44 protein-coding genes and 1 tRNA gene (1 of these 45 only partly in view) are annotated in these 54834 nt (G+C 70.3%); 27 read left to right on the top strand and 18 right to left on the bottom strand.

Annotated elements, in window-relative coordinates; genetic code table 11:
* The 6 genes from ACFWBQ_RS05380 to ACFWBQ_RS05405 form a co-directional block, all read left to right on the top strand.
* Positions 1–1215, top strand: the 3' portion of a protein-coding gene (locus ACFWBQ_RS05380) for a hypothetical protein (protein WP_385484166.1). 129 nt of this gene lie to the left of the window's left edge; 1215 of the gene's 1344 nt are visible here — the last part of the coding sequence; the start codon falls outside the window, past its left edge; its stop codon occupies positions 1213–1215.
* On the top strand, positions 1212–4121 hold the full coding sequence (locus ACFWBQ_RS05385; RefSeq protein WP_385484169.1) for a tetratricopeptide repeat protein: 2910 nt from the start codon (positions 1212–1214) through the stop codon (positions 4119–4121). Before ACFWBQ_RS05380 ends, ACFWBQ_RS05385 begins: the two co-directional genes overlap by 4 nt.
* 2 nt (positions 4122–4123) lie before the next feature.
* Entirely contained in the window at positions 4124–5542 is a 1419-nt protein-coding gene (locus tag ACFWBQ_RS05390; RefSeq protein ID WP_385484172.1) for a protein phosphatase 2C domain-containing protein, read from the top strand.
* Between the two features lie 180 nt (positions 5543–5722).
* Positions 5723–7084 carry a VWA domain-containing protein gene (locus ACFWBQ_RS05395; RefSeq protein ID WP_385484175.1) on the top strand — a complete coding sequence of 454 codons (1362 nt, stop codon included), beginning with the start codon at positions 5723–5725 and terminating at the stop codon, positions 7082–7084.
* A 111-nt stretch (positions 7085–7195) separates the two neighbouring features.
* Positions 7196–8554 carry an FHA domain-containing protein gene (locus tag ACFWBQ_RS05400; protein ID WP_385484177.1) on the top strand — a complete coding sequence of 453 codons (1359 nt, stop codon included), beginning with the start codon at positions 7196–7198 and terminating at the stop codon, positions 8552–8554.
* A 74-nt stretch (positions 8555–8628) separates the two neighbouring features.
* Positions 8629–9033: a globin gene (locus tag ACFWBQ_RS05405; RefSeq protein ID WP_385484180.1), complete on the top strand. Its 405-nt coding sequence runs from the start codon at positions 8629–8631 to the stop codon at positions 9031–9033.
* A gap of 64 nt (positions 9034–9097) precedes the next feature.
* Here ACFWBQ_RS05405 and ACFWBQ_RS05410 read toward each other — a convergent pair whose 3' ends face one another.
* The 7 genes from ACFWBQ_RS05410 to ACFWBQ_RS05440 all read right to left on the bottom strand — a co-directional run bounded on the left by ACFWBQ_RS05410 (position 9098) and on the right by ACFWBQ_RS05440 (position 18049).
* A complete protein-coding gene (locus ACFWBQ_RS05410; RefSeq protein WP_385484183.1) occupies positions 9098–9784 on the bottom strand; it encodes a hypothetical protein in 687 nt (228 codons plus the stop codon).
* Positions 9781–10203, bottom strand: coding sequence for an acyl-CoA thioesterase (locus ACFWBQ_RS05415; RefSeq protein WP_385484186.1), 423 nt, complete (start codon positions 10201–10203; stop codon positions 9781–9783). The genes ACFWBQ_RS05410 and ACFWBQ_RS05415 overlap by 4 nt, the downstream gene beginning before the upstream one ends.
* Positions 10204–10205: 2 nt before the next feature.
* Entirely contained in the window at positions 10206–11870 is a 1665-nt protein-coding gene (ettA, locus tag ACFWBQ_RS05420) for an energy-dependent translational throttle protein EttA (RefSeq protein WP_385484189.1), read from the bottom strand.
* Positions 11871–12079: 209 nt separating this feature from the next.
* Positions 12080–13615, bottom strand: a complete 1536-nt coding sequence (locus tag ACFWBQ_RS05425) for a Cys-Gln thioester bond-forming surface protein (protein WP_385484192.1) — start codon at positions 13613–13615, stop codon at positions 12080–12082.
* A gap of 197 nt (positions 13616–13812) precedes the next feature.
* Positions 13813–14298 (bottom strand): single-stranded DNA-binding protein, encoded by a 486-nt coding sequence (locus ACFWBQ_RS05430; protein WP_385484195.1) that lies wholly within the window; start codon positions 14296–14298, stop codon positions 13813–13815.
* 92 nt (positions 14299–14390) lie between these two features.
* Positions 14391–16412, bottom strand: coding sequence for a GTP-binding protein (locus tag ACFWBQ_RS05435; RefSeq protein WP_385484198.1), 2022 nt, complete (start codon positions 16410–16412; stop codon positions 14391–14393).
* On the bottom strand, positions 16409–18049 hold the full coding sequence (locus tag ACFWBQ_RS05440; protein WP_385484201.1) for a dynamin family protein: 1641 nt from the start codon (positions 18047–18049) through the stop codon (positions 16409–16411). Before ACFWBQ_RS05440 ends, ACFWBQ_RS05435 begins: the two co-directional genes overlap by 4 nt.
* A 318-nt stretch (positions 18050–18367) precedes the next feature.
* Here ACFWBQ_RS05440 and ACFWBQ_RS05445 point away from each other — a divergent pair.
* Positions 18368–18440 (top strand) — tRNA-Arg (locus ACFWBQ_RS05445).
* Between the two features lie 844 nt (positions 18441–19284).
* On the opposite strand, the gene ACFWBQ_RS05450 is transcribed toward ACFWBQ_RS05445, so the two are convergent.
* Entirely contained in the window at positions 19285–19947 is a 663-nt protein-coding gene (locus tag ACFWBQ_RS05450) for a DUF4328 domain-containing protein (protein ID WP_385484204.1), read from the bottom strand.
* 870 nt (positions 19948–20817) lie between these two features.
* On the opposite strand from ACFWBQ_RS05450, the gene ACFWBQ_RS05455 reads away from it, so the two are divergent.
* From ACFWBQ_RS05455 to ACFWBQ_RS05465, 3 genes are all read left to right on the top strand, one after another.
* Complete coding sequence (locus ACFWBQ_RS05455) at positions 20818–21450, top strand: hypothetical protein (protein WP_385484207.1); 633 nt, start codon at positions 20818–20820, stop codon at positions 21448–21450.
* 793 nt (positions 21451–22243) lie between these two features.
* On the top strand, positions 22244–22465 hold the full coding sequence (locus ACFWBQ_RS05460; protein ID WP_385484210.1) for a pYEATS domain-containing protein: 222 nt from the start codon (positions 22244–22246) through the stop codon (positions 22463–22465).
* Positions 22466–22758: 293 nt separating this feature from the next.
* Positions 22759–23304 (top strand): GIY-YIG nuclease family protein, encoded by a 546-nt coding sequence (locus ACFWBQ_RS05465; protein ID WP_385484213.1) that lies wholly within the window; start codon positions 22759–22761, stop codon positions 23302–23304.
* 316 nt (positions 23305–23620) lie between these two features.
* Here ACFWBQ_RS05465 and ACFWBQ_RS05470 read toward each other — a convergent pair whose 3' ends face one another.
* A complete protein-coding gene (locus tag ACFWBQ_RS05470; RefSeq protein WP_385484216.1) occupies positions 23621–24118 on the bottom strand; it encodes a LysE family translocator in 498 nt (165 codons plus the stop codon).
* A gap of 111 nt (positions 24119–24229) precedes the next feature.
* On the opposite strand from ACFWBQ_RS05470, the gene ACFWBQ_RS05475 reads away from it, so the two are divergent.
* On the top strand, positions 24230–24682 hold the full coding sequence (locus tag ACFWBQ_RS05475) for an Lrp/AsnC family transcriptional regulator (RefSeq protein WP_385484219.1): 453 nt from the start codon (positions 24230–24232) through the stop codon (positions 24680–24682).
* A 71-nt stretch (positions 24683–24753) separates the two neighbouring features.
* Here ACFWBQ_RS05475 and ACFWBQ_RS05480 read toward each other — a convergent pair whose 3' ends face one another.
* Entirely contained in the window at positions 24754–25260 is a 507-nt protein-coding gene (locus ACFWBQ_RS05480) for a hypothetical protein (protein ID WP_385484222.1), read from the bottom strand.
* Between the two features lie 241 nt (positions 25261–25501).
* On the opposite strand from ACFWBQ_RS05480, the gene ACFWBQ_RS05485 reads away from it, so the two are divergent.
* The gene (locus ACFWBQ_RS05485; protein ID WP_385484224.1) at positions 25502–27004 is read left to right on the top strand and encodes a phosphoesterase; all 1503 of its coding nucleotides are present in this window, start codon (positions 25502–25504) and stop codon (positions 27002–27004) included.
* Positions 27005–27106: 102 nt separating this feature from the next.
* Here ACFWBQ_RS05485 and ACFWBQ_RS05490 read toward each other — a convergent pair whose 3' ends face one another.
* Positions 27107–27907, bottom strand: coding sequence for an HAD-IIA family hydrolase (locus ACFWBQ_RS05490; RefSeq protein WP_385484227.1), 801 nt, complete (start codon positions 27905–27907; stop codon positions 27107–27109).
* 105 nt (positions 27908–28012) lie between these two features.
* Here ACFWBQ_RS05490 and ACFWBQ_RS05495 point away from each other — a divergent pair, with 105 nt between their 5' ends.
* From ACFWBQ_RS05495 to ACFWBQ_RS05520, 6 genes are all read left to right on the top strand, one after another.
* Positions 28013–29290 carry a phosphoribosyltransferase family protein gene (locus tag ACFWBQ_RS05495; RefSeq protein WP_385484230.1) on the top strand — a complete coding sequence of 426 codons (1278 nt, stop codon included), beginning with the start codon at positions 28013–28015 and terminating at the stop codon, positions 29288–29290.
* 462 nt (positions 29291–29752) lie between these two features.
* Positions 29753–31276, top strand: a complete 1524-nt coding sequence (locus tag ACFWBQ_RS05500; RefSeq protein WP_385484233.1) for a sugar ABC transporter ATP-binding protein — start codon at positions 29753–29755, stop codon at positions 31274–31276.
* Positions 31273–32313, top strand: coding sequence for an ABC transporter permease (locus tag ACFWBQ_RS05505; RefSeq protein WP_385484236.1), 1041 nt, complete (start codon positions 31273–31275; stop codon positions 32311–32313). The genes ACFWBQ_RS05500 and ACFWBQ_RS05505 overlap by 4 nt, the downstream gene beginning before the upstream one ends.
* Positions 32310–33362 carry an ABC transporter permease gene (locus ACFWBQ_RS05510; RefSeq protein WP_385484239.1) on the top strand — a complete coding sequence of 351 codons (1053 nt, stop codon included), beginning with the start codon at positions 32310–32312 and terminating at the stop codon, positions 33360–33362. Before ACFWBQ_RS05505 ends, ACFWBQ_RS05510 begins: the two co-directional genes overlap by 4 nt.
* Before the next feature lie 43 nt (positions 33363–33405).
* Complete coding sequence (gene rhaS / locus ACFWBQ_RS05515) at positions 33406–34491, top strand: rhamnose ABC transporter substrate-binding protein (RefSeq protein WP_385484243.1); 1086 nt, start codon at positions 33406–33408, stop codon at positions 34489–34491.
* A gap of 17 nt (positions 34492–34508) precedes the next feature.
* Positions 34509–34823, top strand: coding sequence for an L-rhamnose mutarotase (locus tag ACFWBQ_RS05520; RefSeq protein ID WP_385484246.1), 315 nt, complete (start codon positions 34509–34511; stop codon positions 34821–34823).
* A gap of 80 nt (positions 34824–34903) precedes the next feature.
* On the opposite strand, the gene ACFWBQ_RS05525 is transcribed toward ACFWBQ_RS05520, so the two are convergent.
* The 4 genes from ACFWBQ_RS05525 to ACFWBQ_RS05540 form a co-directional block, all read right to left on the bottom strand.
* Positions 34904–35347 carry a DUF1772 domain-containing protein gene (locus tag ACFWBQ_RS05525; protein WP_385484249.1) on the bottom strand — a complete coding sequence of 148 codons (444 nt, stop codon included), beginning with the start codon at positions 35345–35347 and terminating at the stop codon, positions 34904–34906.
* 264 nt (positions 35348–35611) lie between these two features.
* Positions 35612–37207, bottom strand: coding sequence for a von Willebrand factor type A domain-containing protein (locus ACFWBQ_RS05530; protein WP_385485013.1), 1596 nt, complete (start codon positions 37205–37207; stop codon positions 35612–35614).
* A 137-nt stretch (positions 37208–37344) separates the two neighbouring features.
* Positions 37345–38232, bottom strand: coding sequence for an ABC transporter permease (locus ACFWBQ_RS05535; protein ID WP_385484252.1), 888 nt, complete (start codon positions 38230–38232; stop codon positions 37345–37347).
* Positions 38229–40880: an alpha/beta fold hydrolase gene (locus ACFWBQ_RS05540; RefSeq protein ID WP_385484255.1), complete on the bottom strand. Its 2652-nt coding sequence runs from the start codon at positions 40878–40880 to the stop codon at positions 38229–38231. The genes ACFWBQ_RS05535 and ACFWBQ_RS05540 overlap by 4 nt, the downstream gene beginning before the upstream one ends.
* 131 nt (positions 40881–41011) lie before the next feature.
* Between ACFWBQ_RS05540 and ACFWBQ_RS05545 the strand changes: the two genes are divergently transcribed.
* On the top strand, positions 41012–41431 hold the full coding sequence (locus ACFWBQ_RS05545; protein ID WP_385484258.1) for a GNAT family N-acetyltransferase: 420 nt from the start codon (positions 41012–41014) through the stop codon (positions 41429–41431).
* A gap of 86 nt (positions 41432–41517) precedes the next feature.
* Here ACFWBQ_RS05545 and ACFWBQ_RS05550 read toward each other — a convergent pair whose 3' ends face one another.
* Complete coding sequence (locus ACFWBQ_RS05550) at positions 41518–42849, bottom strand: condensation domain-containing protein (RefSeq protein ID WP_385484261.1); 1332 nt, start codon at positions 42847–42849, stop codon at positions 41518–41520.
* Between the two features lie 92 nt (positions 42850–42941).
* Here ACFWBQ_RS05550 and ACFWBQ_RS05555 point away from each other — a divergent pair, with 92 nt between their 5' ends.
* On the top strand, positions 42942–43580 hold the full coding sequence (locus ACFWBQ_RS05555) for a maleylpyruvate isomerase N-terminal domain-containing protein (protein WP_385484264.1): 639 nt from the start codon (positions 42942–42944) through the stop codon (positions 43578–43580).
* A gap of 13 nt (positions 43581–43593) precedes the next feature.
* On the opposite strand, the gene ACFWBQ_RS05560 is transcribed toward ACFWBQ_RS05555, so the two are convergent.
* Both ACFWBQ_RS05560 and ACFWBQ_RS05565 read right to left on the bottom strand, forming a co-directional pair.
* Complete coding sequence (locus ACFWBQ_RS05560; RefSeq protein WP_385484267.1) at positions 43594–45009, bottom strand: aldehyde dehydrogenase family protein; 1416 nt, start codon at positions 45007–45009, stop codon at positions 43594–43596.
* Positions 45006–46250 (bottom strand): cytochrome P450, encoded by a 1245-nt coding sequence (locus ACFWBQ_RS05565; RefSeq protein ID WP_385484270.1) that lies wholly within the window; start codon positions 46248–46250, stop codon positions 45006–45008. The genes ACFWBQ_RS05560 and ACFWBQ_RS05565 overlap by 4 nt, the downstream gene beginning before the upstream one ends.
* A 948-nt stretch (positions 46251–47198) precedes the next feature.
* Between ACFWBQ_RS05565 and ACFWBQ_RS05570 the strand changes: the two genes are divergently transcribed.
* The 7 genes from ACFWBQ_RS05570 to mdlC are packed head-to-tail and all read left to right on the top strand — an operon-like array spanning position 47199 to position 54702.
* Positions 47199–48569: a Rieske 2Fe-2S domain-containing protein gene (locus tag ACFWBQ_RS05570; RefSeq protein ID WP_385484273.1), complete on the top strand. Its 1371-nt coding sequence runs from the start codon at positions 47199–47201 to the stop codon at positions 48567–48569.
* A complete protein-coding gene (locus tag ACFWBQ_RS05575) occupies positions 48569–49153 on the top strand; it encodes an aromatic-ring-hydroxylating dioxygenase subunit beta (protein WP_385484276.1) in 585 nt (194 codons plus the stop codon). Before ACFWBQ_RS05570 ends, ACFWBQ_RS05575 begins: the two co-directional genes overlap by 1 nt.
* Positions 49154–49167: 14 nt before the next feature.
* Positions 49168–49437, top strand: a complete 270-nt coding sequence (locus ACFWBQ_RS05580) for a hypothetical protein (RefSeq protein ID WP_385484279.1) — start codon at positions 49168–49170, stop codon at positions 49435–49437.
* Entirely contained in the window at positions 49434–50294 is an 861-nt protein-coding gene (locus tag ACFWBQ_RS05585; protein WP_385484282.1) for an FAD binding domain-containing protein, read from the top strand. The genes ACFWBQ_RS05580 and ACFWBQ_RS05585 overlap by 4 nt, the downstream gene beginning before the upstream one ends.
* The gene (locus ACFWBQ_RS05590) at positions 50291–50788 is read left to right on the top strand and encodes a (2Fe-2S)-binding protein (RefSeq protein ID WP_385484285.1); all 498 of its coding nucleotides are present in this window, start codon (positions 50291–50293) and stop codon (positions 50786–50788) included. The genes ACFWBQ_RS05585 and ACFWBQ_RS05590 overlap by 4 nt, the downstream gene beginning before the upstream one ends.
* Entirely contained in the window at positions 50769–53126 is a 2358-nt protein-coding gene (locus ACFWBQ_RS05595; RefSeq protein WP_385484288.1) for a xanthine dehydrogenase family protein molybdopterin-binding subunit, read from the top strand. Before ACFWBQ_RS05590 ends, ACFWBQ_RS05595 begins: the two co-directional genes overlap by 20 nt.
* Positions 53119–54702, top strand: a complete 1584-nt coding sequence (mdlC, locus tag ACFWBQ_RS05600) for a benzoylformate decarboxylase (protein WP_385484291.1) — start codon at positions 53119–53121, stop codon at positions 54700–54702. The genes ACFWBQ_RS05595 and mdlC overlap by 8 nt, the downstream gene beginning before the upstream one ends.
* Positions 54703–54834: the final 132 nt, after the last annotated feature.

Genomic DNA, 54834 nt, shown 5'->3' on the forward strand with positions numbered 1-54834 from the left:
GCCCTGCAGGACCATGCCGGCCGCCGGCTCCTGGAGGGCGCCGATCTGACCGGTGCCACCAAGGAACGCTGGGCCTCCACCGAGCAGTCCATCACCCTGCTGTGGGGGTACTTCGACGCCTATGCGGGGGCGCTCCGCGCGGCCCGCGGGATCCGGTCCAGGCGCCGCTACCCCAGCAAGGACGACCTGGTGGCCCTCACCGAGCTGCTGCGCGGCGACGGTGTGACCGTGGCGAACCCGGCGGCGGTCAGCCCCGAGCCCGGACTCACGGGCCCGGCCAGGCTCTCCGAGCGGTTCACGCTGGAGGAACTCGTCGCCCGGATGAACGATCTGTACGCGCGCTCGCTGGACATGGTCGTCGCCTCGGACTCCGTATGGTCGGCGCTGCCCGCCCGGATAGACCTGCTCGCCGCCGAGCTGCGCCGCACCCGCTCGCTGGCGCACTCCGTCGGTGTGCGGCCCGGGGAGCATCCGGCGGGCGACGACCTGGAGTCGATCACTGAGGAGCTCACCACACTTCGGGTGCAGGTGATCTCCGATCCGCTGGCGTTCTGGCTGCCGGGTCCCGGCAGCGCGGCGCCCGGAGGCGGGCGCCCCGACACCCTGCGCTACGACCGGGCGGCCCGCGCCCTGGAGGACGTGCGGCGGGAGATCGAGGCGGTGCTCGCGGTGCGTCAGGACGCCGAGCAGCGCCTCGTCCGGCTGCGTGACGTGCTGTCGCGCGCGGACCGCACGCTCGCCGAGGCACGTTCGGCGCGCGGCGAGGTACTGGCAAAGATCGCCGCCTCGGAGGTACCCGCGGTCAGCGGTCCGGCGACCGCGTTGCAGGAGCGGCTGGCAGCGGCGTCGGAGTACCGCAGGCACGCGCAGTGGAACCGCCTCTCGCCGCTGCTCGACTCGCTGGAGCGGGAGGCCGAGGACGAACTGCTGCGCGCGCGGGAGTCGCTGACGTCCGTCACGGCGCCGCTCGCGGTCCGTGCGGAACTACGGGGCAGGCTCGACGCGTACAAGGCGAAGGTTGCCCGGCACGGTCTGGCGGAGGACCCGGTGCTGATCGAGCGGTACGACGCGGCGCGCCGGGTGCTGTGGAGTGCGCCGTGCGATCTGCGCGTCGCCGAACAGACGGTGCTGCGCTATCAGCAGGCGGCCGCGGATCTGTTGACGCCGCGCAGCCGGGACGGACAGGACCGGGGCGATCAGGGGAGGACATCATGAGTACGCAGTGCCGGCGCCCCGGGTGCGGGGGCAGCTACGAGGACATGGGCGGCGGTGAGCTGTACTGCGACACCTGCGGCCTCGCTCCGGTCGCGTCGCCACCGGAGCGAGACCCCATGAGTACGCAGTGCCGGCGCCCCGGGTGCGGGGGCAGCTACGAGGACATGGGCGGCGGTGAGCTGTACTGCGACACCTGCGGTCTGGCGCCGGTCGTGTCGACGGGCATGCTGAGCTCGCCGCCCACCGGTATGGCGGGCGGCGGCAAGGGAAGCAGCAGCACCTCGCAGCGGTCGAGTTCGCGCGCGTCCTCGCGGTCCTCGTCCCGCTCGTCGACCTCGCGGCGTTCGGTCTCCGGGCGGCTCTCCCGCTCGTTGTCGGGCACTTCGGTCTCCCGTTCGGTGTCGGTGCGCTCCTCGGGCACCTCGACGGGTGTCTCCGGCCGCGGCAGGCTCGGTGCCGGTCTGGTGCTCGTTCCGGATGTACCGCGGCCCGATCCGCGGACCGCGGTCATGGAGAACCCCGAGGTCCCCGAGCGGAAGCGGTTCTGCTCCCGTTCCGACTGCGGCGCCCCGGTGGGCCGGGCTCGCGGCGAACGGCCGGGCCGCACCGAGGGATTCTGCACCAAGTGCGGTCACCCCTACTCCTTCGTGCCGAAGCTGCAGAGCGGCGACATCGTCCACGGGCAGTACGAGGTCGCGGGCTGTCTGGCGCACGGCGGGCTCGGCTGGGTCTATCTCGCCGTGGACCGTGCCGTCTCCGACCGCTGGGTGGTCCTCAAGGGCCTGCTGGACACCGGTGACCAGGACGCGATGGCTGCGGCCATCTCCGAGCGGCGCTTCCTCGCGGAGATCGAGCACTCCAACATCGTCCGCATCTACAACTTCGTGGAGCACCTGGACCAGCGGACCGGTTCGCTCGACGGTTACATCGTGATGGAGTACGTCGGCGGCAAGGCGCTCAAGGAGATCGCCAACGAACGCCGCACACCGGCCGGAAAGCGGGATCCGCTGCCGGTCGAGCAGGCGTGTGCGTACGGCATCGAGGCGCTGGAGGCGCTCGGCCATCTGCACAGCCGCAACCTCCTGTACTGCGACTTCAAGGTCGACAACGCGATCCAGACCGAGGACCAGCTCAAGCTGATCGACATGGGCGCGGTGCGGAGGATGGACGACGACGAGTCGGCCATCTACGGCACGGTCGGCTACCAGGCACCGGAGGTGGCCGAGATCGGCCCGTCCGTCGCCTCCGACCTGTACACCGTCGCACGGACGCTGGCGGTGCTCACCTTCGATTTCCAGGGGTACACGAACATCTTCGTGGACTCGCTGCCCGACCCGGACAACATCGAGGTGTTCCGACGGTACGAGTCGTTCTACCGGCTGCTCGTGCGGGCCACGGACCCGGATCCGGCGCGGCGGTTCGCCTCGGCCACGGAGATGGCCGAGCAGCTGACGGGCGTGCTGCGGGAGGTGGTGGCCCTGCAGACGGGGCGTCCGCGTCCGTCGCTCTCGACGCTCTTCGGTACGGAACTGCGGGTTACGGACTCGGCGTTGTTCGCCGAGCTGACGGACGAGGTGTCACGGCTCGGCGTCCGGGCGGCTCCGGCCGGCGGCCGGCGCTTCGGGCGGCGACGGAACGGCGCGGCTGTGCCCGTTGCGCAGGGTGCGGTGGCGACCGCTGTGGCCGCTGCACTGCCGGTCGGCGGCCTGCCCGGGGGCGGCATGCCCGCGGGGCCACCGGCCGTGGGGCCACCGGCCACCACCGCGTACAGCGCTCCGGGCGCCGGTGCGCTGTACGCACCCGACACCCACGTCCGGGGCAGCGGGAGCGGCACGTCGGGTGGCGGCAGCGCGCTCGCGTACGCCCCGACGCAGGCGCCCGTTCCGGCCCCGCGCGCGGCGGTCGCGGATCCCGGCACCCTCTCGGGGGCGTACACCGGCCGCGTCGGCCCCCGGCTCGCGGTGTTCGACGCGCGGGCGACCTCGCTCGCCCTGCCGGTCCCCCGGGTCGACGCGAACGATCCCAACGCCGGTTTCCTCGCGGGAGTGATGACGTCGGCGCCCGCCGAACTGATCGCCGCGCTGCAGACCGTGCCCGCCGCCTCGCTGGAGACCCGGCTGCGCGAGCTGCGCGCACGCCTGGAGATGAGCGAACTCGACGCCGGTGCCCGGGCACTGGCGGCCCTGGAGGCCGAGCACCCGGACGACTGGCGGGTGGTCTGGTATCGCGGTGTCACCTCCCTGGTGACCGGCGACAACGAGGTCGCGGCGCTGTCCTTCGACGCGGTCTACGACGCGTTCCCCGGCGAGCCCGCGCCGAAGCTGGCCCTGGGGATCTGTGCGGAGGTGCTGGGCCAACTGGACAACGCCGCTGAGTACTACCGCCTGGTGTGGGCGACCGACCCGAGCTTCGTCAGCGCCGCATTCGGCCTCGCCCGGGTACAGATCGCCGCCGGCGACCGGGTCGGGGCGGTGCGGACCCTGGAGTCCGTACCGGAGTCGTCGATCCACTACACGGCGGCACGGGTGGCCGCGGTGCGGGCGCGGCTGCGCGAGCGGGTCCCCGACGAGCCGCTGATCAGCGATCTCCTCGCCGCGGCGGACCAGGTGACGGCGCTGAAGGGCTACGGTCTGGACGCGGTCCGCCGCGAGCAGTTGTCGACCGAGGTGCTGGGGACGGCACTTGACTGGGTACTCTCCGGTAGTCCCACAGCTCAGTCGCCGGCCACGGCCTCCCCCGCAACCGCGGGACCGAGGACGCTGCTGGACAGTGAGCTGGACGAGCGAGGCCTCAGGTTCGGCCTGGAACGCTCGTACCGGATGCTTGCCCGGCTCGCGCAGCGGGGCGACGAGAGGATCGAACTGGTGGAGCGGGCCAACCGTTTCCGCCCCCGGACCTGGGTGTGAAGATGTCACAGATCCACCAGCAGGCCTCCTTGCCGGGGTGCCCCAGCTGCGAGGAACCGCTGGAGTCGGGCGACCTGTTCTGCGGAGCGTGCGGGTACGACCTCTCCGTCGTGCCCGTCCCGCCGGGCGACCGTCCGACGGTCGCCATCACCGTCCCCGCACCGAGCGCGGGCGCCGGTTCGGTGCAATGGCCGCCCGCGTCCGAGGTCGACAGCTCGGACGTGCCCGCGCCCACGCACCGTCCGGCCGACCTTCCGGGCCTGGACTCGGGCGGAAAGCCCCTTTCCGGCGCAGCGCCTTCGGCCGTCCGCTTCGACGAACCGGACAGTCCTGCCACAGAACATCCGGACGCGAACCGCGCCTACCCGGATCGCCCGGACGCGAACCACCCCGACGCTCCCTCGGGCGACTTCGAGCTGGCGGCTCCCGGGACAGCGGCGCCCGATCCCCGTACCGCGGAGCACTCCGGGGCCGGTGCCCCGGCCGGCGCCAAGGTCTGTGTGGCCTGCCGCTCCGGCCACGTGGACACCGACGGCTACTGCGAGAACTGTGGTCACGCCCAGCCCCGCGAGCGCGACCACATGGAGCAGGAGCTCGGCTCCGTGGCCGCGGTGAGCGACCGCGGCCTGCGCCACCACCGCAACGAGGACTCGTTCGCGGTGTCCTGCACCGCGCTGCCGGACGGATCACCGGCCGTCGTGGCCATCGTGTGCGACGGTGTCTCGTCGGCGAGCCGGCCGGACGAGGCCTCGGCCGCGGCCGCGAGCGCCGCCAACGAGACGCTGCTGGAGTCGCTTCCGCGCGGCACGCATCCGCAGCAGGCGATGCACGACGCGATTCTCGCCGCCTCCGAGGCGGTCAACTCCCTGGCGCAGGAGCCCGGTCAGGCGATGGAACACGATCAGCACCGCCACCAGAACGCCCCGGCCTGCACGCTGGTCGGCGCGATCATGGCGGGCGGACTGCTGGTCATCGGCTGGGTCGGCGACAGCCGTGTCTACTGGGTACCCGAGGACCGCACGAATCCGCCCGCCCGGCTCACGGAGGACGACTCCTGGGCCGCGCAGATGGTGGCCACGGGCCTGATGAACGAGGCGGAGGCGTACGCCGACGAGCGCGCGCACGCCATCACGGGCTGGCTCGGCGCCGACGCGTACGAACTGGAGCCGCACACCGCTTCCTTCAAACCGGACCGGCCCGGTCTGGTGGTGGTGTGCACCGACGGACTGTGGAACTACGCCGAGTCAGCCGTGGACATGGCCACAGCTGTGCCGTCCGACGCGTACGAACGGCCGCTGCACGGCGCCCAGGTGCTGGTCGGTCATGCGCTCGACGGCGGGGGCCACGACAACGTAACAGTGGCCCTGCTCCCGTTCGCCGTGCCGACGCAAGGGGCAGGATCGGCCTACAGCACCGCCTGACCGCGTTCGCTCCGCCCGTCCGCCGGTCCACCCGCTTTCCGTACCGCCGGCTGCCTTCCGCCCTCCTCCGCCCTCTCCTGCCCTTCCTGCCCTTCCTGCCCTTCCTGCCCTTCCTGCCCTGAACTCTGTCCGCATATCTGTCTTCATCTGACATACGTGGAGCCTCAAGGAGCCGATCAGATGGCCAACTTCTCCAAGTCGAACGTGCCGCAGTTCTCCGTCGAGGTGTACCAGAACGAATATCTGCCCGAGGGCGGGCGTGAGGTCAATGCGATCGTCACCGTCACCTCGACGGGCGGTGGCACCACCGGCGGTGTGCCGCTGACCGGTGCGTCCGTGACGCCCGCACGCCCCCCGGGGCAGGCACCGAACGCCGCCGTGGTGCTCATGGTCGACTGTTCCGGCTCGATGGAGTACCCGCCGACCAAGATGCGCAACGCCCGCGACGCGACGGCGGCAGCCATCGACACCCTGCGCGACGGCACGCAGTTCGCGGTGGTCGCCGGAACCCATGTGGCCAAGGATGTGTACCCGGGGGACGGACGGCTCGCGACCGCCGACGCGCAGACGAAGGCCCAGGCGAAGGACGCCCTGCGCAGGCTGAGCTCGGGTGGCGGCACGGCGATCGGTACATGGCTGCGGCTGGCCGACCGGCTGCTGGGTGCGGCCGATGTGGACATCAGGCACGGCATCCTGCTCACCGACGGCCGCAACGAACACGAGTCGCCGGAGGATCTGCGGGCTGCTCTGGACGCGTGCGCGGGCCGTTTCACCTGCGACGCGCGTGGTGTCGGCACCGACTGGGAAGTGAAAGAGGTCACAGCCATCGCCTCCGCGCTGCTCGGCACGGCGGACATCGTCGCCGATCCGGCGGGCCTCGCGGCGGACTTCATGCAGATGATGGAGAACGCGATGGGCAAGGAGGTCGCAGACGTGGCACTGCGGCTCTGGACGCCCGTCGGTGTCGAGATCGTGTTCGTCAAGCAGGTGGCGCCCACGGTCGCCGAACTGACCGACCGCCGCACCACGGCGGGACCGCGCGCCGGGGACTATCCGACGGGCTCCTGGGGCGACGAGTCCCGGGATTATCACGTGTGCGTACGGGTTCCCGAGGCCGGCATCGGCCAGGAGATGCTGGCGGCCCGAGTCTCGCTGATCCTTCCCGCCCCCTCGGACGGCGATGCCCCGCAGACCCTGTCCCAGGGACTCGTACGGGCGGTCTGGACGGACGACATGGCTGCGTCCACGTCCATCAACCCGCAGGTTGCTCACTACACAGGCCAGGCGGAACTGGCACAAGTCATCCAACAGGGCCTGGATGCGCGTAAATCGGGAGACTTGGACGGCGCGACCGCGAAACTCGGCCGTGCGGTGCAGCTCGCGTCCGCCTCCGGAAACGCGGATACTGCGAAACTGCTTTCGAAGGTGGTCGACGTTGTCGATGCGGCGACCGGTACTGTGCGACTGAAAGCAAGAGTGGCGGAAGCGGACGAGATGACACTCGAAACACGCTCCACCAAGACCGTTCGCGTCAAGAAATAACTGTACGGACGACAGCGGAACAGCCGTGCGGAAGGCCACCCGGCCGGACGGACGGCGCACCTACAAGCATGACGGCCTCCGGGCCGGACAAGGAGAGGGGGAAGCGCCGACATGCCGACCTGCCCGAACGGACACCAGTCGGGTTCCGAGGACTGGTGCGAGGTCTGCGGACATCGCATGGCCGGGGCGGGCGCGCCCGCGGGCGCAGTTCCCCCGCCGCCTCCCCCGCCACCCGCGCCCGGTTACGGCTATCCGCAGGGCCCCGGCCCCGGGGAGCCGACCGCGCAGGCCGAGCTCTGCCCGCAGTGCCGCACCCCGCGTGAGCCGATGGCACCGTTCTGCGAGGAATGCCGCTGGAACTTCCTCACGAACACGGCGACGTCGTACACCCCGCTCGCCCCGCAGGGTGGCGTCGGCGGCCCGGTGCCCGGCCTGAACCTGCCGCCCGGCTTCCAGGCCCAGCAGGGACCGCCGCAGCCCCCGCAGCAGCGCGACCCGTTCGAGTACCAGAGCTCGCGGCCCTCGCAGATGAACCGGCCCGCCGAGCCGCTCTCGCCGGAGCAGGGAGGCCGGCCGGGCCCTCCGCCGCCCCCGTCGTTCCAGCAGGGCCCGCCGCCGCCGCCCTCCTTCCAGCAGCAGTCGTCGTCCCCCTTCGAGCGGCAGGGACAGCCGTCGCCGTTCGAGCCGCAGGGACAGCCCGGACAGCCGTCGCCGTTCGAGCCGCAGGGACAGCCGGGCCCCCAGGCCCAGCAGGGCCATCCCTCACCGTTCGAACCGCAGGGACAGCCGGGACAGCCGGGGCCCCAGGCCCAGCAAGGTCACCCCTCACCGTTCGAGCCGCAGCGCCAGGGCCCGCCACCGCCTCCGTCGTTCCAGCAGCAGTCCGCGCCGCCGCAGCCGCAGGCTCCGCAGACCGGCGCGGACGACTGGATGCTGCCGCCGCCCTCGCAGCAGCAGCCGCCGCAGGCCTTCCAGCAGGGACCGCAGACGCCTCAGGCCCCGCAGGCCCCGCAGGCCCCGCAGCAGCACTTCCCCGGCCCCGGCCACGGCCAGAGTCAGCAGCCGGTCGGCTGGACGGCCGTGATCGCCCCGGACCGCGCGTACTTCCTGGCGATGATGCAGCGCAGCGGCCCCGAGGCCACCGGGCTCAACCTGCCCGCGTACTCCCCCGAGCAGCACCTTCCGCTCACCGGCAACCAGATCACGATCGGCCGCCGGCGCCACAGCACCGGCGAATCCCCCGACATCGATCTCGCGGTGCCGCCGGAGGACCCGGGCGTCTCGCACCAGCACGCCGTGCTGGTGCAGCAGCCGGACGGCAGCTGGGCCGTCGTCGACCAGAACTCCACCAACGGCACCACGCTCAATGGCGCCGAGGATCCGATCCAGCCCTATGTCCCCGTCCCGCTCCAGGACGGCGACCAGGTACATGTCGGCGCCTGGACAACGATCACGGTGCGCCGCGACTGACCCGGTACGTGCCGGCCGAGTACCGGGGTCCTAGGACCCCGGTACTCGGCCGGTGCGTCTGCGACGATGGACGAGTGACAGAGATTCCGCGCGACACGCTTCAGGAGCAGACCTTCTACGAGCAGGTCGGCGGCGAGGAGACCTTCCGGCGCCTGGTCCACCGCTTCTACCAGGGAGTAGCGGACGATCCGCTGCTGCGGCCGATGTACCCGGAGGAGGATCTGGGGCCGGCCGAGGAACGTTTCACCCTGTTCCTCATCCAGTACTGGGGCGGCCCGCGCACCTACAGCGACCAGCGGGGACACCCCCGGCTGCGGATGCGGCACATCCCCTTCCGGGTTGACCGGGCAGCGCATGACGCCTGGCTCGGCCATATGCGAGTGGCGCTCGACGAGCTCGGGCTGCCTGCCGCACATGAGCGGCAGCTGTGGGACTACCTCACGTACGCCGCCGCGTCGATGATCAACACCGCGGACTGATCCTTCTCCGGAGTGCGGCCGGACGTTCCGAAGGAGCAGCGGCCGCGCTTCGGGCGAAGGCGCCTCAGGGGGCTCCGACGGTCACCGCGAGGGTGCCGAGTCCGCCGCCCGCGCCCCTCAGGGCGACCGAGCCGAACGGGGTGCGCAGCCGCAGCCACGATCCGGCCGTGAGCAGCGCGACGGGGAAGTCCGGGGCCGGCCTCAGGAAGCCCAGGGACTGGGCGGCATGGACGGCGCGCAGCGGAAGTTCGGTGTCGCCCACTGTGCGGGACCAGATGTCGCGGCCGATCAGATCGCGTTCCGCCCGGGTACGGCGGACCTCGGGCAGCGCCTCGTCGCGCGCCCGGAATTCGGCGACGGCCTGTGTGAGCGCGGTGCGCAGGGCCAACGGCCCCGGCAGTCCGGACTGTTCCTCCCAGCCGCCGCGCGGCGGCAGTACTCCGGTCCACGGCGGACCGGTCACGGGTGCGGGCAGGGCGTCCACCCCGGCGCACTCGCCGGTGTCCAGCGATTCGAGGAGCTCACCGGCCGAGACGGTGGTGTCGAAGTCATGCGTGCCGGACAGCCGGGCCGTACGGATCGCGAGGACCTCGAACGACGGCGGCCGGCCGAACACCGCCAGCGCGCCGCCGCCCGCCTGGAGGCGGACAGCGGCGGCCCGGTCGTAGTGGAGCAGCCGGCCGAGGAAGGCGGCGAGATCCGCCGCCTCCGTCGCGTCGGCGAACTGCATCGACCGTACGGGCACCGTCATACGGCGGCAGGCTCCTGATCCAGGTATTCCTGGAGGAAGAGCTTCTCCTCGGCGGTGATCCGCCGGGGACGCTCCTCTGCCAGGTTGTAGGGCACGACTATCGTCGACGCCCGTACGTAGACCTGTTCCGGGTCCTTGATCTCGTAGGCGATCGTCAGCGACGCGGCACCGATCTTCGTCACCCATGACTCGACGGTCACCGGCGCATGCCGGTGGACCAGCGGCCGCACGTAGTCGATCTCGTGCCGGGCCACGACGGACCCGCCGGCGAAGGACGGCGAACCGTCCCCCGGCGCCAGCCGGAACATGAAGTCGATGCGCGCTTCCTCCAGGTAGCGGAGGAAGACCACGTTGTTCACGTGGCCGAAGGCATCCATGTCCGACCAGCGCAGCGGGCAGCTGTAGATATGACGAGCCACGATCAGCCTCGCGTGAGCTTCTTGTACGTGGCGCGGTGCGGGCGGGTCGCGTCCGCCCCCAGGCGCTCGACCTTGTTCTTCTCGTACGACTCGAAGTTGCCCTCGAACCAGTACCACTTGGAGTCGCCCTCGTACGCCAGGATGTGCGTGGCGACGCGGTCCAGGAACCAACGGTCGTGGGAAATGACCACGGCCGCACCGGGGAACTCCAGCAGCGCGTTCTCGAGCGAGGACAGGGTCTCGACGTCGAGGTCGTTGGTGGGCTCGTCGAGGAGCAGCAGGTTGCCGCCCTCCTTGAGCGTCAGCGCCAGGTTGAGGCGGTTGCGCTCACCACCGGACAGGACACCGGCCGGCTTCTGCTGGTCCGGACCCTTGAAGCCGAACGCGGAGACGTACGCCCGCGAGGGCATCTCGACCTGGCCGACGTTGATGTAGTCCAGCTCGTCCGACACGACGGCCCAGAGGGTCTTCTTCGGGTCGATGTTGGCGCGGGACTGGTCGACGTAGGAGATCTTGACCGTGTCGCCGACCTTGATGGCGCCGGAGTCCGGCGTCTCCAGGCCCTGGATCATCTTGAACAGCGTGGTCTTGCCCGCACCGTTCGGACCGATGATGCCGACGATGCCGTTGCGCGGCAGCGTGAACGACAGGTCGTCGATGAGGACCTTGTCGCCGAAGGCCTTCGAGAGGTTCTCGACCTCGACGACGATGGAACCGAGCCGCGGGCCCGGCGGAATCTGGATCTCCTCGAAGTCCAGCTTCCGCATCTTGTCCGCCTCGGCCGCCATCTCCTCGTAACGGGCGAGACGTGCCTTGGACTTGGTCTGGCGGCCCTTGGCGTTGGAGCGCACCCACTCCAGCTCTTCCTTGAGCCGCTTCTGGCGCTTCTCGTCCTTGCGGCCCTCGACCTTGAGACGGGTGGCCTTCTTCTCCAGGTACGTGGAGTAGTTGCCCTCGTAGGGGAGTGCGCGGCCGCGGTCCAGCTCAAGGATCCACTCGGCGACGTTGTTCAGGAAGTACCGGTCGTGAGTGACGGCGACGACGGCGCCCGCGTACTTCGAGAGGTGCTGCTCCAGCCAGTTCACCGACTCGGCGTCGAGGTGGTTGGTGGGCTCGTCGAGGAGGAGCAGGTCCGGGGCCTCGATAAGCAGCTTGCAGAGCGCCACACGACGCTTCTCGCCACCGGAGAGGTTGGTGACGGGCCAGTCGCCGGGCGGGCAGCCCAGGGCGTCCATGGCCTGCTCCAGCTGAGCGTCCAGGTCCCACGCGTTTGCGTGGTCCAGGTCCTCCTGGAGCTTGCCCATCTCGTCCATGAGCGCGTCGGAGTAGTCGGTCGCCATGAGCTCGGCGACCTCGTTGAAGCGATTGAGCTTGCCCATGATCTCGGCGGCGCCGTCCTGGACGTTCTCCAGAACGGTCTTCGACTCGTCGAGCTTCGGCTCCTGCATGAGGATGCCGACGCTGAATCCGGGCGACAGGTACGCGTCACCGTTGGACGGCTGCTCCAGGCCCGCCATGATCTTCAGTACCGTGGACTTACCGGCACCGTTGGGCCCCACGACACCGATCTTCGCGCCGGGCAGGAAGTTCAGGGTGACGTCATCGAGAATCACCTTGTCGCCGTGCGCCTTGCGCGTCTTGCGCATGGTGTAGATGAACTCAGCCAAGAGAAACCGTCCGGCAGCAATAGAGGTGTGGGCAGATACACCCATCTTGCCTGACGTCCGCACCCGGACGGAAACCAGTCCGCTCCCCGGTACGTGCTGTCCCGTGGCCCGGGACACAGCGGGCCCGTCGCCCGGGACGCAGCGGGCCCGGTACGCGCCTGCGTACCGGGCCTGCCACCGGCGCATCGTCACGATGCACTACGGATCACTCACTCACCGTTGCTACCGTCGCCGGCCGGCTTCTTCTTGCGGAGCAGGAAGACCGCGCCGCCGCCGAGGACGACCAGGCCGATGGCGATGCCCGCGATGAGCGGCGTCGCACTGGACCCGCCCGTCTCGGCGAGGTCCCCCTCGATGCCGGTGGAGCTGGTGCCGGTCGAGGCGGGCACGGGCTGCTTGGCGCTCTGCGTGCCGACACCGTCACCCATCCCGGTGCTGCCCGCGGTCGCGCAGTCCAGGACGCCCTTGAAGTTCTTGCGGAAGCCGCCGAGCCCGGTGATGGTGAAGTCGTACGCCTGGTCCTCGGCGACCGGAATCGTCACCGTCCTGGTCTCCCCCGCCTCGATGGTGTGCTCGAAGCCGGCGAGCTCGAAGGTGAACGGCGCGTCCCCCTTGTTGCCCGCGGTGATGTCCACGCCGCCCTTGGCGCAGTTCTTCTTCGCCGTGAGCGCGGGCACGGCGCCCGTCTCTGCCCAGGTCGCGGTCGCCGTCGCCGAGACCGTGGACTCACTGGAGCCGGCCAGGATCTGCGTCTGGCTCCTGGTCACCCCGGCGAACGCCCGGCCGACCGGTACGGAGGTGGTCGTCTGGACGGCCAGAGAGGCGGAGCCGTCGGCGGCGTCCTCGGGTACGTCGAAGTACAGGCCGGTACCGTCGACCGCCTCCGTTATGGGCTTGCCGGCCTTGTCGGTGACGGTGATCCCGCTGGCCGCGGCGTCGGCGGGCGGCGCGACGGAGACCTGGCCCGCGTCCGTGCGGACCGTGACCGGTCCGAGCCGCTCACCGGCCCGCCCGGAGACCGCGGCCGGGTCCAGGGCGAGGGACGCCTTGGGCTCCCCCATGTTGACGGCCTCGCCCTCCAGCCAGTCGGCGAGCTTCTCGGCCTGCTTGTCGGCGGCCTCGACCTCGGCGTTGTCCGAGTAGCGCCAGATGGCGACCTGGGTGCCCGCGGCAGCTGTCCGCTCGCTGAGCGGCCCGGTGCCGGCCTTGTCGGCGAGCACCGCGAGGTCGTCGACCTGGGGGTAGGAGTGCTGCAGGATCCAGCGGATCTTCCCGGCGTTCCTGTTGGCGCCGAGCGAGGTCTGGTCCCAGGGGGTCTCGAGGTACTTCGCCTGGTCCTGGGTGGGGTTGTGGATGTCGATGCAGTAGGTCTTGAGTCTGCCGCCGCCGTCGACGGTCATCTCGAACAGCCCTGCGGGAAGCTCCTGCGTCGTGCGCGCCTTGCCGCCCTCGCCGCCGGTGTGGAGCAGCGCACGGTCGAAGGTCTTCAGTCCGTCCAGGACGGCGGTCGCGCCTCCCTGGTGCTGGCCCGTCTCCTCCGCTGCCGCCGCCGTCGCACCGGTGAGGGTGCCGGCCGCGACGAGACCGGACGCCAGCACCGCGGCGGCCAGCCGGGCGAGCCCGCGTCCTCGGCCGGCTCTCCGGCTCCGGCCCGGCTCCCGGCCGTGAATCCGACCCCGGCTCCGTGCGGAGTGCTCCGTCGTCACTGTGGACGGCGAAGCAGACGCTGCGGACGCAGAAAACACAGAAAACACAGAATTCCCCTCCGGGCGAGGCCTTCACGCGTGGTGCGTGTGTGGGGATTGCCTCGCCAGCAGACTCAAGTGCCGCATGAGTACTGAGGAATCGTAAGGAGCGGGCGAGGGGCAGTCCCCCGTCATGCCGTCGGATAACCATTCCGACTCGTAATCGTTATCGCTTCCTCCGGCGCGTCCTGCATATTTCAGGACACCGACACCATCTCCGTGGGCTGTTTCTGACGATGTGCCGATTCTTCCTGGACCCTGTCCGCCTCGCCGGAGTCCGGACTCCCCGGTGGACGCGGCCTGCGGGCGGTCAACGAGGGCTCGCCCCTCACCACACGCCGGAACGCGGCCGTCCCCCGGGTCAGATCGTGTCCCACCGCCACGGCCTCGATGTCCACGAAGGTCTTCCAGGTCCCGTCCCGCTCCTCCTCACGCACTTTCAGACGGCCGTGCACGACGAGTGGTTCTCCGACGGAAACGGAACCCGCCAGATTCGACGCGAGTGTCCGCCATGCCCACACCGTGTAGAAGCTGGTGTGCCCGTCCGCCCAGAGCTGCTTCTCGCGGTCCCATCGCCGCGGAGTCGCCGCCATCCGGAATCGCGCCATTCCCCCCGTGGCCGTCTCCCGGAACTCCACTCCGGTCGCGGCATTTCCCACCAGCGTCACCAAGGTCTCGTTCATTTCATCCCCCGTAGCCGTCCTGCACCGGTCCGGTCGGATCCGGTGTGATCCCATGCTGGACGGAAATCGAGGATGCTGCGGGCGCCTGTGGACTACCGGCCGGTTGTGGAAAACTCCGTCACCGCCACGTACCGCTCCCGCACCTCGCGATAGCGCGCCAGTTCCGCCGCGACCGGGTCGAGGACCCTGGCCCGGCCGCATCCGGACGCCGCCTCGCGCAGGCGCCTTTCCGCCTCCTGCCCGTACCGCCGCGCGGGGCCGCGTGCGGCAGCCGCGCAGGACCACTCCACGAGCGGCCCGCCGACGACCCCGGCCAGCATGAGCAGCGCGGGGGCGACCAGGCCCGGTTCGAGTACGCCGACGATCTGGCCGAGCAGCCACAGCCCGCCGAAGATCTGAAGCAGCGTCATCGAGACCTGCGCCAGCACCGCAGCGGGCCACCACGCGGGCCGCGGAGGCCTGACGGGCCGGCCGCCGAGCGCTCCCGCGGCGGGAGCGACGGACCTGCCCGGAGACCCGGAACCGAGAGCCCCGGAACCGAGAGATCCTGAGCCCGACGCCCCCGAACCGGCCGGCCCGCCCGGCATCCCCGAACCCGGCGCCCCCGAGACGGCCGCGCCCGGACCCGCGGCACCGGCGTGCCCGCCGCCCCCCGCACGGCCCCGACTGCTCGTTCCCGCCCCGGCCTGGGCGTTCCGTGCGAGCTCGTCCAGCGCCTCCGGCAGCCCCTTCGCCCCGCTCACCGCCGCCTCGCGCACAGCCTGGGCCCAGGGTGCGGGCAGCCCGACGACGGCGTCGTCCGCCAGCGTGCGGACCGCCTGCTCCACCCGCTGCCGGGCGGTGAGTTCCTCCTCCGGCGGCGCGAGCGCCTGCGCCATCAGGTCCAGGCCGCCGAGCTGCCGGGTGGATTCGTACCAGCGCCACAGCCGCAGCCACGGCGTCCCGCAGGCCCGCCCGGCGTTCCTGCGCCACTCGCGCTCCGCCGCCTGTCCCGCAGCGGCCGCGCCGACGGCTTCCGCCAGCCGGTCGGCGAATTCCTCACGCGTCCGTTCGCCGAGTCCGGGCCGCCCCTCGGCGACGTACACGGGCCTGAGCCGCGCGGCTGCCGCGGCCACATCGGCGGAGAGCCTGGCCGCCGCCGCCGTACGGTCCTGGACGAACCGGCCCAGCAGCTCGCGCAGGTCCCCCACCCCCTCACCGGTGAGCGCAGACAGCGGCATGACGGTGGCGCCGGGTTCACCGTGCTCCCCCACCGCCATGCCGTCCTCGTCGAGCAGCCTGCGCAGATCGTCCAGGACCAGGTCGGCGGCCTCTCCGGGGAGCCGGTCGATCTGGTTGAGCACGACGAAGGTGACCTCCGCGTGCCCGGCGAGCGGTCGCAGATAGCGTTCATGCAGGGCCGCGTCGGCGTACTTCTCCGGGTCGACGACCCAGATCACCGCGTCGACCAGCGCCAGTACCCGGTCCACCTGATCCCGGTGGCCGGTCGCGGCCGAGTCGTGGTCGGGCAGGTCCACCAGCACGAGCCCTTGCAGCGCCTCGTCGGTGTCCATGACTCCCTGCACAGGCCTGCGCCGCAGCCGGCCGGGAATGGCCAGCCGGTCCAGCAGCCCGGCGGCTCCGTCGGTCCAGCTGCAGGCGATCGGCGCGGACGTGGTCGGCCTGCGCAGCCCGGTTTCGGAGATCTGCGAGCACGCGAGCGCGTTGAAGAGGGTCGACTTCCCGCTGCCGGTGGCCCCGGCGATGGCGACGACCGTGTGCCTGGAGGAGAGCCGCTGCCGGGCCGACGCCTCGTCCAGGACGCGCCCCGCCTCGGCGAGGGTGTCCCCGTCGAGCCTGGCGCGGGAGAGTCCGACCAGCTCGCGCAGCGCGTCGAGCCGCGGGCGCAGAGGGCTGCCCGGCAGCCCGTACGCCTCGACCTGGGGCCGTACGTCGTCGTCGTCCGGCGGACGCTCCCCCGCAACGCCCTCCTCCAGCGCGTCTGCGGCTCGTCGCGCGATGAGCCCGTCGTCCCAGCGCCGGCCCTCTGCCCCTTCCGCCCCTTCGGCCCCGTCGACCCCTTCGTGCTCGGGGCCCTGCCCCCGGTCCCGGCCCTGGTCAGTGACGGCAGTCATCGCTGCCACCTCTCCTTCTGCAGTACGGACAGCGCGGCAATCAGTTCGGCCTGCGGCTCCGGGGCCACTTCGAGCGCATCGAGCGGGGCGAGCCGCCGGTCGCGTTCGCCGTGCAGTACTTGGTCCAGATAGCTGGTGAGCAGCGCCCCTCCCTTGTCGCGCAGCCTCAGTGCGCCCTGGGCGCCGATCCGTTCGGCGAGCTGTTCCCCGGCGCCCCTGGCGCGGCGACCGCCGAGCAGGGCGGCCGCCAGCAGCGCCGCCACCGTCTCGGCGTCGGGTGCGGCATTGCGTTCCAGCAACCGCGCCTCCTCCTCGGCCAGTTCCTCCAGGACCCGCCGCCAGCGCCGTACGGCCATGGCGATCCGGCCCTGGATGTCCTCGGCCGGTCCCCACCCACCGGCTTCCCGGCCGGCGTCCTCGCACCTGAAGTCCCCTGCCGCGGGCTCGCGCTGCCAGGTCGTGCGGATCTGCTCGTCGGCGGCCGCAACCGCGCACTGGAGCAGGGCTGCGAGGCTCTCCACGAGTGCGTCCAGGAGCTCTCCTGCGGTGCTGTACAGCGGATACCCGCGCCACCGGGTGCGCGCGTCACCGGCGAGCACAGCACCGTTCTGGAGCCGCCGACGGACGCGCGACGACTCCGTCCCGTACGCCTCCTCGACCACGCCGGTCAGCCGCACCGCCGCCGCGTACTGCGCGGCAACCGCTCCGGCCAGTTCGGGCATCCGTACGTTGAGCGAGTCGATGACCCCGGACGCCGTGCGCCCCACGGCCTGCTGACGAGCCGCCGGATCCTGTGCCCGGTGAGTGAGCCAGGCGCGCAGCGGCGCGACGGCGGTGGTGGGCAGCAGTCCGCTGCCGCCGCCCGCGGACTCGGGCAGCTCCGGGATGGTGAAGCGGGGCACCTCTCCCAGTCCGGCCCGGGTGAGCAGCGCCGCGTACTGCCGGGACACTTCGGCGATCACCTGGTGCGGCACTCGGTCCAGGACGGTGACCAGGGAGGCGTCGTACTCCTTGGCGGTACGCAGCAGATGCCACGGCACCGCGTCGGCGTACCGGGACGCGGTGGTCACCATGACCCACACGTCGGCGGCGCAGATGAGTTCGGCGGCCAGGACCCGGTTCCGTACGACGAGCGAGTCGATGTCCGGGGCGTCCAGCAGCGCGAGTCCCCGGGGCAGGGTCGCCGAGGTCTCCACGCGCAGCACGGTGTCGTCCTCGCCCTCCGGGCCGAGGTGGTCGAGCCCGTCCGGGTCAGGGGACTGCCCCGGTGGCAGCCACACCCGTGTGAGCTGCGGCAGCACACGTACCCCCGCGAACCAGTGGTGATCGTCCGGGTGGCAGACGAGTACCGGGGTGCGGGTGGTCGGCCGCAGCACACCGGCCTCGCTGACCCGGCATCCCACGAGCGAGTTGACGAGCGTCGACTTACCGGCTCCGGTGGATCCCCCGATGACCACGAGCAGCGGCGCCTCGGGATCCTTGAGCCTGGGCACCAGGTAGTCGTCGAGCTGGGCGAGCAGTTCGGTCCTCGTCTGCCGGGCGCGTGCGGCCCCCGGCAGCGGGAGTGGAAGACGCACGGCAGCGACACGGTCGCGCAGGGCGGAAAGTGCGTCGATGAGCTGAGGCCGTACGTCCATGGTTACCACATGTGAAGAATGCCCAATTTTGACGCCTTTTTGAAGCGTATAGGCCCCCTCTGCGCGGCGGATCCACCTTGGGGACAGAGGGGACGAGTGGGGCGCAGGCATAACGAGTGCACAACACCCGGGGCGTGAGGCGTCAAAAGCGGTGCATGAATCGCACCCACCTGCGATTATCGGTTCGCTTCACTGAACCTCCACATCGTGCCACGCAGGTGAAGCAACCGGGACGAGGCGATCTGAGCCCTATCCTTGTCCCGGCAAGGTCACGGATGGCTTGATTCAGCGCTCTCCGGACCGTCGAGGCCGACACCGGCCCCCGTAGCTCAGTGGATAGAGCAGGCGCCTTCTAAGCGCTTGGCCGCAGGTTCGAGTCCTGCCGGGGGCACACATCCCGTACGACGTCAGGCCCTCCCTCGGGAGGGCCGCCTTTTTGCAGGTCACAGCACCGTAGCGAGAGCGCCGTAGCGACCGCGTAAGCGCCGGACCGCCCCCAGGTCACGGCGGGGAGGGTCCGGCGCTTTCCGGCTGTCACCGGGTTTCTACAGGTGGCCACGGTGGATGCGCGGTGGCGCTCCCAGGTCGACGAGCTCACGGGGTCTACGAAACACCTCGCGCGGCATCGTCGCCCTGGCTCTTCCGCTGCAAGCCCCTCCGGCGGCACCGAGCGCACCTTCTACGAGTCCACGGCAGTGGGCTCACGCCTGAAGGACCCGATCCCGGCGCGGTAAGACTTTCTCTACGTCATCAAGGCGCCGCGCTCCGCTCGTCGCGCGCTCCCCGGCTACGCCGGGGCCCTGCGCTCCTGTCTCCGCCCCGCTCTGGGCCCCGGCTACGCCGGTCGCGCAACTAGAGCGAGAGAGCCTGACTGAGGGGAACCGTCGGGCACGAGACATGCCTCCGGCGGGGGCGCTCAGACTCCGGGATGGGAGGGGCGCCGTTCGCGAGTGCCGGCGGATTCGTGGTGAGCGTTGTGGGCTTCCATCCCGACCACCTTCGACCCAGGCAGAGCCGAGCAGTCGCGGCCCAGGGCGTCAAGGTCGTTCGTACAGTGGCGCGCTCCACCTTGACGCCCTGAACCACGCCCGCTCCACGGTGTGTGGGTCGAAGGCGGACGGGATGGGAGCCGGGGTGAGTGGTGGGTTGAGAGGCTGTGATCGCTCGTCGTGTGGCAGCTCCAGCCCAAAGCCGCTCCACCGAGCGCGTGGCATGCAAATGCCCAGGGATCCTCATCAGGATGTCGTTTGGCCCGTCGGGCAGACCTCAGCGGGCGCCATCGCATGCGGTGTGGCGTGCTCCAACCTGAGCATGAGCTGCCAGACGACGACGATCGATAGCGCAGCGGCACAGATGTCCAGACCATCGTTGAACATGATCTGGCGCAGGGCATGGCGAGCCTGACTAGCGGTGTCCGCCTCCTTCAGTGCCTTGGGGGCATCGTTGTATGCGTTCGCCGCGACGAGGACGGACAGCCACCATGCCGTGAGCAGGGGATGTCCGCGACGGCGCTGCGATTCCGGCCGACTGGCAGCCCACAGGTCGTTGACGAACATCTTGGGTATGAAGAGCTGCCCCAGCGGAATCATCCAGCCGAAGACCAGCCACGCCCTGTGCCGGCGCTGTCCCTGGCGCCAGAGCACATCGGCGAGGTCGCGCATGTTGGCGAGCCAGATACTGAACTGGAACAGGGCAGCGAGGAGCAGGCCCGTCCGCCAGCCCATCAGGTTTCTGAAATACGTGTCGACCTCGACCAATGGGTTGTCGACGTACGGCCCTGGCGCCAGCGGTCCCGCCAGCAGTTGGTACTTGTGCCACGCTGCCAGCCCGGCCGCGACAGTCACCAGCGCGAACGCGGCAAGCGCGCCGCAGGCAAACCGGGCCTGCCCGCGCGGCACCCTGACTGCTCCAGCCACTTCACACCCCCTGGAAGCCGCCCATTCGGACTTCCCGCAGGTCGGCAGCGGATCTTAACTCTCAGGGAGCTGATGCCACAGCGTCTCGCCAGGTCAAGGCCACTACGGTGGGCTGACATCAGCGGCTGACACCAACAAGCGCGAACAGCGGCGGCCGACCCCAGATCTCAGCAGACGATCGATCGAAGGAGGATGAGGGGGGCGGGGATCTACGGCCTGCAACATAGTCCCGAGGTGGCTCCCGGGGACCTTTATGCCCACCCCCCTTGACCGCGGACCTCGAAGGTTCTCTGACCGGTCTCTATCCACCAGGCAATCTAGCAAGTGGCACTGACAACGGTCCGGCTCCAGGAGGAGCGACGGTGCCTCGCTCCTGTACAGCAGCGGAGTACCGCAACCAGAGCAACCGTCTTCTGACGGCAACGACGGCACACAGCCACGCGTGATCGCCAACCGCGATCGGAGTTGGAGGCCGTCGGCGCTCCTCCTAGCGTGGTGCCCGATCCCACGGATCAGAAGGTCCCTGACATCCACAGCTGACATCAACGACGCCGGACAGAGGCGTATCTCAGCGTCCCTGTCCGACGGTCCTGTCAGCAAGTGACGGCTGCCGGAGCGGGCTGCGATCGAACTTACAAGTCAGGTGTCAGCCAGCCCGCCCAGGCTCGATCGGGCCCCCTGTCGAAGCATGCAAAATGAAGCCATCCGCCTGGTTGGAGAGGTGCACCGGTGCGGCCCGCTCGTGATTCCCAATCTTCAGAGCATCCGTCCCCGCGGCATTCCTCCTGTCGATCCAACAGGGGCTCGGGGGTGCGGGTTTGAGGTACCCGGGAGGTGCCTAGAATTGCAAGCATGAGTAGCTGGGGGGAACTGGCGGCCCAAACAGCCAGTGCGCTCATAGGGACGTTGGCCGGCGGCGCCATCACAGTGCGAGTCGCCCGATGGCAAACCGCAAGAACCATCGCGGCCCAAGCCGAGTTGGCTGCCTCACAGGAAGCGGCCAACAGCGCATTAGCGCGACGACAGTGGGTGCTGCAGCGTTCCGCAGAGGCAGCGCAGCGGCTCTTGGAACGGCTCGCAGAGCTTTACGCGTGGCTACCATCGCTGCCAGACCTGTTGCTGGAGGAGCCTCAGTTGAGCCTGCAGGCTCGAGAGCGTTGCGCGGCGGCCCTCGGTTCAGTCCGTCAAGGCATGCAGACTGACCTTCTCTCCGTGGGAGACGATCACGTTCGCGCCCGATACAGGACTCTAGTCAGGCTGTGCTTCGACGTCGGGTGGTACGGCATCGGCCAGGACAACCGCGAGCGCCAGATTCGCGACGTGCGCGGGTACCTGCGCTATGTCCAGTCCACGCTTGAGGCCGTGATCGACGCCGCCCCCTTGCCGGATGACTGTGAGGCTCCAGTCCTTGAGCGGAGTGGCGAGGCGCCTTGGCTTCCTCCAGCGCTGCCGTGGCATTGGCAAGACCCGGCCGACGGCAGTTGAAGAGTGGTCGACGACGTCTCGCGTGCCAGGTTCGTGCCAGAACTAAGGTCAGTCGCGGTCATTTGAAGAACCAGAAGGCGCATGCAGCAGGTGGACGGTTCGGCACCGCCATAGGGTGGCTGGCCTGGAAAGACCGGTCTGTGGTCGGCACCAGGCTTACAAAGCGGTAGTACCAACAGGCACCGCCTCGCACCCTGCCCACATGTGCCCGCTATGGGATGACCTAGAAACTCTGCCGGCCTCACGTCGCCGCGAGAGCTGAGTACGCCTGTGAACAGACCGGAACAGGGCACCTCGCGACAGGGTTTGCTGTAGCGTGCTCGACTTACAAGATCAAATGAGCCGTCTCAGAGCTGCGGCACCCTGGTCGGGAATCTGCCACAGCAGCACAAGCGAACGGCACAGTGGCCAAGAGACTTTCCGGGGGACTTTAATGAAAGACTGGATACCGCTACTACAAAGCCTAATCTGGCCAGTACTTATAGCAATGATAGCGTACAGGTTCCGTGCCCCGCTCCGTCAGTTCCTCAATACCGTCAACAAGCGCGTCGAACAAGGCGATGGCTTTGAGTATGAAGGCCCAGGGGGCGTCATAAGACTCCCCCCGTCGTCACCGCAGGGCCCTTCCGGCCCCGAACCGCAACCCGGCGCGCAGCCTTTGCTGGAGACGGAACTAGTGCCAGCCGATTCTCAGCCGAATCCCACCAGTACCGAGGCCGCTCCCCAGATCTACGTCGCTCACACGTCGCGTCGTGACAGGTCATTGGACAAAGGAAGCTACAGATATCATCGTATGCGCATTTTCCTCGAAGGGAATGATAGAGATCTCGATCGCGTCACGAGAGTCGTTTATCATCTTCACCCGACTTTCTATCAGCGGGATCGCACCGTCACGGACCGGACAGCGAACTTTGAACTGAATACGTCAGCATGGGGAATGTTCAACCTCACAGCCGATGTCCACATGACAGGCCAGCAGAAACCTTTGAAGCTTGGGCGGTATCTCAACTTCTGACGCTATATCAGGAACGGGTACTCACATAGTTCGGTGCTCAGACGTCCGTGCTAGGCCCGTGCCAGATCCTGCGGGGAAGCACGGGGAACACCGGGGAACAGGTCGACCGCCCCCAAGCAGCAGCACCCCTCGGCAACAGGTCAGCAGTGCTCTCGCCCCTCGATCACCTCAGCTTCCCAAGCTGAGAGCTTCGGAAGCGCAGAACCCCTCACTGTTGCAGCTGGGGCATCTCCGTGTCCGTGTCGCCAAGTAGCCTGCGAGAAGTGCGCCTTCAGTTTCAGCCAGGAGGTTCCATGGACGCTACCGCCCTAACCCATCCTGAACCACTGTGGTCGGCGCAACAGGTCTTGCTGCGACCTAGCCCAGTGCCGGCCGCAGCTGGGGTCTACGGGTGGCACTTCAAGGAGTCGCCGCACCCAGCTCTGGCCGCAGGACGACTGCTCTACGTAGGCATTGCTCCGCGCCACATGTCGAGCCGGACCAGCGGGCAGAACCTGCGAAAGCGCATCCGATACCACTACCGGGGCAATGCCGCGGGATCAACGCTTCGCCTCACACTCGGCTGCCTGCTTGGGCTGGAGCTGCGGCGCGTAGGCAGCGGGAGCCGCCTGACCTTCGGAAAGGACGGAGAAGCCGCGCTCAGTCAATGGATGGCCGCCACAGCGCAAGTCTGCTGGTTGGAGCATGACGAACCGTGGATCATGGAGTCTGAGCTCATATCTCGACTCGACCTGCCGCTTAACCTGGACCAGAACCGCCACAACAGCTTCCATGGCCAGCTCAAGGAGCTACGCGCCAAGGCGCGCGAACGGGCAAGGGCACTGCCCATCGGCGCCTAGACCTGCGGGCTGACATCACCAGCTGACATCAACGACGCTGAACGAGTCCGGACAACGGCAGGCTAAGGGCTGTCCCGTAATCCCTGGCGGGCGCACGACGACAGCTACGACACCTCGCCGCGTTGTGGGAACGCCCGAATACGTTCCTGGGCCGTCTTTGGGCCGTCCGAGGTCGCTCAAGGGCACCCGATGACGACCAATGGCGACCGCACACCTGGGATCGATCAGCTTCCCCAACTGCGAAAACCCTGGTCGCCGAGATCTACCGCAAGACCCAGGGCAAGAAGACAAAGCCCAGGACCAGACATCCTCGCGGCTAGACGCCCATCCGCTGACGACGGCGCAGAGCGCCATGTGGAGAGTGCCGAACAGGCCGGCCTGGGCGGCGACGGACCAGCCCGCTGCGGGGTCGATGAACTGCGGGAACAGCGAGAAGTACAGCAGCAGCGCCTTGGGGTTGAGGCCGCTGATCCCCGCACCCTTCAGCGCTACTCTCCGGCGGGAGGAGTCCAGTCTCCGTTGACGCGCTCAGGCCGGCCGGCTGTTTCAGGACGTTCCAGCCGAGCCACACCAGGTAGGCGGCTCCCAGGACGGTCAGTGCGGTGAGCAGGCTCGCCGAGCTTGCGACGATCATCACCAGGCCGGCCACGGCGAGCAGGGTGTACCCGCCGTATCCGGCTATCAGCCCGGCGACCGCGGGGACCACCGACCGCTCCCGCAGTCCCGCAGCGATCGCATAGGCCCAGTCCGCGCCGGGGGTGAGCACCAGCAGAAGGTCCACCGCCAGGAAGGCCGCCAGCGTGGTCGTGTCCATGGAGCGTTCCCCTCTCACGTTCTTGTTGCGAGAGAAAGATTAGGACCGTTCTGTCCGAATGTGTTCCTAACTTTGCCCCATGATCGCGATATATGAGGGAGAATCTTCTCCATGGACGCCTTGGATCGGAAGATTCTTACCGAGCTACAGATGGACGGCCGGCTGACAGTGACCGAGCTGGCCGCCCGCGTGAAGCTGAGCGTCTCCCCCTGCCACCGGCGCGTGCGCGATCTCGAACGAGAGGGAGCGATCCGCGGCTACCGCGCCGTCGTGGACCCGGCCGCTGTCGGCCTGAACTTCGAAGCCCTGGTCTTCGCCACCCTGCGCTGGGAGGACCGCGACACCGTCACCACGTTCGAAGAGGCCGTGGCCGCCGTCCCGCACGTGATCCAGGCCCAGCGCCTGTTCGGCGAACCCGACTACCTCCTACGGGTGGCCACCGCCGACCTGGCCGCCTTCCAGCAGCTCTACGACCAGCAGTTGGCCACCCTGCCAGGTGTCCAGCGTCTGACGTCAACCCTGGTCATGAAGCACGTCGTCGACGACCGGCCGCTGCCTGAGTAGCCGTTTTCACGGCGCGTTACGCGCCTGCATCGGAGCAACCCAGCGAACGCGTGGGCGCCGGGTGGCCGTGATCACTCCTCCTCCTCCGGCGGCGGCGGCGTCGCGGAAGAGGCCCCGGGGATGCCCAGGCCGACAAGGAGGAGCCCGAACAGCTCTTCCGCGAACGTGGCGGACCCGGTGAGCGCCTGTCGGACGACTTCCGCTTCGGACGTAAGACCGGCGGTGGCCGACCACGCAAGTGCGCCCGCTACGGCAGGCTCCACCGGGAAATCGTCCAGCGGTATCTCGTAGCTCTCCGCCGTATCGCGGTTGAGGAGTCCTTTCCAAGCGCCGCCGTCCGGCGTCATGGCCTCGATGAACCCCACATCGCTGTCCAGGAAAGACACCATGACCGCCGGTGCCCCAGCCTTCTCCACGAGTTCGGACAGGCTGCGCTGCCGCGCGTCGGCGAATGCCGACACCTGCCAGCCCTCCGCCAACATGTCCGTGTCCTCAAGACCGGTGAAGCCCGCCGCCGTCAACAGACCGCCCAGCTCTGCCGTGGATCTGATCGCAACTGAACCGCCCGAATTTCCCATGCCCCGCAGATTAGGCAGCACCACTGACAACGCCCCGCCGCAGGTCCTTCAGCGGCGGGCCGGAGGGTCCGGCGCCGTGACTACGAGAGCGGTGTGGCCCTCGTCGTCACGAGCGCGTGCGCTGTTCGCCGTCGTCCCGGCCTCTGTTCACGCCCTGTCCCGGCCTCTGTTCACGCCCTGTTCGGTTCGGTCTCCGAGACTCGGCCATCGCCCCCCAGCGCGGTTGAACGAGAGGCTCACTGTGAAGGACAAGAAGAACTCCGAAGACCCCGAGGCCACGGCGCTCTCACGGCGCCGTCTGGTCAAGTACGCGGGGGTCGGGGCGACTCTGGCGGCCGCGAGCCCGCTGGTGGGCGGTGGCACCGCGCTTGCCGACGGTCGCGACGACCGAGGCCAAAAGTCCCGCAACTCCCGTAACCGGGTGTGGCGCGCCGGAGATCACCACGTGCACTCGGAGTACAGCGGAGCGTTCGACACGACGAAGAATCCGCCGGTGTTCCGCAAGGGGGCCGACGCGGTCTACCCGATCGTCACCAACGCGATCATGGCCAAGCATTTCGGGCTCGACTGGGTGATGTGCACGGACCACGGCGGACCGACGCACTCGAAGGTCAACCTCGAGCAGGCCTACCCCGATCTCCTGCGCTCGCGTGCACTCGTGCCCGAGGTCCTCCAGTTCTGGGGAATGGAGTTCGACGCCCCGGCCATGGACCACCACACGCTGATGATCCCGCACCACCGGGACGAGGCACAGCAGTTGTTCGAGCTGGAGAGCCGCTTCGCCAAGTACGACCCGTTTCCCGCCGATGCCGGCCGGGACACCGAGTCCAAGATGGTCGAATTCCTCAAGGCCGCGAAGGACATGCGGCGCAAGCCCATCGTGATCGCGCACCACGCCTCGCGGTCGGCGACCGGCCTCGGCGTCTACGGGCAGGACACCCCCAGGGAGTTCCGCAACGGCAACAACGCGGCACCGGAGATCTACATCGGCTTCGAGGGCGCTCCCGGCCACCAGGCGGGCCCGCTCAACGGCAGCGCCCGCGGCGGATACGGCAGCTACCCGACCCATGGCGGCTTCGACCAGATGACGGCTCTCGTCGGTGGGCTGTGGGACTCGCTGCTCGGCGAAGGCCGCCGCTGGTGGATCACCGCGACCTCGGACTCGCACGTCCACTGGACGCGCGGTGGCTCCGACTTCTGGCCGGGCGAGTACAGCAAGACCCACGTGCTGGCCAGGCAGGACTACGCGGACATCATGGACGGACTCCGCAACGGCCGGATCTGGGTCGGAACGGGTGATCTGATCACCGGTCTCGGCCTCACGGCGAGCAACCGCGGCCGCGTCGCCGCCATGGGCGAGACGCTCACCGTGAGCCCCCGCAACCGCACGGACGTCGACATCGAGATCAGGTTCCGGCCGCTCGACGGCAAGAACGCCCACGGTGACCGTCCGGAGGTCCGGCGCGTCGACCTGATCGTCGGCAAGGTCACCGGCCCGGCCGCGAGCCTCGACACGGACACCAACCCGACGACGAAGGTCGTGGCGCGGTTCGGTCCGGGTGACTGGCACCGGCAGAAGGACGAGTACGTCGTCCGGCACACCCTGCGCAATGTGGAAGGCGACCTGTACGCCCGGGTGCGCGGCACCAGCACCGACGAGGCGGAGCCGCTCGCCGACGGGCTGGAGAGCCCCTGGGACGACCTGTGGTTCTACTCGAATCCCGTCTTCGTCGAGGTCCGCTGAGCAGCCCCCGGCCCCGCCCCGTGCTCACGTGCAGGGCGGGGCGGTACGACGCCGAGCGGCCGGGCGACCCGGTGGCCGCGTGGACGGGTGGCCGGTCCCGTACTAGCGCCCCAGCCGTTCCACCAGCGCGGGCACATCCGCGAAGGAGTCGAGGACATGGTCGGGGGCGCCGTCTGCTGCCGCATGGGTCTCGGGCAGGTACTTGCCCGTCCTGACCAGTACACCGGTGATTCCGCTGCGCTGGGCCGCCAGCACGTCCGACTCGATGTCGTCGCCCACCATCAGCGTCCCGGACGGGGCGGCGCCGAGGTGGGCGAGGGCCGCGGCGAAGAACGCCTCGGCGGGCTTGCCGGTGATCTCCGCCTCCGTGCCGGCCGCCCGTTCCAGGCCGTCGAGGAACGCCCCGGTGTCGAGGGCGAGCCCGTCGGCGGTGCGCCAGTACAGGTTCCGGTGCATGGCCACGAGCCGGGCGCCCTGGTGGACGTGGCGGAAGGCCCGGTTGAGTGTCGCGTACGTGAACGCGGAACCGGCTCCACCGAGGACGACGACGTCCGGTACGGCGCCCTCGCTGTCCTCCTCCTCGACCAGCGTCACGCCGGACAGGTCGTCCCGTACATCGCCGGTGTTGATCAGCAGGCAGCGGGCCTCCGGGTGGTGTTCGCGCAGATAGACGGCGGTCACCGCGGGGGCCGTGAGGATGTCGTCGGCGCCGACGGGGAAGCCCGACCCGGCCAGCTGTTCGGCGATCGCCGCGCGCGTTCGTGAGGTGTTGTTGGTGACCAGTGCCAGAGGGATTTCCGCGGCCCTCAGCTGCTCCATCGCCTCCACTGCACCGGGCAACGGCTTCCAGGACACAGTGAGTACGCCGTCGATATCGATCAGGACCGCTCCGATTCGTTCCATACGATCGACCGTCCCCGACTTGCCGAACGGGTGCAAATGGGATTGTTTCGAAGGTGGGGGTGTGTGTTCGTAGTTCCGGTCCTCCCTCCTTGGAGGTGAACCACCGTGCTGTTCACCGACCGCACGGACGCCGGGCGGCGACTCGCCCAGGCACTCGGGCACCTGGAGAGGCGCCGGCCCGTCGTCCTCGGACTGCCCCGTGGTGGAGTCCCTGTGGCGTTCGAGGTGGCGCAGTCCCTCGGCGCTCCGCTCGATGTGATCGTGGTCCGCAAACTGGGGGTCCCCTACCACCCGGAGCTGGGCTTCGGTGCCATCGGCGAGGGCGGGGTCCGTGTCATCAGCGACGAGATAGTCCGGCACGCCGGGGTCCGGGAGAAGGACCTCGTTTCGGTCGAGCGCGCCGAGGAGGCGGAGCTCGTACGGCGGGCGCGGACGTACCGGGACGGCCGGCCGCGCCTCCCGATCGAGGGCCGGACGGTGATCGTGGTGGACGACGGGGTCGCCACCGGCGCGACCGCCAGGGCGGCGTGCCAGGTGGTACGGGCACAGGGCGCCGCCCATGTCGTACTGGCCGTTCCCGTGGCATCGCCGGATGTGGCCCGCCGGCTGCGCTCCGAGGTGGACGAGGTCGTGTGCCTGTCCACGCCTCAGCTCTTCTCCGCTGTCGGTGAGTGGTACCGGGACTTCTCCCAGACCTCCGACGAGGAGGTCGTCTCCCTGCTGGCACGGGCCCCCCAGGGCCGCGGCACCGCCTCCGAGCAGGTCGAGGTGGACGCGGGCGGCATCGGGCTCGCCGGGGACCTCGTACTCCCGGAGGGCAGCGCGGCGGTCGTCGTGTTCGCCCACGGCTCCGGCAGCAGCCGCCACAGTCCACGCAACCGCTCCGTGGCCACGGCCCTGAACCGGGCGGGCCTCGGCACCCTGCTCTTCGACCTCCTCACGCCGGGGGAGGAAACGTACCGGGCCAATGTCTTCGACATCGGGCTGCTGGCCGGGAGGCTGGCGGGCGCCACCCAGTGGCTGCGGCACCGGGTGTCCCTGCCGGTCGGCTCCTTCGGAGCGAGCACCGGGGCCGCGGCGGCCCTGCGGGCCGCTGCCGCGGCCGACTCCGGCATCGGTGCCGTGGTCTCCCGCGGCGGGCGCCCCGACCTCGCCGGGGCGGACCTCTCCGGGGTAAGGGCGCCGACGCTGTTCATCGTGGGCGGCAACGACACCACGGTGATCGACCTGAACCGGCAGGCGCAGGCGGCGCTGTCCTGCGAGAACCGTCTGGAGATCGTCCCGGGCGCCACGCACCTGTTCGAGGAGCCGGGCGCCCTGGGCCAGGTCGCGGATCTGGCCCAGGAATGGTTCACCACACATCTGGTGCCGCAGGACGGTTAGGCCGGGCCCCGCCGGTGCCGGACGGGGATCACCCGCAGCGGCGCGCCCTGTTCCCGGCCGGCACGGCCTGTCCGGCCCGACGGTGCGGACGGCATGTCCGGCCGACGTGTGTACCGGCGCGGTGCCGGGGCAATGAAACCGTGCGCCCGACAACGATGCCATCCGCGAGCCGCCACCGGGTGCGACGTGCAGTCGGAACACCTGGTGCACGCGCGCAGGAGGAGCGACGCGTGACCGCTATGTGAATCGATTCAGAGTCACGGAACTTAGCCGTTGACCTCGAAGACTGTCAAGAGTTCTCCCCATTCACCCTATTCGGGCCGCACATCGCCCCTCACGCATGAATTTCTCGCCATCAACCCATTGACTGTGCCCGCAATCCCCGTTTAGCTTCCGAGCAAACCTCATTGAAACCTTTCACGGCGAGTGGAGCGACACAGTCCCACCGCTGGAGGAGCTCCCATGAACCAGTCCGCCCCGGACCCGGCCCCGGTCCTGGCCCTGAAGGGCGTGAGCAAGTCCTTCGGTGCCGTACGGGCCCTGCAGGACGTGTCCCTGCAGTTGTTCCCCGGCGAGGCACACGCACTCGCCGGGGAGAACGGCGCAGGCAAGTCGACGCTGATCAAGGCCCTCGCCGGGGTGCACCGTCCGGACAGCGGCGAGGTGCTGCTCGACGGGCGGCCCGTCGTCTTCCACGGCCCCGCCGACGCCCGTGACGCCGGCATCGCGGTCATCTACCAGGAGCCGACGCTCTTCCCCGATCTGTCGATCGCCGAGAACATCTTCATGGGCCGCCAGCCGCGGCGCAGCCTGGGCCGCATCGACCGCAAGGCCGTGCACGCCACCACTGCGGGGCTGATGCGCCGGCTCGGCGTCGATCTGGCCCCCGACCGGCCGGCCCGGGGACTGTCGATCGCCGACCAGCAGATCGTCGAGATCGCCAAGGCCCTCTCCTTCGACGCCCGCATCCTGATCATGGACGAGCCGACCGCCGCCCTGACCGGCAGCGAGACGGCCCGGCTCTTCTCCGTCGTGCAGACGCTGCGCGCCGAGGGCGCGGCGGTGCTGTTCATCTCGCACCGCCTCGATGAAATCTTCGAGCTGTGCCAGCGCGTCACGACCCTGCGCGACGGCCGGTGGATCTCCTCCGAGCCGCTGGAAGGACTGACCGAGGACGACCTGGTGCACAGGATGGTCGGCCGTGACCTCGACGACCTCTACCCGAAGCAGGTCGCCGAGGTCGGCGAGGTCGCCCTGTCCGTGCACCGGCTGACCCGCGAGGGCGTCTTCCGCGATGTGTCCTTCGACGTCCGCCGCGGCGAGATCGTCGCACTCGCCGGGCTCGTCGGCGCCGGGCGTACCGAGGTCGCACAGGCCGTCTTCGGTGTCGACCGTGCCGACGCGGGCGAGGTGAAGGTGGGCGACGCCGTACTGCGGCCCGGTTCGCCGACCGCCGCGATGGCCGCCGGGATCGCGCTCGTCCCCGAGGACCGGCGCCAGCGCGGGCTGGTCATGGATATGTCGATCGAGCGCAACATCGGCCTCACGGGCCTGGACGAGGTCCGTCAGCGCGGGCTCGTCAGCCGGGCCCTGGAGCACGACCGGGCCGCCGACTGGGCCGTGCGCCTCCAGCTGAAGTACAACCGGCTGGCCGACACGGTGGGTGTGCTGTCCGGCGGCAACCAGCAGAAGGTCGTGCTGGCCAAATGGCTGGCGACCGGCCCCGCCGTACTGATCGTCGACGAGCCGACCCGCGGCATCGATGTCGGTACCAAGGCCGAGGTGCACCGTCTGCTGTCCTCGCTCGCGGCGGACGGCCTCGCCGTGCTGATGATCTCCTCCGACCTGCCGGAGGTGATCGGCATGGCCGACCGGGTGCTCGTGATGCACGAGGGCCGGCTCGTCGCCGAGATCCCGCGCGAGAGCGCCACCGAGGAGTCGGTCATGGCGGCGGCCACCGGACGCAATGAGAGGGCAGCGGCATGACCACCACCATTGAGAGTCCTCCGGACACGGCGAAGTCTCCCGAGCGGAGTGCTTCCTCGCTCGTGGACACGGTCTTCCGGGCCCGCGAGATCTCCATCGCCGGGGCGCTGGTCCTGCTGATCCTCGGCACCTACCTGGCCAACCCGCGCTTCCTGTCCGACCAGGGCATCAAGGACCTGCTGCTCAACGCCTCGATCCTGGTACTGCTCGCGGTCGGCCAGTCCGCCGTCGTGATCACCCGCAACATCGACCTGTCGGTCGGCTCCGTCGTCGGTCTCTCCGCCTTCGCCTGCGGCAAGTTCGTCGCGGGAAGCGACCACGGCGTGCTGACCGTGATGCTGCTCGGCATCGCCATCGGTGTGGTCTGCGGACTGATCTCCGGCGCCCTCGTCAGCTTCGGCAAGGTCCCCGCGCTCGTCGTCACCCTGGGCATGCTCTACATCATCCAGGGCGTCGACTACTGGTGGGCGCAGGGCGACCAGATCAGCGCCGGCGATGTGCCGGAGGCCGTCCTGGGGCTGGGCAGCGGCAGCGTCCTCGGGGTGCCGTACCTCCCGCTGATCGCCCTCGTCCTGCTCGCGGTGACCGCGTACTTCCTGCGCAGCTACCGCTCCGGTCGTGAGCTGTACGCGATCGGGTCGAGCCCCGAGGCCGCCCGTCTCGCCGGCATCCCGATCCGCCGCCGGGTGCTCGCCGCGTACGCCTTCTCCGGAGCCGTCGCCGGCTTCGCCGGAGCCCTGTGGCTGGCCCGCTTCGGCACCGTCGTCGCGGACAACGCGCACGGCTGGGAACTGACCGTCGTCAGCGCCGTCGTCGTCGGCGGGGTCGCCATCACCGGCGGCACCGGCAGCGTCTGGGGCGCCGCACTCGGTGCCCTGCTGCTCACCACCATCGGCAGCGTCCTGGTCGTGCTGAAGGTGGACTCCTTCTGGCAGGGCGCCATCACCGGTGCGCTCCTCCTGCTGGCCATCAGCGTCGACCGGATCGTGAACCTGCGGATGACCGCCGCACTGAGGAAGAGGAGCGCCCGTTCATGACCACGGCGCCTGACACACAGGGCACGAAGAAGACGCCCCGGCCCCCGGCCGGCTCCCTGCGGAGCCTGGCCCTGCGCTGGGACACCGCCGTCGGCGTCCTGCTGGTGGCCGTCCTCGTCGTCGGTCTGGGCAGCACGCAGGGCTTCGGCTCGAGCGAGAACCTGGCGTTCGCCCTCAACGACATCGCCGAAGTCGCCATCATCGCCCTCCCGATGACCCTCCTGGTCGTCGCCGGGCAGGTCGACCTGTCGGTCGCCTCCATGCTGGGCCTGGGCAGTGCGCTGACCGGTGCACTGTGGGAGGCGGGCTGGGCCTTCGAGACGATCGTGCCGGTGGTGCTCCTGGTGGGCGTCGCCGGAGGTCTGCTCAACGGCTGGCTGGTCACCAGGGTGGGGCTGCCGTCCCTGGCCGTCACCATCGGCACCCTCGCGCTCTACCGGGGCCTCGCCTCGGTGGCACTCGGCAGCGACGCGGTGACCGACTTCCCGCAGACGTACGCCGACTGGGCCGTCGACACCACGACCGTGCCCGGCACCTTCCTCACCTACCCGGTCCTGCTCTTCGTCGTGCTGGCCGCGGTCACCGCGGTGGTGCTGCACGCCACCGGCCTGGGCCGCTCGCTCTTCGCGATCGGCGCCCAGGAGGAGGCCGCGTACTTCTCCGGCATCCGGGTCAAGCGGATCAAGCTGCTCCTCTTCGTCGTGACCGGGCTGTTCTCCGCCTTCGCGGGTGTCATCTTCACCCTCAGGTACGGAAGTGCCCGTGCGGACAACGGACTCGGCTTCGAGATGCTCGTCATCGCGTCCGTGCTGCTCGGCGGCATCGACTTCGACGGCGGAAAGGGCACGCTCTTCGGAGCGGTCGCCGGTGTCCTGCTGATCGGTGTCCTGAAGAACCTGCTCACCCTCAACGACATCGCCAACGAGGTGCAGGTCATCGTGACCGGCCTGCTGCTCGTGGCGTCCGTCCTCACCCCACGGGTCATCGCCACCGTCGTCGAACGACGGCACAGGCGGGCCGCGCACACCCCTGCACCCCAGTCGCCATAACCGCTCTTTCCCCCCGTACCTCTCCGAAAGGCACAACGCCGCCATGATGCTCCGCAATGCCGCTGGGCGCCGCGCCGTCGCGACCGCCGCCACCGCCGTCTCCCTCGCGCTCGCCCTCACCGCCTGTTCCGGCACCACGAAGGACAGCAAGGACACCGGTACCGAGAAGGCCGGCAGCTCCGCGAAGGCCGACCCGAACGCGCCGTTGAAGAAGGGCCTGAAGATCGCCTTCCTGCCCAAGCAGATCAACAACCCGTACGAGAAGATCGTCGACGACGCGGGCATCGCCGCGGCGAAGGAGTACGGCGGCACGGGCAAGGAGGTCGGCCCGTCCGACGCCAGCGCCTCCTCGCAGGTCAGTTACATCAACACGCTGATCCAGCAGCGCCAGGACGCGATCCTGGTCGCGGCGAACGACCCCAACGCGGTGTGCGGCCCGCTCAAGCAGGCCATGAAGAAGGACATCAAGGTCGTCGCGTACGACTCCGACACGGCGAAGGACTGCCGTCAGCTCTTCATCAACCAGGCCAGCTCCGAGCAGATCGGCCGCAGCCTGGTCCAGCACCTCGGCGAGCAGCTGAACTACAAGGGCAAGGTCGCGATCCTCTCGGCCACGCAGAACGCGACCAACCAGAACACCTGGATCGAGTTCATGAAGGAGGAGCTCAAGCTCCCCAAGTACAAGGACATGGAGCTGGTCAAGGTCGCGTACGGCGACGACGCGGACCAGAAGTCGTTCCAGCAGACGCAGGGTCTCATGCAGGCCTACCCCGACCTCAAGGGCATCATCTCGCCCACGACGGTCGGCATCGCCGCCGCGGCACGCTACCTGAGCGACTCCTCGTACCAGGGCAAGGTCGTGCTCAACGGTCTGGGGACGCCGAACCAGATGCGCCCGTACGTCAAGGACGGCACCGTCGAGCAGTTCTCGCTGTGGAACCCGGAGGAGCTCGGCTACCTCGGCTCGTACGCCGCCGCCGCCCTGGCGTCGGGGCAGATCACCGGCGCGGAGGGCGAGAAGTTCAAGGCGGGCAAGCTCGGCGACTACACGATCGGCAAGGACGGCGAGGTCATCCTCGGCGAGCCGACGGTCTTCGACTCCAAGAACATCGACCAGTTCAACTTCTGAGCGCGGGAGCCGGCTTCATGCAGCGTGTCTGCTTTCTGCTGAAGGTCCGCGAGGACCGCAAGGACGAGTACCGCGAGCGGCACGCCGCGGTGTGGCCGGAGATGCTCGCCGCACTGTCCGAGTCCGGGTGGCGCAACTACTCGCTCTTCCTGCGCGAGGACGGACTGCTCGTCGGCTACCTGGAGACGGAGGACTTCGACGCGGCACGTGAGGCAATGGCCGCGACCGAGGTCAACGACCGGTGGCAGCGGGAGATGGCGGAGTTCTTCGAGCAGCCCGAGGCGCCGGACGAGGCGATGGCCCCGCTGACGGAGGTCTTCCACCTCGCCTAGAGGGTGTGCGAAGGGCCGGGTCCCCCGTTTCGGGGCCCGGCCCTCGGCATGTCCGGCCGGTCAGTACGCGGGCCGGCCGGTTACAGGGCGGCGACCGTCAGCAGGGTGAAGGCGGCGAGCGAGAACGCGGTCCGGGCCTGGTGGAGGCTGTTCCAGCGGGACTCGAACGCGGTGCGGGCCGCACTGTCGTCGCCGCCCTCCGCCCCGGCGAGCGCCGTGTTCAGCGGGATGTTCCCGGCGACCGTGATCAGGTGGCCGACGACGGCGCACAGGAGCGCGCCGAGGACCGTCGGCCAGTCGGACGTCCCCGCGATGAGCGCGGCGGCGGGGAAGACGATCACCCCTGCGAAGAGGACGAGGAAGGCCGCCCCGGGCACCTTCTCGTTGAAGCGGCGCATCGCGGAGGCGAACTGATCGTCCGGCAGGGCCGCGAGGCCGGGCATGATCGCGATCAGGAACGTCAGCATGAAGCCGGCATAGAGGCCGGCGGTGAGCACGGCGGCCAGCAGGAGCACGAAGGACATGGGGCTCATGATGGCGCGGGCGCGGGGTTCGCACAGCGGTTTCTGCACGTCCGTGCGAGCCGCGCGGAGGGCTCTCACAGTCACGTGAGCCACGCCGGTGACTCGCACAGTCATGTGAGCGACGCGGGTGGCTTTCTCAGTCACGTGAGCCACGCGGGTGGCTCGCACAGTCACGTGAGCCACGCGGGTGACTCGCACAGTCATGCGAGCCACCCGGCGAACCACGGCCGGGGACCGCACCTCCGTGCGGGCCCCGGCCGGCGGTCAGCCGAGCTCGCCCTCGCCCTCGCCGCCGGTCGGCTTCTCCTCGTCGCCGCTCCTGATCCTGTCCGCCTGTTCGATCGCCGTCGCGAGCTTCGCCACCGAACTGTCCTCGGTGCTGTCCGCCAGCTTCCCCGCCCGGGTGGCGAGTTCGGCGAGCGTGGGGGTGCCCGGCAGGTCGCCGCCGCGCAGCACGTCCGCGAAGTACGCGGCCACCGCCGTCACCTGGAGCCGTGGGCTGTCACCGCCCCAGAGCTTGCCGTCGATCGCGCCGGTCTCCACCGAACCGGTCTCCTCCTGCGCCTTCCGCGTCTTCGGGTCCAGCCAGCGCACCGTCGCCGTCGCCACGTGCCCGGAGGCGCCGTCGCGCAGGCGTACGGCGTAGAGCGCCGTCACGGTGTGGCCGGGGCCCACCTCGCCGCCGTCGACGCTGTCGTCGCGGAAGTCGTCGTCGGCGACCTTGCGGTTCTCGTAGCCGATGAGCCTGAACTGCTGGACGGTCTTGCGGTCGAAGGCCACCTGGGCCTTGGCGTCGCGTGCCCGCAGCTCGACATGGGCGGGCAGCTGGTCGACGAAGACCTTCCTGGCCTGGGTCTCGTCGCCGACGTAAGTGGTGTTGCCGTCGCCCTTGTTGGTGAGGCGTTCCATCAGCGCGTCGCCGTAGTCGCTGCCGACCCCGACGCCGAACAGCGTGATGCCGTATTCCTTGCGTGCGTCGCCGATCCGTTCCAGGATCGCGTCGGCGTCGGTCTCTCCGGTGTTGGCGAGCGCGTCGGAGAGCAGGACGACCCGGTTGTTGGCACCCTTGCGGTGGCCCTTGACCGCCTCGTCGTAGCCCCGCTCCACGCCGGCTGCCACATTGGTGGAGTCCGCGGGTTCCAGCTCGTCGACGGCGTCCCGGATCTTGGTGCGGTTGCCCCCGAGCCGGGTCATCCCCAGCCGGGTCTCCGCCTCCCCGCTGAAGGTGACCAGGGAGACGGAGTCGTCGTCGCGCAGTTCGTCGGTGAGGATGCCCAGCGACTTCTTCGCCAGGTCGAGACGGCCCGGCTCGGCCATCGACCCGGAGATGTCGACGACGAAGGTCAGTGCGGCGGGCGGGCGTTCGCCGGCGTCGGTGGCGGCACCGGTCGCCAGGCCGACCCGTACGAGTGACCAGTCATTGGCCCCGGCGCCGACCGCCGCGCCGTCGACGTTCACCGAGAAACCGTTGCCCTTCGGCCGCTCGTAGCCCTGCCGGAAGCTGTTGACGAACTCCTCCGGCCGGACGGTCTCCGCTGCGGGCAGCTTCCCGTCACCGAGCAGACGGCGCGCGTAGCCGTAACTGGCGGTGTCCACGTCCAGGGCGAAGGTCGACAGGTAGTCGGGCGGCGCGATCTCACGCGTATCGCCGTCCTCCTTGCGCTGCGCACCGTCCTCCTGCTGCTCCGGTGCGGCGGACGGCGCGGCGGGCGCGGGCTGCCCGCCACGCGGTCCGCCGGTACCGCTGCTCCGGTCCGCAGAGGTGTCGCTGGTCGAACCGCCGCCGCAGCCGGTCAGCAGCATCCCGCCCGCCAACAGCAGAACCAGCGCACCCCGATGAGTCCTTGTCCGGCGTTCCATCCGTACCCCCCACGTCGTCGACATCTGTGAATGGGACGTACGGGGCGCCTGTCAGGATCAGACGAACGTGTTGCGGATCCGTCTCGATGCGGCAACAGCGTGCGATTGCGGGGCGGAACGTCAAGGTCACGTCAAGGTCAGGACACGATGTCCTTACGACTGAACCCCCGGAAGGCGAACGCGAACAGAATCAGGGCATACGTCACCGAGACCGCCGCGCCCTTCGTCATCCCGCTCCATTCGAGGTCGGGCTGGAGCGCGTCGGCCCAGGCGAACTGCCAGTGCGCGGGCAGGAAGTCCCGCCAGGAACCGAGCGCGGTGACCGCGTCCAGCACGTTGCCGACGATGGTCAGCCCGACCGCGCCGCCGACCGCGCCGAGCGGCGCGTCGGTCTTGGTCGACAGCCAGAACGCCAGGCCCGCGGTGACGAGTTGGGAGACGAAGATGAACCCGACGACGAGCGCGAGGCGCGGCACGGTGTCGGCGGTGGCGAGTGCGCCGCCGGTGGGCAGCTGGAGCGGCCCCCAGCCGTAGGCGGCGGCTCCCGCGGCCAGTGCGACGACCGGCAGCAGCACCATCGCGGCCAGGCTGAAGCCGAGCGCCACGACGAGCTTGCTCCACAGCAGCCTGGAGCGGGGTACGGGTGCGGCCAGCAGGTAGCGCAGCGAGGACCAGCTCGCCTCGGAGGCAACGGTGTCCCCGCAGAACAGCGCCACCGGCACCACCAGCAGGAAGCCGGCGGAGACGAACAGGCAGGTCGCGGCGAAGTTCGCCGCGGACTCGGTGGCGACGTCCATCAGGTTGATCCGCGAGCCGCCTCCGCCGCCGCCCCCTTCGCCGCCCGGAGTGCCGCCGATCGCGAAGGCGATGATCAGGATGAACGGCAGGGCGGCCAGCACCCCGCCCATGAGCAGGGTGCGGCGCCTGCGGAGCTGCCGCATCGCTTCGACGCGCAGGGGCAGGGTGCGGCGGGCGTGGTAGCCGGGGGCTTCGGCCGGGCCCCGGACGTCGGTGGCGGAGCTCATGCGGATCCTCCGGAGATGAGGGTGAGGAAGGCGTCCTCCAGGCGGCGGTGCGGCCCGACACCTGTCACCGGCACGTCGAGACGGACCAGGTCGGCGACCAGCTGGGCCGCTGTGGCGCCGTCGAGGCGGACCAGCAGCCCGTGTCCGTCGTCCACGCGGACGGCGGAGCCGATGCCGGGCAGGGCTGCCACCTTGTCCACGAGGGGTTCGGCGACCTCGTCCGCGGTGGTGACGAGCAGCATGTCTCCGGATCCGGTGATCTCGGCGACGGGGCCGGCCTGGACGAGCCGGCCACGGTCCATGACCACGAGGTGGGTGCAGGACTGTTCGACCTCGGAGAGGAGGTGGCTGGAGACGATGACGGTGCGGCCCCCGGCCGCGTACCGGATCATCACGTCCCGCATCTCACGGATCTGGGGCGGGTCGAGGCCGTTGGTCGGTTCGTCGAGGATGAGCAGGTCCGGCATGCCGAGCATGGCCTGGGCGATGGCGAGCCGCTGCCTCATGCCCTGCGAGTACGTGCGCACGGCGCGGGCCAGGGCGTCGCCGAGCCCGGCGATCTCCAGGGCCTCGTCGATGTGCGAGTCCTCGGAGGGCCGTCCGGTCGCCTGCCAGTACAGCTCCAGGTTGGCGCGGCCCGACAGGTGCGGCAGGAATCCGGCGCCCTCGACGAAGGACCCGACCCGCGACAGCACGGGCGCCCCGGGCCGGATCGCGTGCCCGAAGACCCGGATCTCTCCGGCGTCGGGCGTGATGAGCCCCATCAGCATGCGCAGGGTGGTGGTCTTGCCGGCACCGTTCGGTCCGAGGAGGCCGAGGACCTGCCCCTTCTCGACCCGGAAGCCGAGGTCGCGCACGGCGTACCGGTCGGAGGACTTGGCGTACTTCTTGGACAGGTCCGTGATCTGCAGCGGTACGCCCTCGAGTGCAGGATCGGGTGCGGGGGTCGCCGTGCGCCTGCGCGCGGTGAGCAGGAGTACGGCCGCGATGACCACGGCCGCGACGGGGAGACCCCACGTCCACCAGGGCAGGGTGGCCGCCGCGGTCCTGACGGCAGGAGCGGTGGGGACGGTCATCGGCCCGTCGAGGGAGACGGTGTACGTGGCCGGCTCGGCGGGCGACGCGTAGCCGAGGTCGGTCGCGGAGAGGACGAGCCGGAGCCGGTGCCCGGAGTCGACTTCGTAGTCGATGGCGGGCAGGGTCAGCTCGACCGCCTTCCCCTGCTCCCCGGGGGCGATCCGGTAGGGGGTGACGAGCTGGTTGGGCAGCACCTGCTGCTTGCCGTCCGGCGAGACGTCGTACACCTTCCCGAACAGCACGGCGTCGCCCCGGTCCGCCTTCACGCTCACGCGGACGGTGGGTGAGCCGGTGACGCGGAGGGACGTGTCCAGCGGCGCGGAGTCGAAGCGCGCGTACTGCCCGGGGAAGTCGAGGGAGAGACCGACGCCGAGGGAGGAGAACTGGGAGAGTCCGCCGCCGATGCCGGGGAGGGCCGAGACGGAGGGCGGGTTGGCCCCTGCCGGGTTACGGAAGGTCTGGGTCCGCCGCTCTCCGAGGGCGATCTGCTCGCCGCCGCCGACCAGGCCCGGGTAGGTGTCACCGTCCGCGCCGCGCTTGAGGGCCGCCCCGTCGGTGGAGTCGATTCCTCCGGTCCGGGTGACGCGGAAGGCGGGGCCGGTGTCGGCGCCCTTGTCGTCCTTCAGGTACCGGTCGAACCACGCACCGATCCTGCTCTCGACGCGATCGCCCTCCATGTCGCCGCCGTCGTGGCCGCCCGAGATCCAGTCGACGGACACGGGGGCGCCGTTGTCGCTGATGGCCTCGGCCATGGCGTCGGCCTGGCCGAGCGGGAAGAGGGAGTCGCTCTGGCCCTGCACGATGAGTGCGGGCACGTCGATGCGGTCGGCCACGGCGACGGGGGAACGTTCCTTCAGGAGCTCACGCGCGGCCGCGTCCGGTGTGCCGCTGACGGCGACCCGCTCGTACATCTCGCACAGGTGCTTCTCGAACTTCTGGCAGCCGCCGCCGGTGGTGACGAAGATCCCGGCCCAGAGCTTCTTGAACACTCCGTCCGGGAACAGTGCGTCGGCCAGGTTCCAGTAGGAGATCACCGGGGCGATGGCGTCGACCCGTTTGTCGTACCCGGCGGCGAGCAGCGACACCGCGCCACCGTACGACGCGCCCGTGACGCCGACCCGCGGGTCGCCCTTCGCGTCGAGCTCCACCTCGGGCCTGCCCGCCAGCCAGTCGATGAGCCCCGAGACGTCCTTCACCTCGCCGTCGGGGGCGTTGAGCGTGATCTCCCCGCTGGTCCTCCCGAACCCGCGGGCCGACCAGGTCATGACGGCGTACCCGTCGGCGGCCAGCTTCTCGGCCTGGGCACGCACATCGTCCTTGCTGCCGCCGAAGCCGTGCCCGATGAGGACAGCGGGCCTGCGCCGAGAACCCCCGGTCGTGAAGTACGAGGTGTCGACGGACACCCCGTTCATCCGCATCATCCGGTCCTCGCGGTGCACGGACGGCACACTGTCGTCGGCAACGGCGGTCCAGGTACCGGCGCCCGCGAGCACGGCGAGCGCGGCAACGACCGCGGCCCACCGGCCTCGGGTACGGGGCAGCCGCCGCCACCGGGAAGTCGGTTTCTCCATGACTCGACCCTAAAGGCCACGCGCCCGGCCCCGGGGTGCCGCCAGGGTGAAGTGCCTCGCATCCCTGAGAGGTACAGCAGGACCGCACCGTACTCCGTACGTGGTACACCACCGTCACGAAGGGCCCGTCCATGGACATCCGCCGCGCCACCACCACCACAGAACTACTCGGGGCCTCGCACCTGTACGACGGTCCCGCGACCCCGACGTGGGCGGCCCGCTTCCTGGCCGCGAGCGGTCACCTGATGCTGATCGCGTACGTGGACGGGGTCCCGGCGGGGTTCGTCTCCGGCATCGAGATGCTGCACCCGGACAAGGGCACGGAGATGTGCCTGTACGAGCTCGCGGTCGACGAGCCCTACCGCCGCCGCGGCATCGGCCGGGCACTGACCGAAGCCCTGGCGGCCGAGGCGCGGCGGCGTGGCTGCTACGGGATGTGGGTGGGCGTGGAACGCGACAACGAGGCGGCGCTGGCCGCCTATCGCTCGGCGGGAGCGGGGGACGACGGTGTGTTCGCGATGCGGACCTGGGAGTTCGGCGCCGGGTCCTGAGCATCCCGGTGCGTGGCGGTCCCGCACACCGCCGATTCCGAACTCCCCCGACCGGCAGCGGCCTCCGGCCGGGCGCCCCCGTCCCGTCAGCGGGACGGAGCCGTCCGGAAGATCGCCGGTGCGTCGGTCACCGGGGCGTCGGGGTGGTCGTGGACGAAGCGCACCGTTTCCTCGAAGTCGGCGGCGATCCGCGCCACGAGCGACGCGTCGACCGGCGGCGAGACATACCGCAGACCGGCGTCCACCTTGTCCTGGCCGAGCGTGAAGGAGAGCAGCAGGACCGGCCCGCCGTTCTCACAGGCGGCCTCCTCGGACAGGGGGACCTCGGCGACCAGCACCGGGGCCTGCTGCATCGAGAGATCCGGCGTCGCCGCGTACATTCCGTTCAGTTCGACCTCCCACGCGCCGAGCTGCCCGGCACGCCAGCCCGGGGTGCGGCCGGTGCGGGCGCAGACCTCCTCGAACGGCAGCTTCGCGAAGTGCTCGGTGCGGTGACGCAGGAGGTCCCGTCGCCGGCGCACCGCGTCGGTGACGGTGGGTACACCCGCGTGGTCCACCACGTCGACCACGTAACTGCGCAGCAGACCCTGCACGTCGAAGCCGCCCGACCGGTGCCGGCCGCTGTGGATGACACCGAAGTTCACGGGGTGGCCGTCCTCCCGGCGGAAGTAGAGCGCGGCGCAGGCGGCGAGCACTTCGAACTGGGTGCACCCCTGGGCCCGCGTGACCTCCGCCAGGGCTGCCGTGCTCAGGGATTCGAGCGACCAGTAGTGGAAGCCGACGGCCACGTCCCGCGCGTCGAGCTTCTCCTCGATCATCCAGGAGGGCAGCGCGGGTGACCCCTCGTCGAGGAGCCGCACCCAGTCCTCGTACACCTCGTCCAGTCCCTCGGCGAGCATCGCCTCGTAGTACGAGGAGAACTGCTCCACATCGGCCGGTTTGGCGCCTTCGCCGTCGTACTCCCGGCGGATCTGGTCGAAGACCATCTCGGCCGAGACGCCATCGCTGCTGACATGGTTGAAGACGCAGACCACCAGGGTCTCCTCCTCCGGCCCGTGCCCGGCGAGCACCTGCACGGCCAGCGGCCGGGGCACCGTCCACCAGTCGTCCAGCGCGCCCACCAGCTGCGCGGTGGTCGCGGGTGTGCCGTCCCAGGTCACGGACCGCAGGGCAGGCCCGGTGATCTCGCCGGGCTCGCGCACCACCTGCATCGGTGCGCCGTCGACGAGCTCGACCGCGGTGCGCAGGCTGTCGTGCAGAGCGACGACCCGGTCGACGGACTGGGCCAGCCGTTCCAGGTCCAGCCGGGCGCGCACCACATACGCGGCGAAGAGCCGCTTGGCCGGCACGCACGTCGTGTCCGCGACGATGAAGTCGTGGTAGACGGCCTGGCCGGCTGTCAACTGTCGGACGATCATGGCGAGTTCAACTCCTGGTGATGGCATGGTTGAGGAAGGGTCACAACGTCCAGCGCCCCTCGGCGCCGTCCACGGAAAGCGGTGAAACCGCCATGGCCGACATCCGGAGCCTCACGCTGGAGACCTCGGGCACCGTCCTCACTCTCCTGCGCGATCCTCAGCTGAGGCGGGCCTGGTCCGCCGGCAGCGCGCTGCCCCGGTTCTCCGTCGGCGGTCTCGCCGGTCACTTGGCCGCGCAGGTGTTCCAGGTGGAACAGGTGCTCGTGGAGCCACCGGGAACGGGCCCGCTCCTGACGCCGGTCGAGCACTACGGCCGGGCCGCGTGGATCGGGGCCGGGCTCGACGCCCCCGTGAACGTCGGCGTCCGGGAAGCCGGGGAGCGACTGGCCGAGGGAGGACCGGACGAGCTCGCGAAGGCGGTGGCCGCCTCGCTCGGCAGGCTGCGCGAGCGGCTGCCCGCCGAGCCCGCCGACCGGATCGTGACCATCGCGTGGACCGGATGGCGGCTGACGCTCGATGACTTCCTCCTCACGCGGCTGGTCGAAATGGCGGTGCACACCGACGATCTGGCGGTCAGTGCCCCGGTGGCGGCGCCCGGGGTCCCGGACGCCGCCACCGATCTCGTGCTGGCCCTGCTGGCGCGCGTCGCGGCCCATCGGCACGGACGGCTCGCCGTGCTGCGCGCCTTCAGCCGCGCCGACCGTGCCGGTGGGCCGGTCACGGCCCTGTGATCGCGAAGGGCGGTCAGCCGTAGCGCTGGGTCACATGCTTGATGCGGGTGTACTCCTCCAGCCCGAACACGGACAGGTCCTTGCCGTGGCCCGATTGCTTGAACCCTCCGTGCGGCATCTCGGTGGGGAAAATGAGGTGGGTGTTGACCCAGACGACACCGAAGTCGAGCCGGGCGGTCAGCCGCAGTGCCGTCGCGTGGTCGGTGGTCCAGACCGAGGAAGCCAGGCCGTGCACCACGGAGTTGGCGAGCCGCACCGCCTCCGCCTCGGAGGTGAACGGCTGGACGGTGATGACCGGGCCGAAGATCTCCTCGGTGCTGATGCGGTCGTCGCCGCGCACCCCGGCCACCACCGTGGGGGCGAAGAAGTACCCGGAGGTACCGACCCGGGCACCCCCGGTGACGATCCGGGCGTGATCGGGCAGTGTCTCCAGGAAGCTGCTGACGCGCTCCAGCTGGGCCGCGTTGTTGAGGGGTCCGTACAGCGCGCCCTCGTCGTCGGGGCTGCCGGGGCGGACGGCGGCGACCGCTGCTTCGAGCCGTGCGAGGAGCTCGTCGTGCACCTCCGCGGCGACCAGGACCCGGGAGGCCGCCGTGCAGTCCTGCCCGGCGTTGCTCAGGGCTCCGGTGACGATGCCCTGCACCACCTCGTCGAGATCCGCGTCGGCGAAGACCACGACGGGGGTCTTGCCGCCGAGTTCCAGCTGGGTACGTTTCAGGCCCGCCGCGGCGGTGGTGGCCACATCCACGCCGGTGGCGATCGAGCCGGTCAGCGACACGGCCGCCGGGACCGGGTGGGCCGCCATCAGCCGACCGGTCTCCGGGCCGCCGCAGATGACGTTGAGCACGCCGGGCGGCAGGAACTCCGCCGCGATCTCCGCGAACAGCAGCGCCGTCGCGGGAGTCGTCTCCGCAGGCTTGAGCACGACGGTGTTGCCGGCCGCCAGTGCGGGTGCCGATTTCATCGCGGCCATCATCATCGGGTAGTTCCAGGGAGCCAGCTGGGCGCACACCCCGATCGGCTCTCTGCGTACGTAGGAGGTGTGGCCGGCGACGTACTCGCCGGCGCCGAGTCCGCCCAGGGTGCGTGCCGCCCCGGCGAAGAACCGCAGCTGGTCGCCGGCGAGGCCTATCTCGTTGCCCGCGGCGCGGCTGCCGGTCTGCTGCAGTTCCGCGGCGCGGAGTTCGGGCAGCCGCTCCTGGAGGGCGTCGGCCAGACCCAGCAGCAGGAGCTGGCGCTCCGCCGGTGTGGTGGTGCGCCAGCGGTCGAAGGCGGCGTCGGCGGCGCGCATCGCCGCGTCCACCGTGGCCGCGTCCGAGGACGGGGCGGTGGCGAAGGCCTCGGAGGTGACCGGGTCGATCAGCTCGCTGTACGCGCTGTCGCCCGCGTCCGAGGACTTGCCGTCGACGAAGTTCGCGAGCCGCTTCATGCCGCCACCAGCAGGCTCTGGAACCCGTGGAATCCGAGATTGTTGTTCCAGTCCATGGTCTGCGGCAGCACCCGCAGCTTCGGGAAGCGGCTGTACAGGCTCGCCATCGCGATCCGGGTGGTCTGGCGGACCAGCGGGTCACCGAAGCACAGGTGCCGGCCGGCTCCGAAGGTCAGGTGGCGGTTGGGGGCCGGCCGGGTCAGCTGGAGCGAGTCGGCGTCGGGGAACCGTTGCTCGTCGCGGTTGGCCGAGGCCACGTAGAGCAGCATCGGACGCTTTGCCCTGACGGTGCAGACGTCTCCGCGGGCGTCGGTGAAGTTGAAGTCCTCCCGGGCGATCCGGCCGACGAACTGCACGGGGGTGCAGAAGCGCAGGATCTCCTCGACAGCGTTGTCAACGGTGTCCTTGTCGAGCAGGAGCCGACGGTCCGACTGCGGCTGATTCTCCATGGCGTGGACGCCGTTGCCCACGAGGTAGCGGATGGACGCCACACCCGCAAAGAGCAGCAGCGCCGCCTGGGACACGACGTCCTCCTCGCTGAGGCGGTGACCGTGCACCTCGGTGGTGCGCAGTGTGTGGAGTAACCCGTTGCTGCGGGCCGCCGCGGCCACCACATCGGGTGCCGACAGGAACTCCACCAGTTCCTTGGTGCTCTGCCGGGTGCGGTGCACGTGCTCGATGGAGACCTGGGTGGAGCCGAAGAGGTGCGCGATGTCGTCGGTCCAGCGCGTCAGTTCGGCGTGCGCCTCCAACGGCACCCCGAGCACGTCGGCGATCACCATCGCGGGGAGCGGGAAGGCGACCTCCTTCATGAGGTCGAAGCCCGTGGGATCGACCCCGTCCAGCAGCCGGTCGACGATGGACTGGATGCGGGGCTCCAGCAGTTCGTCGCTGAACGGCACGTAGCTGCGGTTGGCCTGCCGGCGAAGCTTGGTGTGGCTCTGGCCGTCGTGGAAGGCGAGCCAGCGTTCGAAGACGCCGACCATGTCCTGCACGGCATCGCGCTGGTCCTGCGGCAGGAACCACAACGGCACCGCGGCACGGGCGTTGGACAGGCGCTCGTCGGTCATCAGCGAGAGGTTGTCGGCGTAGCTGAAGAACAGCCACGTCCCGCCGAATATCTTGTCGGAGTAGTAGGAAGGCGACTCCGCTCTCATCCGGGTGTAAAAGGGGAACGGGTCCGGTATGTACTTGTCCTCGTTGTGCGTGAATTCGTCGGCGGGCAGTGCTTCTGCAGTCACTTCGGCTCCCGGTTGCGAGCGGGCGCCCGTGCGGGCGCGACTGATGATCGCGGCGTCGTGCGGCGCCGGCGCCGAGGAAGGGCGGCGGGCCGGCCGCAGAGCTGTTCCGATGTACGACGGTGGGCGGATTCGTCCTCGACGGACAGGATTTCTTTTCGTGTTCCGGGGGGCGCACATCGTTTTCCGGAGGTCCGGCGAAAGGGCCGCAGGAAGATTGGCTCATAGGGGCATAAAGGGCGGGTCCGTCACGGGCAGTTGGACCCCTGCCCACCAATCAGTTCCGTGCAGATTCAAACAGCGACGCCCATCGGTCCACAACCCCGCACCGCAAGTATTTCCGATCAACGAGGGGTTCACCGTGCCCCCTCACCCCCCTTCCGGGTCTCTTTTCCTCGCAATTCCCGCAGGTGGGTGCCGCCCCCTCCGGGGCCACGGGTCGCCCGACGGAGAACCAGCAGGGGTCCGGCATGCGGGACACCTCCGGTCACCCCGGAAAGGGCATGCGACATTCCGGATAGCGCGCCGGCCGGCGGCGCCGGGGCCGATCCGCCGCCGGGGCGCGGCGGACGCGGAAGACTCCGGCGGAAAGTCGATCATTGTTCGTCCAGCTCACACGGCAGGAAGGGCCGATGATCACCACGACCCGTCCGCTGCCCGTCCGCATTCCAGGTTTACGCGATCTTCGGAGTGGAGAGGTTATCGATCATCACATGGGCCCCATGGGACTCTTCTGACACCTAGTTGATTTCATCTTGTGATGCTGTAACATCCGGGTCGGATCTTGTCGCCGCATCGCCACAACGGCGAATGCGTCCATGTATGGCGCCACCCCTTCACGGTGTTCCGGACACGGCTTCTGCCGTCCGGTCGAATATCCGAACGCGTTCGTGAACGCGCCGGAATTACGCGTGGGCCACGTCTTTTTGACAGTACTCCCGGGAGTCGCGCATGTCTGCCGCCGAAGGCTGGGAGAAAACCCAGCAGCCCTATCGGATGGATCGCCGGATATTCTTCGACGAGGAGTGCCTGGAGCGGGAACTGGAGCTGGTCTTCGCGCCGTCCTGGCAGTTCGTCGCGTTCGAGTCCGAGCTCCCGGACCGGGGCGACTACGTGGTCCGCCGGATGGGCCGCGACAGTGTCATCGTGACGCGGGACGAGCAGGGCAGGATGGCCGTCCTGCTCAACTCCTGCAATCACCGCGGCACTCAGCTGTGCCGGGCGACATTCGGCAACTCAGCTCATTTCAGGTGTAGTTACCACGGCTGGACCTATGCGAACGACGGCCGACTGGTCGGCGTACCGCATCTGCGCAGCGCCTACCCCCCGGAGTTCGACAAGTCGTTGTACGACCTGTCCACCGCCCGGGTGGCCACCTACCGCGGCTTCGTCTTCGCCACCTGGTCCCAGGACGGCCCCGCCCTGGCGGAGTACCTCGGCGACTTCCTCTGGTACCTCGACGCGATGCTGGACCAGGCCGGCGGCGAGTGGGAGGTGTACGGACCCCCGCAGCGCGTGATCGCGAAGGGCAACTGGAAGGTGCCCACCGACAACTTCGCCGGCGACGGCTACCACATGGGCACCACCCACCAGGCGGCGTTCGAGCAGGGCGTGTACGGGAACTCGCTGGCCAGCGGCACGCTGGGCCGCAAGGAGCTCGAACTGATCGGGATCAACGTGACCACCGGCCACGGTCACAGCCTGCGCGCGGGCTACGTGGTGGGCAAGGGGGAACGTGAGGTCAACACCGACGTCTCCGAGCCGGTCTACCTCGGATACCCGCAGGAGATGTGGCCCGGGTTCACCGCCGGGCAGACCCGGGAGCAGATCCGCTTCAACTCCCGTTGCGAGGTGCTGCACGGGGCGGTCTTCCCGAACATGGCCTACCTCAGCGTGTCGCACGACAAGGCCATCGGCCGTGACGACGACCCGCTGACGAAGTACACGGTGTGGCGCACGCACACACCGGTCGACGCCCGGCACACCGAGTGCCATTACTGGACGCTCGTGCCGAAGGCGATGCCGGAGGAATGGAAGCGCCGCTCGTACGCCTACCAGGCCCGTTCGCAGTCGGCCGGCGGAATGCTCTTCGAGATGGACGACTTCGAGAACTTCGCCCGGATCGACTCCGCGATCAGCGGGCCGGTCTCCGCCAAGGCACCGCTCGACCTGACGCTCGGCCTCGGCCTGGGCGAGCCCGTGCCGGACTTCCCGGGCCCGGGCACCGCCGAGTTCTGCACCCTCTCGGAGCGCAACCAGCGTGCCTTCTACCGGCGTTGGGGCGAGCTGATGGGATACGACGGGTTGATGGGAGACGCATGATGAGCAAGGCCACCGCGCCCGCCGCCGGGCCGCCCGCCGAGGAAGAGGGCTACGAACGGCAGCCCTTCCCCGCGCGCGGCACCCGCCGGAGGGACCTGGCCGGTGCCGTCAACGAGTTCTACGTCGACGAGGCCGCGGCCCTCGACGAGGGCCGCGTGGACGACTGGCTGGAGATGCTCGCGCCCGGTTTCATCTACCAGGTGCCCGTTCCCCTGCTGCGCGAGGACCCTCATCTCGCCCGGTACAGCGACCGCGCCATGCTCTTCGAGGCGACGAAGCACATCATGGCCATGAAGCTGGGCCGTACCGAGACCTATTACGCATGGGCGGACCGGCCCGGCGCCAATGTCCGCCACCTTGTCGGCGGCGTCCGGGTGTTCGACACCGACCGGCCCGGCGACCTGCGCGTCGACAGCAACGTCATCGCGTGCCGCAACCGCGGCGTGGACGAGTCGGCCCTGGTCAGCGCGGGCCGCCAGGACGTCCTGCGGCACCTCGGCGACGAGAGGTTCCTGCTGCTGCGACGACGGGTCCTGCTCGACGCGGAAGTCGCCGACCATCAGCAGCTGTCCATCATCCTCTGAGCGGAGTACGGCACATGAGCGGGCTGGCCTGGGCCGACGGTGAGCGGGAGGAGGAGGTGCTGTGCCGGATCGTGTGCGAGTCGTCGGCCGTCACCGTCCTCGCCGCCCCCACCGGCAACGGAAGACGTCTGAAACTCGTATCCGAACGGTCCGGTGCCACGGTGCTGCTGGACGCCACCGTGCTCGACGCACTCTGCCATCTGACGCCGGCGGACGCGGTCGAACTCGTGCGGCGGCGCACCGAGGGCGATGACGGCGCCCCGACGGAACGGGGGCGGCCATGAAACCCGCCGCCTTCGACTACCACCGTCCGGACACGGTGGAGGACGTGCTCGGCCTGCTCACCGGGGGCGCACCGGATGTCGCGCTGCTCGCCGGCGGACAGTCCCTGGTCCGGCTCATGAACCTGCGCACGGTCCGCCCCTCGGTCGTGGTCGACATCAACCGCGTCGCCGGCCTCGGCCATGTCACCGCCACCGCCGATGCTCTGCGGATCGGTCCCATGGTCCGCCTGCACCGGATCGAGCACGACCCGCTGGTGCGCGAGCGGCTGCCCGTGCTGGCCAGGGCCGCCGCGCTCGTCGGCCATCCCCAGATCCGCAGCCGCGCCACGATCGGTGGCTCGCTCTGCCACGGCGACCCCGCGGCCGAACTGCCCACGCTGGCCGTCGCGCTCGGCGCCCGGCTGCGGCTGCGCTCGGCGGACGGCGAACGCACCGTCGCGGCCGAGGAGTTCTACCACCGGCCGTACACGACCGTCCGCCGGCCGTCCGAACTGCTCACCGACATCGAGATTCCGGTGCCGTCCGGCGTCGTCCGCCATGTGGAGGAGATCTCCCGCCGGACCAACGACCTGCCGCTCGTGGTCGTCTGCGTGGCGCTGGGCCTGGCCGGCGGCACCGTGGCCACGGCCCGGATCGCCGCGGGCGGGGTCGCGCCGACGCCCGTACGGCTCACCGCCGCGGAGCACGCCCTCACCGGCCTGGCTCCCGGAGCGCCGCTGGACGCGGTGCTGGCGGCTGCGGCCGAGGAGGCCGACCCCCTGGACGTACCGCACGCACCACCGGGACTGCGCCGTGCGTTGCTGCGCACCGCGCTCAGGCGTGCGCTCGTCCGGCTCACACCCTCGGAGGGCCGATGAATACCTGGGACATCAGCGTGACCGTCAACGGCTCGGCCCGCCGGGGGGCGGTCGAGCCCCGCACGCTGCTGAGCGACTTTCTCCGCCACCACCTGCGGCTCACCGGCACCCATGTGGGCTGCGAACAGGGTGCCTGCGGCTCCTGCACCGTGCTGCTCGACGGATCCCCCGTCCGCTCCTGCCTCATGTTCGCGGTGCAGGCCGACGGGCAGAGCGTGGAGACGGTCGAAGGGCTCACCGAGGGCGCGGAACTCACCGGGCTCCAACAGGCCATGATTGCCGAGCACGGCCTCCAGTGCGGCTTCTGCACGCCCGGCATCCTGATGACCCTGACGGCGGCGGACCGTGCCAGGCTGACCGCCGAGGAGGCCGCCGGCCCCCAGCTGGGTGGCCATACCTGCCGGTGCACCGGTTACGCGGGCATCCGGGCCGCGGTAAACAGCCACTGGTCGCAGCGCGACGGAAGGAGCTCCGATGAGCCCGCACCCCGCTGAACCGTATGTCGGCCGGTCCGTTCCCAGGCCGCAGGACCCCCGGCTGCTGCGGGGTGAGGGGCGGTACGTCGACGACGTCGAGGAGGGCGGCGCGCGGCACGCGGCCTTCGTGCGCAGCCCGGTGGCACACGGACGGCTCACCCGGTTCGACGCGACCGCCGTCCTCGCCGAGGGCCTCGCGGAACTGGTGCTCGGCCCGGATCAGCTCGCGGAGCTGGCCGACTCGCTGCCGGGCAAGTGGCTGCTGCCCGGCCAGTACCCCGCCGGTATCCAGGTGGCGGCGACGACCGCGCGCTATGTCGGGCAGCCCCTGGGCGTCGTCGTCGCGGCCACGCGCGCCCTCGCCGAGGACGCCGCCGAACGGGTCGAGCTGGCCTTCGAGGAGCTGCCGCCCGTCCCGGACGCCGTGGCAGCCACGGCGCCCGGCGCCCCGCTGCTGTATCCGGAGCACGGCAGCAATGTCGCCGGCCGGATCCACTTCGGCGACCCGGCCGATGCCCTGGAGGCCGCCATCGCCGCCGCGCCCCATGTGGTGGAGCGCGAGCTGGGCATCCAGCGCGTCGCGCACAGCCCCCTGGAGCCACGCGGCCTGCTCGCCGAATGGATCCCCGGCATCGACGAGCTGACGGTGTGGACGAGCAGCCAGTCGCCGCAGGGCGTCCGCCACGAGCTGGCCGCGAGTCTGCGGCTGCGTGTCGACCAGGTGCGCCTCGTCGCGGGCGACGTGGGCGGGTCCTTCGGCGGCAAGAACGTGCTGTACGTCGACGAGGTGATGGTCTGCGCCGCCGCCATCGTGCTGGGCGGCCGGGTCAAGTGGATCGAGGACCGGCGGGAGAACCTGCTCGCCGCCTACCAGGGCCGGGGCCAGCGGGCCCGGGCCCGGCTCGCCCTCGACGCCGACGGCCGGTTCCTGGCCCTGCACGCCGAGGTCACCGGCGATCTCGGGGCCTTCGCCACCCAGGCGGGCAGCGGCCCGTTCCAGGTGACGGGCCTGACGGTGGAGGGGCCGTACCGCTTCCCGGCGGCGGGTTCCACCGTGTCCGCCGTCTACACCAGCCTCGTCCCCACGGGCGCGTACCGGGGCTACGGGATGCAGGAGGCGGCGTGGATCAGGGAACGGCTGATCGACGAGGCGGCCCGCGAACTCGGCATCGATGCCGTCGAGTTGCGGCTGCGCAACCTCGTCGCACCCCAGGACATGCCGTACACGACACGCACCTCCCTCACCTACGACTCCGGTGACTACCCGGCGGCGCTCCGCCGGGTGGCGGAGCTCGCCGAGGCCCACCGCGCCCCGGAGCCCGGCGCGGACAGCCGGGTCCGCCGCGGGGTCGGCCTGGCGTGCGGGGTCGAGATCACCGGCTTCGCACCGAGTGCGTTGCTGGAGGCGTTCCAGATCTCCTGGAGCGGCTGGGAGAGCGGCCGTATCCGGGTCAACGAGGACGGCAGCGTCACGGTGACGTCCGGGGTGATGGCCGTGGGGCAGGGCATCGAGACGGCACTCGCCCAGATCGTCGCCGACGAGCTGCGGGTGCCCCTCGACCGGGTCCGCGTCCGGCTGGGCGACACCGCGACATCCACGTACTCCGACCTGTCGTCCCAGGCGAGCCGGTCGGTGGCGCTGGCCGGCGGCGCGCTGGTACAGGCCGGCGCCCGGATGCGGGAACGCATGCGGGGCCTGGCCGCCGGGGCGCTCGGCGCGGCCGATGCGGAGGTGGTCTGGGACGGCGAGGCCTTCTCCGGCGGGCCGGGCGGCAAGCGCCTCACCTGGCGTGAGGTCGCCCACCGGGGCTGGATGGGCTGGGGCCGCCCCGAGGGCGACCGGATCCGCCTGGAGGAGGCGGTCGACTTCGATCCCCCGGCGATCACCTACGCCTACTCGGTGGCCGGCGCCGCGGTGGCAGCGGAACTCGACACCGGCCGGCTCACCGTGGAGGCGTACTGGTCGGTCAATGACAGCGGGGTGCTGGTCAACCCCCAGCTCGCCGACGGGCAGATCACCGGGGCCATCGCGCAGGGGATCGGCATCGCGCTGCTGGAGGAGGTGGTCCACGACGGGGCGAACGGACAGCCGCTGACCACCACCCTGTCCGACTATCTGCTGCCGTCGTCCTCGGACGTGCCTACGCCGCACATCGAGCATCTCCACACCCCCAGCACCGTCATCCCCGGCGGGTTCAAGGGGCTCGGCGAGGGCGGGTGCATCCCGACCCCGGCAGCCATCGGCAACGCGCTCGCCGCCGCGGTTCCCGAGATCGCCGCCCTGACCATGGCGACACCCCTGGCCCCGGCCACCCTGTGGTCGGCCATGGCAAAGGCGGGGCTGACCGATGACTGATCCTGCGCAGCCCCCGGCGACCGTCCGGGAGGCGACACTCGCGGTCCTGCGGGACATGGGGATGACGACCGTCTTCGGCAACCCCGGCTCCACCGAGCTGCCGATGTTCCGCGACCTGCCCCCCGACTTCCGCTACGTCCTCGGCCTCCAGGAGTCCGTCGTGGTGGGGATGGCCGACGGCTACGCCCAGGCGACCCGGCGGGCGGCGCTGGTCAATCTGCACTCGGCGATCGGCGTCGGCCACGCCATGGGCGCCGTGTTCAACGCCTATCGCAACCGCACCCCGCTCGTCGTCACCGCCGGGCAGCAGGCACGCGCGCTGCTGGCGGGCGAGCCGTACCTCTTCTCCGAGGACGCCACTCTGCTGCCCCGGCCGTACGTCAAGTGGAGCCGCGAACCCGCGCGCGCCGAGGACGTCCCGGCGGCGATAGCCCGCGCCTTCCACGTGGCGATGAGCCCGCCCCGGGGTCCGGCCTTCGTGTCGATCCCGGTCGACGACTGGGACCGGCCGGCAGAACCCGTGGCCCCGCACCGCGTCAGCCAGGTCCTCCGGGCGGGCGCCGACGAGATGGCGGAGCTCGCCGAGGCCCTGGCCGGTGCCCGCCGTCCGGTGTTCGTGGCCGGTGCCGCGGTCGACCAGGAAGGCGCCTTCGACGCGACGGTCCGGCTCGCCGAGGCGCACGGGGCCAGGGTCTGGGCGGCACCCATGTCCTCGCGCTGCGCCTTCCCCGAGACGCATCCGCTGTTCGCCGGGTTCCTGCCGCCCACCCGGGAGGGTGTGCTGGAGTGCTTCGCCGACGCCGACCTCGTCCTCGTCCTGGGGGCCCCGGTGTTCACCTACCGCCTCGTCGGCTCCGGCCCCTACGTGCCCGCCGGGGCGAAGGTCTTCCAGCTCACCGACGACCCGCAGCAGGCGGCGTGGACACCGGTGGGCACATCGCTGGTCACCGGCGTGCGTCCCGCGGTGGAGGAACTGCTCGGCCACCCGCCGCACCACCCGCGCCCCGCCCCGGCGCGGCGGCCCCTGCCCGCCCCGGCCGAGGCGGCGGAGCACATCACGGTGGCGTACCTCATGCGCACGCTCGACGTGCAGCGCCCGCCGGACAGCGTCATCGTCGAGGAGGCGCCGAGCAGCAGGCCCGTCATGTGCGAGTACCTGCCCAACCGTGGCCCGGAGAGCTTCTACACCTGTGCCGGCGGCGGCCTCGGGCTGGGGCTGCCCTCCGCGGTCGGGATGCTGCTGGGCCGTCCCGGCCGCCGGGTCGTGGCGGTCATCGGTGACGGCTCGATGATGTATTCCATCCAGGCGCTGTGGTCCGCTTCCCAGCTCGGCAGCGTGCCGATGACCGTGATCGTGGTCAACAACGGCGGGTACTCCACGGTGCACCAGTTCGCCCGAGCGCTCGGGATGGAGAAGCCCGTCGGTGCCGACCTGCCGGGGATCGACTTCGCCGGGCTGGCGCTCGCACAGGGGTGCCGCGGTGCCCGCGTGAGCCGGGCCGCGGCGCTCCCCGCGGCGCTCGCCGAGGCGCTTTCGGCGGACGGGCCGTACCTGCTCGACGTCGTGGTGGGCTGAGTCGAGGGGGGGGGGGGGGCCGGACGGGCCCCCCCCCCCCCCAAACCCGGCCCCCCCCCCCCCCCCCCGGGGGCGGCAAGAACCCCCCAAGCCCCACCCCCGCCGGGCCCCCCCCCCCCCGCGGGGGGGGGG

The organism is Streptomyces sp. NPDC060035 (assembly GCF_042736635.1).
GTDB lineage: Bacteria > Actinomycetota > Actinomycetes > Streptomycetales > Streptomycetaceae > Streptomyces.

What these genes read in the sequence shown, in the direction of transcription:
- ACFWBQ_RS05580 (WP_385484279.1), top strand. Translation starts at nt 49,168, where the DNA reads ATGAGCGGGCTGGCCTGGGCCGACGGTGAGCGGGAGGAGGAGGTGCTG.
- ACFWBQ_RS05530 (WP_385485013.1), bottom strand. Translation starts at nt 37,207, where the DNA reads ATGGAACGCCGGACAAGGACTCATCGGGGTGCGCTGGTTCTGCTGTTG.
- ACFWBQ_RS05395 (WP_385484175.1), top strand. Translation starts at nt 5,723, where the DNA reads ATGGCCAACTTCTCCAAGTCGAACGTGCCGCAGTTCTCCGTCGAGGTG.
- ACFWBQ_RS05465 (WP_385484213.1), top strand. Translation starts at nt 22,759, where the DNA reads ATGGACGCTACCGCCCTAACCCATCCTGAACCACTGTGGTCGGCGCAA.
- ACFWBQ_RS05550 (WP_385484261.1), bottom strand. Translation starts at nt 42,849, where the DNA reads ATGATCGTCCGACAGTTGACAGCCGGCCAGGCCGTCTACCACGACTTC.
- ACFWBQ_RS05575 (WP_385484276.1), top strand. Translation starts at nt 48,569, where the DNA reads ATGAGCAAGGCCACCGCGCCCGCCGCCGGGCCGCCCGCCGAGGAAGAG.
- rhaS (WP_385484243.1), top strand. Translation starts at nt 33,406, where the DNA reads ATGATGCTCCGCAATGCCGCTGGGCGCCGCGCCGTCGCGACCGCCGCC.
- ACFWBQ_RS05535 (WP_385484252.1), bottom strand. Translation starts at nt 38,232, where the DNA reads ATGAGCTCCGCCACCGACGTCCGGGGCCCGGCCGAAGCCCCCGGCTAC.
- ACFWBQ_RS05435 (WP_385484198.1), bottom strand. Translation starts at nt 16,412, where the DNA reads ATGACTGCCGTCACTGACCAGGGCCGGGACCGGGGGCAGGGCCCCGAG.
- ACFWBQ_RS05560 (WP_385484267.1), bottom strand. Translation starts at nt 45,009, where the DNA reads ATGAAGCGGCTCGCGAACTTCGTCGACGGCAAGTCCTCGGACGCGGGC.
- mdlC (WP_385484291.1), top strand. Translation starts at nt 53,119, where the DNA reads ATGACTGATCCTGCGCAGCCCCCGGCGACCGTCCGGGAGGCGACACTC.
- ACFWBQ_RS05455 (WP_385484207.1), top strand. Translation starts at nt 20,818, where the DNA reads ATGAGTAGCTGGGGGGAACTGGCGGCCCAAACAGCCAGTGCGCTCATA.
- ACFWBQ_RS05400 (WP_385484177.1), top strand. Translation starts at nt 7,196, where the DNA reads ATGCCGACCTGCCCGAACGGACACCAGTCGGGTTCCGAGGACTGGTGC.
- ACFWBQ_RS05540 (WP_385484255.1), bottom strand. Translation starts at nt 40,880, where the DNA reads ATGGAGAAACCGACTTCCCGGTGGCGGCGGCTGCCCCGTACCCGAGGC.
- ACFWBQ_RS05470 (WP_385484216.1), bottom strand. Translation starts at nt 24,118, where the DNA reads ATGGACACGACCACGCTGGCGGCCTTCCTGGCGGTGGACCTTCTGCTG.
- ACFWBQ_RS05430 (WP_385484195.1), bottom strand. Translation starts at nt 14,298, where the DNA reads ATGAACGAGACCTTGGTGACGCTGGTGGGAAATGCCGCGACCGGAGTG.
- ACFWBQ_RS05520 (WP_385484246.1), top strand. Translation starts at nt 34,509, where the DNA reads ATGCAGCGTGTCTGCTTTCTGCTGAAGGTCCGCGAGGACCGCAAGGAC.
- ACFWBQ_RS05595 (WP_385484288.1), top strand. Translation starts at nt 50,769, where the DNA reads ATGAGCCCGCACCCCGCTGAACCGTATGTCGGCCGGTCCGTTCCCAGG.
- ACFWBQ_RS05505 (WP_385484236.1), top strand. Translation starts at nt 31,273, where the DNA reads ATGACCACCACCATTGAGAGTCCTCCGGACACGGCGAAGTCTCCCGAG.
- ACFWBQ_RS05525 (WP_385484249.1), bottom strand. Translation starts at nt 35,347, where the DNA reads ATGTCCTTCGTGCTCCTGCTGGCCGCCGTGCTCACCGCCGGCCTCTAT.
- ACFWBQ_RS05585 (WP_385484282.1), top strand. Translation starts at nt 49,434, where the DNA reads ATGAAACCCGCCGCCTTCGACTACCACCGTCCGGACACGGTGGAGGAC.
- ACFWBQ_RS05460 (WP_385484210.1), top strand. Translation starts at nt 22,244, where the DNA reads ATGCGCATTTTCCTCGAAGGGAATGATAGAGATCTCGATCGCGTCACG.
- ACFWBQ_RS05510 (WP_385484239.1), top strand. Translation starts at nt 32,310, where the DNA reads ATGACCACGGCGCCTGACACACAGGGCACGAAGAAGACGCCCCGGCCC.
- ACFWBQ_RS05385 (WP_385484169.1), top strand. Translation starts at nt 1,212, where the DNA reads ATGAGTACGCAGTGCCGGCGCCCCGGGTGCGGGGGCAGCTACGAGGAC.
- ACFWBQ_RS05490 (WP_385484227.1), bottom strand. Translation starts at nt 27,907, where the DNA reads ATGGAACGAATCGGAGCGGTCCTGATCGATATCGACGGCGTACTCACT.
- ACFWBQ_RS05440 (WP_385484201.1), bottom strand. Translation starts at nt 18,049, where the DNA reads ATGGACGTACGGCCTCAGCTCATCGACGCACTTTCCGCCCTGCGCGAC.
- ACFWBQ_RS05590 (WP_385484285.1), top strand. Translation starts at nt 50,291, where the DNA reads ATGAATACCTGGGACATCAGCGTGACCGTCAACGGCTCGGCCCGCCGG.
- ACFWBQ_RS05545 (WP_385484258.1), top strand. Translation starts at nt 41,012, where the DNA reads ATGGACATCCGCCGCGCCACCACCACCACAGAACTACTCGGGGCCTCG.
- ACFWBQ_RS05555 (WP_385484264.1), top strand. Translation starts at nt 42,942, where the DNA reads ATGGCCGACATCCGGAGCCTCACGCTGGAGACCTCGGGCACCGTCCTC.
- ACFWBQ_RS05390 (WP_385484172.1), top strand. Translation starts at nt 4,124, where the DNA reads ATGTCACAGATCCACCAGCAGGCCTCCTTGCCGGGGTGCCCCAGCTGC.
- ACFWBQ_RS05570 (WP_385484273.1), top strand. Translation starts at nt 47,199, where the DNA reads ATGTCTGCCGCCGAAGGCTGGGAGAAAACCCAGCAGCCCTATCGGATG.
- ACFWBQ_RS05500 (WP_385484233.1), top strand. Translation starts at nt 29,753, where the DNA reads ATGAACCAGTCCGCCCCGGACCCGGCCCCGGTCCTGGCCCTGAAGGGC.
- ACFWBQ_RS05475 (WP_385484219.1), top strand. Translation starts at nt 24,230, where the DNA reads ATGGACGCCTTGGATCGGAAGATTCTTACCGAGCTACAGATGGACGGC.
- ACFWBQ_RS05480 (WP_385484222.1), bottom strand. Translation starts at nt 25,260, where the DNA reads ATGGGAAATTCGGGCGGTTCAGTTGCGATCAGATCCACGGCAGAGCTG.
- ACFWBQ_RS05410 (WP_385484183.1), bottom strand. Translation starts at nt 9,784, where the DNA reads ATGACGGTGCCCGTACGGTCGATGCAGTTCGCCGACGCGACGGAGGCG.